At 66.2% G+C, this 57,671-nt stretch carries 47 protein-coding genes (2 of these 47 cut by a window edge); 24 read left to right on the top strand and 23 right to left on the bottom strand.

Going from position 1 to position 57,671, the window contains the following annotated elements; translation table 11 throughout:
• Nucleotides 1–1,805: the 3' portion of a CocE/NonD family hydrolase gene (locus D578_RS0101500; protein WP_018948247.1), read on the top strand. Its footprint begins 223 nt before the window's first position; 1,805 of the gene's 2,028 nt are visible here — the last part of the coding sequence; the start codon falls outside the window, past its left edge; its stop codon occupies nt 1,803–1,805.
• A 253-nt stretch (nt 1,806–2,058) separates the two neighbouring features.
• Nucleotides 2,059–3,060, top strand: coding sequence for a 2-hydroxyacid dehydrogenase (locus D578_RS0101495; RefSeq protein WP_018948246.1), 1,002 nt, complete (start codon nt 2,059–2,061; stop codon nt 3,058–3,060).
• A 36-nt stretch (nt 3,061–3,096) separates the two neighbouring features.
• Here the strand turns inward: D578_RS0101495 and chrA are convergent, their stop codons facing one another.
• Nucleotides 3,097–4,440 carry a chromate efflux transporter gene (gene chrA, locus D578_RS0101490; RefSeq protein ID WP_018948245.1) on the bottom strand — a complete coding sequence of 448 codons (1,344 nt, stop codon included), beginning with the start codon at nt 4,438–4,440 and terminating at the stop codon, nt 3,097–3,099.
• 134 nt (nt 4,441–4,574) lie between these two features.
• Nucleotides 4,575–5,588: a class 1 fructose-bisphosphatase gene (locus tag D578_RS0101485; protein WP_018948244.1), complete on the bottom strand. Its 1,014-nt coding sequence runs from the start codon at nt 5,586–5,588 to the stop codon at nt 4,575–4,577.
• Nucleotides 5,589–5,794: 206 nt separating this feature from the next.
• Here D578_RS0101485 and D578_RS0101480 point away from each other — a divergent pair, with 206 nt between their 5' ends.
• On the top strand, nt 5,795–7,060 hold the full coding sequence (locus D578_RS0101480; protein WP_018948243.1) for a 6-phosphofructokinase: 1,266 nt from the start codon (nt 5,795–5,797) through the stop codon (nt 7,058–7,060).
• Here the strand turns inward: D578_RS0101480 and merB are convergent.
• Nucleotides 7,057–7,692, bottom strand: a complete 636-nt coding sequence (merB, locus tag D578_RS0101475; protein ID WP_018948242.1) for an organomercurial lyase — start codon at nt 7,690–7,692, stop codon at nt 7,057–7,059. The genes D578_RS0101480 and merB overlap by 4 nt on opposite strands.
• The gene (locus tag D578_RS0101470; RefSeq protein WP_018948241.1) at nt 7,689–7,913 is read right to left on the bottom strand and encodes a GDCCVxC domain-containing (seleno)protein; all 225 of its coding nucleotides are present in this window, start codon (nt 7,911–7,913) and stop codon (nt 7,689–7,691) included. The genes merB and D578_RS0101470 overlap by 4 nt, the downstream gene beginning before the upstream one ends.
• 153 nt (nt 7,914–8,066) lie before the next feature.
• On the opposite strand from D578_RS0101470, the gene D578_RS0101465 reads away from it, so the two are divergent.
• From D578_RS0101465 to D578_RS0101455, 3 genes are all read left to right on the top strand, one after another.
• A complete protein-coding gene (locus tag D578_RS0101465) occupies nt 8,067–8,504 on the top strand; it encodes a hypothetical protein (RefSeq protein ID WP_018948240.1) in 438 nt (145 codons plus the stop codon).
• Between the two features lie 104 nt (nt 8,505–8,608).
• A complete protein-coding gene (locus D578_RS0101460) occupies nt 8,609–9,022 on the top strand; it encodes a PA2779 family protein (protein ID WP_018948239.1) in 414 nt (137 codons plus the stop codon).
• A 12-nt stretch (nt 9,023–9,034) separates the two neighbouring features.
• Complete coding sequence (locus D578_RS0101455) at nt 9,035–10,045, top strand: PA2778 family cysteine peptidase (RefSeq protein ID WP_018948238.1); 1,011 nt, start codon at nt 9,035–9,037, stop codon at nt 10,043–10,045.
• A 100-nt stretch (nt 10,046–10,145) separates the two neighbouring features.
• On the opposite strand, the gene D578_RS0101450 is transcribed toward D578_RS0101455, so the two are convergent.
• Nucleotides 10,146–10,373 carry a hypothetical protein gene (locus D578_RS0101450; RefSeq protein WP_018948237.1) on the bottom strand — a complete coding sequence of 76 codons (228 nt, stop codon included), beginning with the start codon at nt 10,371–10,373 and terminating at the stop codon, nt 10,146–10,148.
• A 103-nt stretch (nt 10,374–10,476) separates the two neighbouring features.
• Between D578_RS0101450 and coaD the strand changes: the two genes are divergently transcribed.
• The 3 genes from coaD to ggt are packed head-to-tail and all read left to right on the top strand — an operon-like array spanning nt 10,477 to nt 12,968.
• Entirely contained in the window at nt 10,477–10,965 is a 489-nt protein-coding gene (coaD, locus tag D578_RS0101445; RefSeq protein WP_018145020.1) for a pantetheine-phosphate adenylyltransferase, read from the top strand.
• A 33-nt stretch (nt 10,966–10,998) separates the two neighbouring features.
• Nucleotides 10,999–11,250 carry a YfhL family 4Fe-4S dicluster ferredoxin gene (locus tag D578_RS0101440; protein ID WP_018948236.1) on the top strand — a complete coding sequence of 84 codons (252 nt, stop codon included), beginning with the start codon at nt 10,999–11,001 and terminating at the stop codon, nt 11,248–11,250.
• 8 nt (nt 11,251–11,258) lie between these two features.
• Nucleotides 11,259–12,968: a gamma-glutamyltransferase gene (ggt, locus tag D578_RS0101435; RefSeq protein ID WP_018948235.1), complete on the top strand. Its 1,710-nt coding sequence runs from the start codon at nt 11,259–11,261 to the stop codon at nt 12,966–12,968.
• A gap of 166 nt (nt 12,969–13,134) precedes the next feature.
• Here the strand turns inward: ggt and rpsT are convergent, their stop codons facing one another.
• Complete coding sequence (gene rpsT / locus D578_RS0101430; protein WP_026289114.1) at nt 13,135–13,404, bottom strand: 30S ribosomal protein S20; 270 nt, start codon at nt 13,402–13,404, stop codon at nt 13,135–13,137.
• A gap of 157 nt (nt 13,405–13,561) precedes the next feature.
• Between rpsT and D578_RS0101425 the strand changes: the two genes are divergently transcribed.
• The gene (locus D578_RS0101425) at nt 13,562–14,092 is read left to right on the top strand and encodes a DsrE family protein (RefSeq protein ID WP_018948233.1); all 531 of its coding nucleotides are present in this window, start codon (nt 13,562–13,564) and stop codon (nt 14,090–14,092) included.
• Nucleotides 14,093–14,453: 361 nt separating this feature from the next.
• Here D578_RS0101425 and uvrD read toward each other — a convergent pair whose 3' ends face one another.
• Entirely contained in the window at nt 14,454–16,658 is a 2,205-nt protein-coding gene (gene uvrD, locus D578_RS0101420; RefSeq protein WP_018948232.1) for a DNA helicase II, read from the bottom strand.
• Nucleotides 16,659–16,847: 189 nt separating this feature from the next.
• On the opposite strand from uvrD, the gene D578_RS0101415 reads away from it, so the two are divergent.
• A complete protein-coding gene (locus tag D578_RS0101415; RefSeq protein WP_018948231.1) occupies nt 16,848–19,658 on the top strand; it encodes a 2-oxoglutarate dehydrogenase E1 component in 2,811 nt (936 codons plus the stop codon).
• Between the two features lie 35 nt (nt 19,659–19,693).
• A complete protein-coding gene (gene odhB, locus D578_RS0101410; protein WP_018948230.1) occupies nt 19,694–21,037 on the top strand; it encodes a 2-oxoglutarate dehydrogenase complex dihydrolipoyllysine-residue succinyltransferase in 1,344 nt (447 codons plus the stop codon).
• Nucleotides 21,038–21,165: 128 nt separating this feature from the next.
• On the opposite strand, the gene ubiB is transcribed toward odhB, so the two are convergent.
• Genes ubiB through D578_RS0101390 form a run of 4 tightly spaced genes read right to left on the bottom strand, consistent with a single transcriptional unit; the run spans nt 21,166 to nt 24,610 of the window.
• Nucleotides 21,166–22,851: a ubiquinone biosynthesis regulatory protein kinase UbiB gene (gene ubiB / locus D578_RS0101405; RefSeq protein ID WP_018948229.1), complete on the bottom strand. Its 1,686-nt coding sequence runs from the start codon at nt 22,849–22,851 to the stop codon at nt 21,166–21,168.
• Nucleotides 22,851–23,474: an SCP2 domain-containing protein gene (locus D578_RS0101400; protein ID WP_018948228.1), complete on the bottom strand. Its 624-nt coding sequence runs from the start codon at nt 23,472–23,474 to the stop codon at nt 22,851–22,853. Before D578_RS0101400 ends, ubiB begins: the two co-directional genes overlap by 1 nt.
• 7 nt (nt 23,475–23,481) lie before the next feature.
• The gene (gene ubiE / locus D578_RS0101395; RefSeq protein ID WP_018948227.1) at nt 23,482–24,231 is read right to left on the bottom strand and encodes a bifunctional demethylmenaquinone methyltransferase/2-methoxy-6-polyprenyl-1,4-benzoquinol methylase UbiE; all 750 of its coding nucleotides are present in this window, start codon (nt 24,229–24,231) and stop codon (nt 23,482–23,484) included.
• A 13-nt stretch (nt 24,232–24,244) separates the two neighbouring features.
• A complete protein-coding gene (locus D578_RS0101390; RefSeq protein WP_018948226.1) occupies nt 24,245–24,610 on the bottom strand; it encodes a gamma-butyrobetaine hydroxylase-like domain-containing protein in 366 nt (121 codons plus the stop codon).
• A gap of 445 nt (nt 24,611–25,055) precedes the next feature.
• Here D578_RS0101390 and D578_RS0101385 point away from each other — a divergent pair, with 445 nt between their 5' ends.
• From D578_RS0101385 to D578_RS0101370, 5 genes are all read left to right on the top strand, one after another.
• Nucleotides 25,056–26,408 carry a calcium-binding protein gene (locus D578_RS0101385; RefSeq protein ID WP_018948225.1) on the top strand — a complete coding sequence of 451 codons (1,353 nt, stop codon included), beginning with the start codon at nt 25,056–25,058 and terminating at the stop codon, nt 26,406–26,408.
• Nucleotides 26,409–26,852: 444 nt separating this feature from the next.
• Nucleotides 26,853–27,458, top strand: coding sequence for a hypothetical protein (locus D578_RS15815; protein WP_155996741.1), 606 nt, complete (start codon nt 26,853–26,855; stop codon nt 27,456–27,458).
• 774 nt (nt 27,459–28,232) lie between these two features.
• The gene (locus tag D578_RS0101380) at nt 28,233–32,030 is read left to right on the top strand and encodes a calcium-binding protein (protein WP_026289112.1); all 3,798 of its coding nucleotides are present in this window, start codon (nt 28,233–28,235) and stop codon (nt 32,028–32,030) included.
• A 136-nt stretch (nt 32,031–32,166) separates the two neighbouring features.
• A complete protein-coding gene (locus D578_RS0101375) occupies nt 32,167–34,320 on the top strand; it encodes a type I secretion system permease/ATPase (protein ID WP_018948223.1) in 2,154 nt (717 codons plus the stop codon).
• Nucleotides 34,321–34,328: 8 nt separating this feature from the next.
• Nucleotides 34,329–35,753 carry an HlyD family type I secretion periplasmic adaptor subunit gene (locus D578_RS0101370; RefSeq protein ID WP_018948222.1) on the top strand — a complete coding sequence of 475 codons (1,425 nt, stop codon included), beginning with the start codon at nt 34,329–34,331 and terminating at the stop codon, nt 35,751–35,753.
• A gap of 561 nt (nt 35,754–36,314) precedes the next feature.
• Here the strand turns inward: D578_RS0101370 and D578_RS0101365 are convergent.
• The 8 genes from D578_RS0101365 to D578_RS0101330 form a co-directional block, all read right to left on the bottom strand.
• Nucleotides 36,315–37,199, bottom strand: coding sequence for a carbohydrate kinase (locus D578_RS0101365; RefSeq protein WP_018948221.1), 885 nt, complete (start codon nt 37,197–37,199; stop codon nt 36,315–36,317).
• A 19-nt stretch (nt 37,200–37,218) separates the two neighbouring features.
• On the bottom strand, nt 37,219–38,505 hold the full coding sequence (locus tag D578_RS0101360) for a GGDEF domain-containing protein (protein WP_018948220.1): 1,287 nt from the start codon (nt 38,503–38,505) through the stop codon (nt 37,219–37,221).
• Between the two features lie 90 nt (nt 38,506–38,595).
• Nucleotides 38,596–39,477: an endonuclease/exonuclease/phosphatase family protein gene (locus D578_RS0101355; RefSeq protein WP_018948219.1), complete on the bottom strand. Its 882-nt coding sequence runs from the start codon at nt 39,475–39,477 to the stop codon at nt 38,596–38,598.
• 37 nt (nt 39,478–39,514) lie between these two features.
• Complete coding sequence (locus D578_RS0101350; RefSeq protein ID WP_018948218.1) at nt 39,515–41,155, bottom strand: acetolactate synthase large subunit; 1,641 nt, start codon at nt 41,153–41,155, stop codon at nt 39,515–39,517.
• Nucleotides 41,156–41,182: 27 nt separating this feature from the next.
• Nucleotides 41,183–41,815 (bottom strand): thiol:disulfide interchange protein DsbA/DsbL, encoded by a 633-nt coding sequence (locus D578_RS0101345; RefSeq protein ID WP_018948217.1) that lies wholly within the window; start codon nt 41,813–41,815, stop codon nt 41,183–41,185.
• A complete protein-coding gene (gene ccsB / locus D578_RS0101340) occupies nt 41,815–42,987 on the bottom strand; it encodes a c-type cytochrome biogenesis protein CcsB (protein ID WP_018948216.1) in 1,173 nt (390 codons plus the stop codon). The genes D578_RS0101345 and ccsB overlap by 1 nt, the downstream gene beginning before the upstream one ends.
• 26 nt (nt 42,988–43,013) lie before the next feature.
• Nucleotides 43,014–45,086 (bottom strand): cytochrome c biogenesis protein ResB, encoded by a 2,073-nt coding sequence (locus tag D578_RS0101335; RefSeq protein WP_018948215.1) that lies wholly within the window; start codon nt 45,084–45,086, stop codon nt 43,014–43,016.
• A gap of 266 nt (nt 45,087–45,352) precedes the next feature.
• Nucleotides 45,353–45,976, bottom strand: a complete 624-nt coding sequence (locus D578_RS0101330; protein WP_018948214.1) for a cytochrome c — start codon at nt 45,974–45,976, stop codon at nt 45,353–45,355.
• Nucleotides 45,977–46,136: 160 nt separating this feature from the next.
• On the opposite strand from D578_RS0101330, the gene yihA reads away from it, so the two are divergent.
• Nucleotides 46,137–46,751 (top strand): ribosome biogenesis GTP-binding protein YihA/YsxC, encoded by a 615-nt coding sequence (gene yihA / locus D578_RS0101325; RefSeq protein WP_018948213.1) that lies wholly within the window; start codon nt 46,137–46,139, stop codon nt 46,749–46,751.
• A gap of 282 nt (nt 46,752–47,033) precedes the next feature.
• Here yihA and D578_RS0101320 read toward each other — a convergent pair whose 3' ends face one another.
• Genes D578_RS0101320 through polA form a run of 3 tightly spaced genes read right to left on the bottom strand, consistent with a single transcriptional unit; the run spans nt 47,034 to nt 50,906 of the window.
• Nucleotides 47,034–47,681, bottom strand: a complete 648-nt coding sequence (locus D578_RS0101320; protein WP_018948212.1) for an SCO family protein — start codon at nt 47,679–47,681, stop codon at nt 47,034–47,036.
• Between the two features lie 9 nt (nt 47,682–47,690).
• Nucleotides 47,691–48,200, bottom strand: coding sequence for a hypothetical protein (locus tag D578_RS0101315; protein ID WP_018948211.1), 510 nt, complete (start codon nt 48,198–48,200; stop codon nt 47,691–47,693).
• Nucleotides 48,201–50,906 carry a DNA polymerase I gene (gene polA, locus D578_RS0101310; RefSeq protein ID WP_018948210.1) on the bottom strand — a complete coding sequence of 902 codons (2,706 nt, stop codon included), beginning with the start codon at nt 50,904–50,906 and terminating at the stop codon, nt 48,201–48,203.
• 144 nt (nt 50,907–51,050) lie between these two features.
• On the opposite strand from polA, the gene D578_RS0101305 reads away from it, so the two are divergent.
• The 6 genes from D578_RS0101305 (at nt 51,051) to ntrC (ending at nt 56,496) form a co-directional block, all read left to right on the top strand.
• Nucleotides 51,051–51,776 (top strand): TIGR00730 family Rossman fold protein, encoded by a 726-nt coding sequence (locus D578_RS0101305; protein ID WP_018937441.1) that lies wholly within the window; start codon nt 51,051–51,053, stop codon nt 51,774–51,776.
• Entirely contained in the window at nt 51,776–52,171 is a 396-nt protein-coding gene (locus tag D578_RS0101300) for a DUF2782 domain-containing protein (RefSeq protein ID WP_018948209.1), read from the top strand. The genes D578_RS0101305 and D578_RS0101300 overlap by 1 nt, the downstream gene beginning before the upstream one ends.
• Nucleotides 52,171–53,025, top strand: a complete 855-nt coding sequence (locus D578_RS0101295; protein WP_018948208.1) for a hypothetical protein — start codon at nt 52,171–52,173, stop codon at nt 53,023–53,025. The genes D578_RS0101300 and D578_RS0101295 overlap by 1 nt, the downstream gene beginning before the upstream one ends.
• 101 nt (nt 53,026–53,126) lie before the next feature.
• Complete coding sequence (locus D578_RS0101290) at nt 53,127–53,774, top strand: DUF4124 domain-containing protein (RefSeq protein ID WP_018948207.1); 648 nt, start codon at nt 53,127–53,129, stop codon at nt 53,772–53,774.
• Nucleotides 53,775–53,962: 188 nt separating this feature from the next.
• On the top strand, nt 53,963–55,060 hold the full coding sequence (gene glnL / locus D578_RS0101285) for a nitrogen regulation protein NR(II) (RefSeq protein WP_018948206.1): 1,098 nt from the start codon (nt 53,963–53,965) through the stop codon (nt 55,058–55,060).
• The gene (ntrC, locus tag D578_RS0101280; RefSeq protein ID WP_018948205.1) at nt 55,060–56,496 is read left to right on the top strand and encodes a nitrogen regulation protein NR(I); all 1,437 of its coding nucleotides are present in this window, start codon (nt 55,060–55,062) and stop codon (nt 56,494–56,496) included. Before glnL ends, ntrC begins: the two co-directional genes overlap by 1 nt.
• Nucleotides 56,497–56,806: 310 nt before the next feature.
• On the opposite strand, the gene D578_RS0101275 is transcribed toward ntrC, so the two are convergent.
• Nucleotides 56,807–57,671 carry the 3' portion of a dihydroorotate dehydrogenase gene (locus tag D578_RS0101275; RefSeq protein WP_018168885.1) on the bottom strand. 128 nt of this gene lie beyond the right edge of the window, so the window shows 865 of its 993 coding nt (coding positions 129–993); its start codon lies off the right edge, out of view; its stop codon occupies nt 56,807–56,809.

The following is a 57,671-nucleotide window of genomic DNA, read 5'->3' as shown; positions in this document are numbered from 1 at the left end:
GCCTGCGGGTGGACCTGCGCGGATCGGGCGACTCCGAGGGGGTGCTGGAGGGCGAATACCTGCAGCAGGAACTGGACGACGGCGTGGAGATCCTGCGCTGGATCGGGCAGCAGGACTGGTGCAATGGCAACGTCGGCATGATCGGCATCTCCTGGGGCGGATTCAACGGCCTGCAAGTCGCCGCCCTGCGTCCGCCGGAGCTGAAGGCCGTGGTGAGCGTGTGTTCCACCGACGACCGTTACGCCGATGATATCCACCACATGGGCGGGTGCCTGCTCGGTGACACCCTGTCCTGGGCCTCCACCATGTTCGCGTACAACTCGCTGCCGCCGGATCCGGAGATCGTGGGCGCGCGCTGGCGCGAGATGTGGCTCCAGCGCCTGGAGGGCAGCGGCCTGTGGCTGGAACAGTGGTTGCGCCACCAGCGCCGCGACGAATACTGGCAACACGGCTCGATCTGCGAGGACTGGTCCGCGGTGCAGACGCCGGTGCTGGCGGTCAGTGGCTGGGCGGACGGCTACTCCAATGCCGTCTTTCGCCTGCTGGCCAACCTGCAGGGGCCACGACTGGGCCTGGTCGGCCCCTGGAGCCACAAGTATCCGCATCAGGGCGTGCCGGGCCCGGCCATCGGTTTCCTGCAGGAATGTCTGCGCTGGTGGGACCGCTGGCTGAAGGGCGAGCAGAACGGGATCATGGACGAACCCATGCTGCGGGTCTGGATGCAGGACAGCGTCCCGCCAACCAGCCACTACCAGGAACGCCCTGGCCGCTGGGTAGGGGAACCGCACTGGCCCTCGGCGAACGTCGAACCCGAGCCCTGGACGCTGGCCTGGCCGGGCAGGCTGGAAACCAGATCGGTCGTGATCCCGGAGCGCGAGATGAGCGTGCAGTCCCCGCTGAGCGTGGGTCTGTTCGCCGGCAAGTGGTGCTCGTATGCCGCGACCCCGGACCTGCCCCATGACCAGCGCGAAGAGGATGGGGGTGCCCTGGTGTTTACCAGCGCCCCGCTGGAAGAGCCCCTGGAGATCCTCGGCGCGGCGATGCTGGAACTGGAGTTGAGCGTCGACCAGCCCGTCGCGATGGTTGCGGCCCGATTGTCCGACGTTGCCGCTGACGACAAGGCGACCCGCGTCACCTACGGGCTGCTCAACCTGACCCATCGCGAAGGCGCCGAGACTCCGCAACGCCTGGAGCCCGGGAAAACCTACCGCGTCCGGGTCAAGTTCAACGACGTCGCGCAGCGCTTCCCGGGGGGGCATCGCATCCGGCTGTCGCTGTCGACTTCGTACTTCCCGCTGGCATGGCCGGCGCCGCGGCCTGTGCGGCTGCGGATCATGGCGGGCGCGAGCCGTCTGCTTCTGCCCCGGCGCGCGCCGCGCGAAGACATGGATGCCCGAATCGCCTTCCCGCCCCCCGAGGGCGCGCCCCCCTCGACACAAACCCATCAGCTAACGCCGCAGCGGCACAACTGGCGGGTCATTCGCGATCTGGCCGAGGACGAGTCGACCCTGGAGGTGACCAACGATGCGGGGACGGTACGGCTGGACGACCTGAACCTGGAGATGCAGCGCAAGGCGCTGGAGTGGTACAGCTACCGGGGTGACGACTTCAACTCGGCGCGTGGGGAGACCTTGTGGGAGCGCGGCTTCCGGCGTGGCGACTGGGCGGTGCGCACGGTAACCCGAACGGTGCTCACCTCGACCCCGACCGATTTCGAGATCCACGCCCAGCTGGATGCGTACGAGGGCGAGCGTCGGGTCTATGCCCGCAACTGGGACGTGAAGATCCCCCGCGACCTCGTCTGACAAAGCCGCCAGGAAGCTGGAGTCTGTCCGTGACAGCGGTCGATCCTGCGTTATGCTGGTCCCCGCTGATGCCATCGTCCGGTCTTGGGGGCGCTTCCATGCTCCATGATGCGCGTGCACCGTCGCTGTCCAGGGCCGGTTTCCCCCTCATTCGCAAACACCGGAACGAGGCATCTTCGGGAAACCCCTTGGGCGTGTAGCGTGTGCAGGATTACGCGAACCCCTATCCAGCTTACGAACCAGAGAGACCGTTATGCGGGTCACCGTATTCAGTGTTCAGCAACACGATCGCGAGGTTCTGCTCCCTGCTTTTCAAGCGGCGGACATGAAGCCTCTCCTGCATGCCGAACGCCTGACCGCAGAGACGGTGCACCTTGCCGCAGGGTCGGATGCGGTCTGCGTCTTTACCAACGATGACTTGCACCGGCGTGTGATCGACGGGCTCGCCGATCACGGGGTGCATGTCGTGGCGCTGCGCTGTTCCGGCTACGACAACCTGGACGTCGACCGCGCTCGCGAGCGCGGCGTGCGCGTGGCAAGGGTGCCGGCCTACTCCCCGAACGCGATTGCGGAGCACGCGGTCGCACTGCTGATGACCCTGAACCGGCGCGTGCATCTCGCCTGGGATCGTACGCGGCGGGGCGATTTTCGCCTCGACCACCTGACCGGATTCGATCTCGTCGGGCGCTCGGTGGGCATCGTCGGCACGGGTCGCATCGGCCAGGCCTTCGCACGCATCATGCTGGGTTTCGGCTGCCGGGTGGCAGCGCACGACCCGTATCCCAACGCCGAGCTGCAGGCCGCCGGCGTCCAGTACCTCGAACTGGACGCGCTACTGGCGCAGTCCGAGGTGCTCAGCCTCAGTTGTCCGCTGACTCGCGAAAACCGCCATCTGATCAATAGCGACAGTCTGGCGCGGCTCCCGCGCGGGGCCTTCCTGATCAACGCCGCCCGCGGGGCGCTGGTCGATACGGATGCGGCCGAGGCCGCGCTGGAGTCCGGTCAGCTCGGTGGGCTGGCGATGGATGTGTACGAGAACGAGGCCTCGCTGTTCTTTCGCGACTGGTCGCTGGCCGGGCTGCCCGACCGCCGCCTGGCGCGGCTGATGCAGCGCGACGATGTGCTGGTCACCGGCCACCAGGCCTTCCTCACCCACGAGGCGCTGACCAACATATCGGACCACACGGTGACCAACCTGCAGGTGCTGGCGGCCAATACCGAGGCTGCGGCTACCCTGGAGGGCCGAGTGGTTTGATCGGTGCCTTTCGCCTGGCCCGGCAGGCCAGGGTGCCTACAGTAGGAGCCGATACCCCGCACCGAGCGCGCCGCAGACGAGAATAAGTGGAATGATGCCTACCCGGAAACGGGCCAGGGCCATAAAGGCGGCGACGCCGAGCAGGGCCGAGAACCACTCGAAGGCCCCCTCGAAGCCGGCGGGCCATAGCACGTGCCAGGTGAAGAACACGGCCAGGTTCGCGATCACTCCGACCACGGCGGCGGTAATGCCAGTCAGCGGTCCGGTGAAGTGCAGATCGCCCCGGGTGCGCTCCACCAGTGGTGCGCCGACCAGGATGAACAGGAAGGACGGGAGGAAGGTGAAGAAGGTTGCCACCAGCGCCCCGAGCAAGGCGGCGAGCAATACCTGATCCGGGCCGAGGAAGGCCTGGGTCCAGCCGCCGATGAAGCCGACAAAGGTGACGACCATGATCAGCGGCCCCGGCGTGGCCTCGCCGAGTGCCAGCCCGTCGATCATCTGGGTCGGGCTCAACCAGCCATAGGTCTCAACCCCGCCCTGATACACGTACGGCAGCACCGCGTAGGCCCCGCCGAAGGTGACTAGCGCGGTCTGGGTGAAGAACTGACCCATGCGGGTCAGCGTGGCATCCCAGCCAAAGACCGCGAGCAGCGCCCCAAACGCTGCGACCCACAGCCCCAGGCCGACGACGAGGAAGCGGATCACGCGCGACCAGCGAAACTGCACCCAGGGTGCGGGCGCAGTGTCGTCGTCCACGACCGCCGGACCACTGGCTTTGGTGTTTCCGGTGCTGTGCGATCCCCCGTTCCGGAAGCGCTCCGGCCAGACACGACTGCCCAGCCAGCCGAGGATCCCCGCGGTGATGATGATGTACGGAAACGGGATGTTGAGCGCGAAGATCGCCAGGAACGCCGCCACGGCCATCAGCCACAGCAGGCCGTTGTTCAGCACGCGCCCCCCGATGCGCCACCCGGCATAGACGATGATCGCGATTACCGCGGGTTTGATGCCGTAGAACACCGCCTCCACCGCTGGCACGTCGCCAAAGGCCAGGTACACCCAGGACAGCCCGGTGATCAGGACCAGCGAGGGCAGGATGAACAGCAGCCCGGCCATCAGGCCGCCGAAGGTGCCGTGCAGGAGCCAGCCGAGATAGGTCGCCAGCTGCTGCGCCTCCGGGCCGGGCAGGACCATCGCGTAGTTCAGCGCATGCAGGAAGCGGTTCTCGGAGACCCAGCGTCGCCGTTCCACCAGCTCCTCGTGCATCATCCCGATCTGCCCGGCGGCACCCCCGAACGAGATGAAGCCGAGCTTGAGCCAGTAGCGAAAGGCCTCGCCCCGGGTCGGGGCGTCCGGTCGTTTATCCGTGGGTTCCGTCATTCATCACGTCCGTTCGGGTTGGGCCGCGCGTGTCCGAGCCCCTCCGCGTCGTCCTTGTAAAAACAAAAAGGCCCGGCGCCTTGCGGGGCCGGGCCTTGGGGATCGCATCGGGGTGCCCGATGCGCGAGGCGTTGTTAGCCCTCGTTGTGGTAGCGGGTGATCCGCTCCACCTCGTTCTTCGCGCCCAGGACCACCGGTACGCGCTGGTGAATACCGGTGGGGCTGATGTCCATGATGCGTTCGCGACCGGTGGTGGAGGCGCCGCCGGCCTGCTCGATGATGTAGCTCATCGGGTTGGCCTCGTACATCAGGCGCAGCTTGCCGGCGGTGCCCTTGGCCTCCATCTTGGAGTCCATCGGGTACAGGAATACGCCGCCGCGCGACAGGATGCGGTGTACCTCGGCGACCATGGACGCCACCCAGCGCATGTTGAAGTCCTTGCCGCGGGCGCCTTCCTTGCCGGCCAGGCATTCGTCGATGTAGCGCTTGACCGGGGCTTCCCAGAAGCGGCTGTTGGACATGTTGATCGCGAATTCCTCGGTGTCTTCCGGGATCTGCACGCTGTCCTTGGTCAGCAGGAACTCGCCGAAGTCCTTGTCCAGGGTGAACATCTGCACGCCCTTGCCGGTGGTCAGCACCATCATGGTGGACGGGCCGTACAGGCAGTAGCCGGCGGCGACCTGCTTGGTGCCCGGCTGCAGGAAGTCCTCGGTCTTCGGGTCGGAGGTGCCTTCCGGTGCCTTCAGAATGGAGAAGATCGTGCCGACGGAGACGTTCACGTCGATGTTGGAGGAGCCGTCCAGCGGGTCGAACAGGACCAGGTAATGACCGCGCGGGGCGCCGGCCGGCATCTCGCAGATCTCGTCCATCTCCTCGGAGGCGAGGCCGGCGGCGTGGCCGTTGTGGCCCAGGGCCTCGATGAACACCTCGTTGGTGATGATGTCGAGCTTCTTCTGCGTCTCGCCCTGCACGTTCTCGGAGCCGGCGGAGCCGAGCACTCCGACCAGATCACCCTTGTCGACGAGGTCGGAGATCTTCTTGCAGGCCACCGAGATATCGTTCAGCAGGCCGGTGAATTCGCCGGTCGCGCCCTGGATGCCGCGCTGGGTTTCGATAATGTAGTTGGTCAAAGTCGTGCCGATATGCATGATGCAATCCTGATGCTGTTGTGAATCGGGTGACACCGCGCAATCGAGGTGCGTGAGCACCATGACGGGGCGAACGGCCCCGGTGCGCCGGGTGTCTTAACCGGCATAGTGTAGCAAAAGCACCCGGATGGGCCGATCCGCCGCATCCTTTAGCCTGGCACTGTGCCTGCATGGCATCCGGGGCCGTATCCACAAGGGAGATTCGCATGCCGCAAAACGCGCTGTACGCCCAGTCCGGCGGGGTTACCGCCGTCATCAACGCCAGCGCCTGGGGGGTGATCGAGGCGGTGCGCGCCCATCCGGCCCATTTTGGCAAGATCTATGCGGCGCGCGACGGCATCCTTGGCGTCCTGCGCGAGGAGATCATCGACCTGGATCAGGAGGACCCGCTGACCCTGGCGGCCCTGCGTCATACCCCCGGCGGGGCGTTCGGCTCCTGCCGCTTCGACCTCGGCGACCCCGACAAGGATCCAGAACAGTACGAACGCCTGGTCGAGGTCTTCCGCGCCCATGACATCGGCACCTTCTTCTACAACGGCGGCGGTGGTTCCATGGACACCGCACTGAAGATCGCCAGGATGGGGGATCGCATGGGCTTCCCGATCAAGGCGATCGGGGTACCCAAGACGATCGACAACGACCTCGCCGTGACTGACTCCAGCCCCGGGTTCGGCTCCGCCGCCAAGTTCATCGCCACGGTCGTGCGCGAGGCCAGCCTGGATGTCGAATCCATGCACACCAGTTCCACCAAGGTGTTCGTGCTGGAGGTGATGGGGCGGCATGCCGGCTGGCTGGCGGCCGCCGCCGCGCTGGCGCAGGAGTTCGACGGCCAGCCGCCGATGCTGATCCTGTTCGCCGAGACCCTGTTTGACCAGGACGACTTTCTCGAGCACCTGAACCGGACGATCGAGCGTCATGGCTACTGTGTGGTGGTCGTCTCCGAGGGTCTGAAAAATCCGGATGGCACTCTGTTCTCGGTGGCGCAAAGCCATGATGTGTACGCCTACACCCAGCTGGGCGGCGCCGCCCCGCGCCTGGCCGAGCTGATTCGCGAAAAGACCGGACACAAGCTGCACTGGGCGGTGGTCGACTATATCCAGCGCTCCGCGCGGCATATCGCGTCGAAGGTGGACGTGGAGCAGGCCTATGCCTGTGGCCGTGCGGCCGTGGAGGGCGTGGTGGCCGGCGAGGATGCCTTCATGCCGATCATCCGCCGCGATTCCAACGACCCCTACCGCTGGAGCATCGGTTTTACCCCACTGGAGACCGTGGCCGACGTCGAGCAGGGCATGCCGCGCGACTACATCACCCCGGACGGCTACGGCATCACTCAGGCCGCGCGCGATTACCTGCGCCCGCTGATCCAGGGCGAGGATGCCCCGCCGTTCGACCAGGGCCTGCCCTGCTATCCGCGCATCCGGGGCGAATTGCTGCCCAAGTGCTGCCCGCCGTTCGAGGTCAAGACCGACTAGCCGCTTCTGGCCGAACGTGGGTTGGCATCCAGCCAGGTCCGCTGAAAGGCGAAGAACTGCCGGGCGACCGTGTCTGCCTCGTCGAGGCGCAGATAGTCCGCATGTTCGGCCGGCGCACAATGCGCACAGACGAAGGTGATGCCGTCACAAAGGCTGGTGCAGCACGGGGTGTTGTCCGCGCGGCGCGGCCGGTAATGCACCCGGATGGTGGCCGTGTCCGCAACGCCGCCGGGCCCGGATTCCAGACTGAGCGCCTCGCCGCAGTGGCTGCAGGCCGCCTCGATCCGGCTATGCGCACCGCTTAGCATCGGGATGGCCAGGGCATCGACGGCGCACATCGCGGCGACCGGGCTGCCACCGGCGACGCTGACCGTGATGCTGCCCGGTGCGGCGCTGTACGGGTAGCAGCCCAGACCCAGGGCCTGATGCGTCACGGCATCCAGCGTAGCCAGTTGTTCCAGCGCGTGGATATCCAGCCCCCGGGCCTCTGGTGGCTGTCCGTGCAGGCGCCAGTGTTCCAGGACTTCGAGATAGGCGGCGCGCACGGCTTCGGGGGCATTCCGCAGCCGCTGTTCCAGCGGGAAGTCGCCGCGCAGGCGTTCCAGGGCGGGGTCCACGCGCGCCGGGCTCATGACGTGGAGCAGCAGCCGCCCGGGCCCTCCTGCTGAATGGGCGGGCAGGGCACGGTGCCGTACGAGCAGAACACACAGCAGTCCCCCGGAAGCGGCCGCAGCAAGGCCCCGCAGCCGGTGCATTCGTAGAACCACTGGCAGGCGTCGGTGGGCATGGTTTCGGTCTTCTGGTGCCCGCATTCCGGGCAGGTCAGGGTCGAATCGGGCACGATCTTGTTCATATGCGTTTCAGCTCGGTTTGCGAGGATGGAGGTCAACCACTGGGTCTGGGCGGGAAAAACCCCGCCGGATAACCGGAATCGGCACAAATGTCGTCCGGCCAGCGTCTATTCTCTGCCAAGCCCGCGCAAGACGGGCCCACAACCGGATCCCGGATGGAGGAAATCATGCACTCGCGAATCCTGAATCGCACCCTCGCCCTGACCGCCGCCAGTGTGCTGGCCGCCGCATTTGTCGTACCCGGCCAGGTCGCGGCCCAGGGTGCCTACTTTGCCCCGGCGGATGGTTCGCCGGACGAGGTGGCCTTCGAATACCGCATGCACGAATACGGCTGCGCCAACGTGCGCGGACAGTGGCGCGCGACCAACAACACGGATGACTGGCTGGAAGTCCGCGTCACCAAGACCGCCTACAACTGCCCCGGAGACCTGGAAGACGACGTGCGGACAACGACCCGCGTGTGGCGCACGCTGGGTCCGGGCGAGACCCAGGAACGCACGCGCGACGACTCCGTGTGCGGCGGGGCCTGGGCACGTGGTGTCGAGGTCCTGGAGTACGAGATCAAGGTGGTCGACGCCCCCGAGGCAAACTGACAGAGGTGTGAAATTGGCCGCGGTTTTGGTTTGCGGCCGGTCAATTTGCGGTTCTGGCGGTCTACACTCGAAACAACCATTTACCGATTTCGAGGAGTCTGCCCATGAGCGTTCATTCGTTCCGTCGAGTTCTGTCCGCACCCGCGGCCCTGCTGGTCGCGCTGGCCCTGACCTTGCTGCCCGCCACTCCGGCATTCGCCGATGTCGGCATGCTGGATACCGGCAGCATGATCCAGCAGGCCAGCGCGGATGACACCCGCGCCCAGTTGCTGGAACAGCTCAATGACGCCGAGGTTCGCGCGCAGCTGATCGAGATGGGGGTTGATCCCGAGCGCGCCGAGCAGCGGGTGGCCCGCCTGACCGACGACGAACTGGCGCAGCTGGAGGCGCACATGGAGACCGACCCGGCCGGCGCGGCCAGCATCCTGGGCGTGGTCGCCGTCGTGTTCGTGGTGTTCGTGATCCTGGATGCGATGGGCGTGACCGACATCTTCGCGTTTGTCGGGCCGTCCCGCTAAGACACGCCCTGCATGGGGTCCATCTCGACGCGGCGAGTCGCGGGGCTTCTCGCGCTCGCCGCGCTCCTCTGGCTGACCGGTTGTGCCACCGCGCCGCAGAGCGCGGGTCTGGCCAGCGAGCGCCCGGCGGACCTGCCGGCGCGCGTCGAACTGGCCGACACGCCGTTCTTTCCCCAGGAGCAATACCAGTGCGGCCCCGCCGCGCTGGCCACGGCGTTGAATGCCCGGGGTATCGACGCCGCGCTGGATGATCTGATCGAGGAGGTTTACATCCCCGCCCGTGAGGGCAGCCTGCAGACCGAGATGCGCGCGGCGGTGCGTGCGCGCGACCAGGTCGCCTACCGTATCGAGCCCCAGCTGGAGGCAATCCTGCGCGAGGTGGCGGCGGGCAACCCGGTGGTGGTGTTCCAGAACCTCGGGGTGGCCCTGATCCCGGAATGGCACTTTGCGGTGGTTATCGGATACGACCTGGACGATCGGGAGATCTTCCTGCGCAGCGGCCCGATCCAGCGTCATGTGAATTCCTTTGCCCGCTTCGAGCGCACATGGGCGCGGGGTGAGCGCTGGGCCTTCCTTGTGATGCCCCCCGATACCTTGCCGGCCACTGCCCAGCCGCTGCGCTGGCTGCGTGCGGTCAACGAACTGGAACAGACCGGGCGTTTTGCGGCGGCGGCCACGGGCTACGAAACCGCCATGGATCGCTGGCCCGATGAACCGATTCCCTATGTGGGCCGCGCCAACGTGGCCTTTGCCCAGGGCGATCTGCCGGCGGCGGAGAATGCCCTGCGGGCGCTGGTCGAGCGTGACCCGGCCCGCCACGAGGGCTGGAACAACCTCGCGCACGTGCTGATCGCTCGCGAGTGCGGCGAGCAGGCACGCGAGGCCGCGAGCTGTGCGGCCGATCTGGCGGGACCGGGAGCGTATGCGCGCACTCTCGGCGCCGCGGCGGAGGCTCCGGACGGCGGCGCCGAGTGTCGTGCCTTGCCGCCCTGTGCCGCGTCGATCGAGGCACGTACGCGATAGGGCCGCGGCGCGGCTTCCATCATAACGAGTCGCGAAGCGACGTGGCGATCTGCAAGGTGTTGATTGCCGCGCTGCGCTCGCAATGACAGCCCTGCGTTACTCAGGCCGAGCGTTTCTCCAGGGTCTGTTCGGCGTGCTTGAGCACCAGGCCCAGGTTCTGCTTCTCCACGTCCGTGACCTGCGGGTCATTCTTTACCGCTTGACGCAGGTGCTCCACCAACTGCGCCAGTTCGTCGCGCGAGATCTGCTGGAAGTTGAAGCCGCCGCCGTAGCGGGACTCGAGCTGGTCCCAGTAGTCGGCGAGCGGGGGGCGGTAGTCATCACTCATCGGGCAGTCCTTGGTTGGGGCGGGCGCGGTGTGCGCGAAAGGCATTTTGTCTGTTCGTGGTGCTTGCGGTCTAATGGGGGCTTTCCCGGCCGGCCTTTCGCCCATGTCCGTTACTGCCATCTATCCCGGCACCTTCGACCCGATCACCCACGGTCACACGGACATCGTGCGCCGTGCGGCACGGTTGTTCGATCGCGTGGTGGTCGCGGTGGCCGCCAGTCCCAACAAGGGTCCGGCCTTCCCGCTGGAGACCCGCGTGGCCCTGGCCGAGCAGGCGGTGGGTGACATCCCGGGCGTGGAGGTGCAGGGCTTCGATGTCCTGCTCGCGCACTTTGTCCATGCGCAGCAGGCCAACGTGATCCTGCGCGGACTGCGCGCGGTGTCCGACTTTGAACATGAATTTCAACTCGCAGCGATGAACCGGCAGCTTGCTCCGGAGGTCGAAACGCTGTTTCTGACGCCCGCGGAGGAGTACAGCTTCGTCTCCTCCAGTCTGGTACGGGAAATCGCCCGACTGGGCGGCGACGTCTCAAAATTCGTTAGCCCCGGTGTGGCGCGCATGCTGGCCGAACAAAACGGCGCGGCACGCTAGCCGGGCCCCGCCACTGGATACGAGGAATGGCCCATGGCCCTGATGATCACCGACGAATGCATCAACTGCGATGTCTGCGAGCCCGAGTGCCCGAATGAGGCCATCTACCCGGGGGACGAGATCTACGAGATCGACCCCACCCTGTGCACCGAATGTGTCGGCCATTTCGACGAGCCGCAGTGCCAGCAGGTCTGCCCGGTGGACTGCATCCCGCTGGATCCCGATCACAAGGAGACCCGCGAGCAGCTGACGGCCAAATACGACGTCCTGATGGCCGCGAAGTAGGCCGCGGCATGGATTGGCACCGCCCGCTCCTGCACTGCGCGGTCCTCGTCACCCTGTCGCTGGCGGCGCCGCTGGCGCTGGCCGGCCCCGGGCAGCACGCAGTGGCGACTGCGCACCCGGCCGCCACCGAGGCGGGCGAGGCCGTGCTGCGCGACGGTGGCAATGCCTTCGATGCCGCGGTCGCGATTACCGCTGCCCTGGGCGTGGCCGAACCCTATGGCTCCGGGCTCGGGGGCGGGGGGTTCTTCCTGCTGCACGAGGCGGCCTCTGGCCGCAGCGTGATGCTCGATGCCCGCGAGACCGCCCCGGCCGCAGCCGATCGTGACATGTATCTGGACGCGGACGGCGAGGTGATCGACGGCTTGTCGCTGGACGGCGTGCTCGCGGCCGGCATTCCCGGCATGCCCGCTGGCATGGATCACCTGGCGCGGAAATACGGGCGCCTTTCGCTGGCGGACAGCCTGGTCCCGGCGATCCGCCTGGCCGAGGACGGTGTACCCGTCAGTGGCCGTTACCTGCAGATGGCGGGTTTTCGCCATCAGGCCCTGCGCGACGGGGCCGGCGCGCGTGACATCTACCTCGAGGCGGGCCGCCTGCCGGACGAGGGCGCGACCCTGCGCCAGCCGGATCTCGCTGTGACCCTTCGGCGCCTGGCGGACGAAGGCCGTGGCGGTTTCTATACCGGTGACCTGGCCGAGCGCCTGGTCGCCGGTGTGCGCGAGGCCGGCGGTATCTGGACCCTGGACGACCTGGCGGGCTACGAGGTCGTCGAGCGCGACCCCGTGCGTCTGGACTATCTTGGTGCCACTATCACCACCGCCTCGCCGCCATCCTCCGGCGGGGTCGCACTCGGCCAGATCCTGAACATCCTGGCGTTCTACGACCTCGAGGCGCTGGCGCCGGACATGCGCGTCCACCTGACCATCGAGGCGATGCGCCGCGCCTACCGTGATCGCGCCGAGTACCTGGGCGATCCGGATCATGTCGATATGCCGCTGGAGCGGCTGCTGTCACGCGACTACGCGGCCGGTCTGCGCACCACCATCCATCCCGACACGGCCACCCCCAGCCGCTACCTGCCGCTGTCGGTGGAGCCGCAGGCCGAGGTTCCGGTGTCGGCCGCGGCCGAGAGTCGCGAGACCACGCACTTTTCGGTGATCGACGCCGAGGGCAACCGGGTCGCGGCCACGCTGACGCTGAACTACCCGTTCGGGTCCGGCTACGTGGTGCCCGGCACGGGCGTGCTGCTGAACAACGAGATGGACGACTTTTCGGCCAAGCCGGGCGAGCCCAACGCCTATGGTCTGGTCGGTTTCGAGGCCAATGCCATCGCGCCGCAGCGCCGCCCGCTGTCGAGCATGAGCCCGACCTTTGTCGAGACCCAGGACCGTGTGGCGATCCTGGGCACGCCGGGCGGCAGCCGCATCATCACCATGGTGCTGCACGGGGTGTTCGGGGTGCTCGAGGGGCAATCCATCGAGGAGGTCGTTTCGGCACCTCGCTACCACCACCAGTACCTGCCTGACCGGGTGGAGCACGAGACCGGGGCGTTCGATGCCGAACTGCGTGGCCAGCTGGTCTCGCGTGGGCATCAGCTGGTGCCGCAGGTGCGCCCGTTCGGTGACATGCACGCCATCCTGTGGGAGCGCGGGGCCGACCGCCTGGAGGCGGCCTCCGATCCGCGCGGCGAGGGCGAGGCGCGGGTGTTCCAGCCCTGAGGACGCGCTGATGGACGCGCGCGCAGGGAGGCGCGCGAATGGATCAGCGTCTCCCTGGCCGGAACGAATTCCGGCCACACAAAAATCCGCACCCCGAGATCGGGGCGCGGATTTTTCGATTCACTGCAACCGCGGGGCCGGCAGTGCCGGCCCGGAACCCGGGGGCTTAGCCCTGGGCCAGGTCGCGGATGCGGGCGTTCAGGCGGCTCTTGTGGCGAGCCGCCTTGTTCCGGTGAATCAGGCCCTTGTTCACGGTCTTGTCGATCACCGGAACGGCCTCTTTGTAGGCCTCGGCGGCTGCCTGGGCATCGCCCTTGTGCAGCGGCTTCAGCACGGCCTTCAAGGCCGTACGGAAACGGGAGCGCAGCCCCATGTTGTGGGCGCGGTTCTTGACCGCCTGACGGGCCCGCTTACGGGCAGAAGCAATATTTGCCAAAGTACTTCCCTCGCGTTAAATCGCTAGGTTCTGGAAAGGCGGCAGAGCATACCGCCGGGCCACTACTGCGTCAACCGCGGAGTGCGCGTGATGGGGATGGCCTGGGGCCGTCCATGCGTCTAATGTAGAAGAAAGAAGCCATTCAAAGGAGAACAGGATGAATCGATTCAACGAGACCCTTCGGGCCGCACCGGCGACAGCATCGGGCATGGCCCTGCTGTTCGCGGCGCTCCTGCTGGCCAGCATTGCCTTCATGCCCCAGGCCAAGGCCTTCGAGCCGGAGGCCAAGGTCGTCTATCACGCCGACTTCGCCGACCCGCGCCGCTTCTCCGCGATGCTGACCAGCATCAACAACATGATGACGCACTACCAGAACGAATTTATCGATGCCGACGTGCGCATCGTGTTCGTGGCCCACGGCATCCGCTTCCTGACCGATGACGACCTGGCCGATACCCCGTTCGAGGCCGACGAGGAACTCAAGGAAGAGCGCGACACCCTGCGTGGGCGCCTGATGAGCCTCGCCAGCACGCATGGCGTGAAGCTCGAGCTGTGCGAGATCACCCGTTCGCAGATCGGTCTGGACGAGGACCTGATCTACGATCACGTCAACTTCGTGCCCTCGGGCGTGGTGCGCGTGGCCGAGCTGCAGAACGAGGAAGGCTTCGCCTACATCAAGATCGAGTAATCGATCTCCATATCGACAACCCGAAGCCCCGCCCCGGCGGGGCTTTTTCGTGGGGCATTAGGAAAGCGTCCGTAGAAGGGCGATTGCACCACGGAGGGCACAGAGAACACGGAGGGCTGCGATAGGGGCCAATGGAAAGGTTCGAGCGGCAGTGGGTTCGAGAGCGTGCTGATGATTCAGCCCGGGCCATCGGAGGGCCGGGCCCGGCTTGAATGCGTTGCACGGCCCTCAGCGCATCCTGCCCCCCCGAAACAACCAACGTTCTCTCTGTGTCCTCCGTGCCCTCTGGGGCTCAGCCAACCTACGCGGCCATGGGCACGAAACGTTGGGGAAGCGCTGAACGCACCCTCTGATCAGTGCTTCACAGGACTTCCAGCTTGGCGAAGCTCAGCACCAGCCATTTGGAACCGGTATGGGCGAAGTTCACCTGCACCCGGGCCGAATTGCCGGAGCCCTCGAACTGGGTGATCAGTCCCTCGCCGAACTTCGCGTGGTGTACCCGTGCGCCGATGGCCAGGCCCGCCGCCGAGGCCTCGGCGGCCTGCGCATCCATGGCCCCGAACCCCGCCGTCTTGTGCCGGGCCGTGGCAAAGCGCCCCGCGCCATAGGGCGAGGCCTGCGGGCGCAGCACTTCCAGCGCGCCCTCGGGGATCTCGTTGATGAAGCGCGAGGCGACGTTGTAGGACTCGCGCCCATACAGCCGCCGCGTCTCGGCATGGATCAGGTACAGTTCCTGTTCGGCGCGGGTCATGCCGACATAGGCCAGGCGGCGCTCCTCTTCCAGCCGCCCCGGCTCTTCCAGCGAGCGGGCGTTGGGGAACAGCCCCTCTTCCATGCCGGTCAGGAACACCAGCGGGAACTCCAGGCCCTTGGCCGAGTGCAGGGTCATCATCTGCACTGCGTCCTCGTGCGGGTCGGCCGCGCCCTCGCCGGCCTCCAGCGCGGCGTGGGCGAGGAACTCGGTCAGGCGATTACCCTCGCCTTCCTCGCTCTCGGCGGTGCTCCCCATGTCGAAGGCGCGCGCGGCCCCCACCAGCTCGTCCAGGTTTTCCAGGCGCGCCTCGCCACGCTCGCCCTTTTCCTTCTTGTAGTGCTCGCGCAGTTGCGCGCGCTCGATCGCCTGTTCCACCTGATCGGCCAGCGGCTGGCGCGGGAGCTCCTGCTGCAGGGTGCGGATCAGCTGTACGAAACCGGCGACCGCGGTGCGAGCGCGTCCGGGCAGGGCGTCGGCGTCCACCGCGTGGGTGGCCGCCTGGAGCAGGCTGGTATCCGCTGCCTGCGCGGCCTGGCGCAGGCCCTCCAGGGTCTTCTCGCCGATCCCGCGCGGCGGCTGGTTGACCACCCGCAGGAAGGCGGCGTCGTCATCGCCGTTGCCGGCCAGGCGCAGGTAAGCCAGGGCATCGCGGATCTCCTGGCGCTCGAAGAAGCGCAGGCCACCGTAGACCCGGTAGGGCATGCGCCGGCCGATGAAGGTCTCTTCCAGCACGCGTGACTGGGCGTTGGAGCGATACAGTACGGCGCACTCGCGGTGCAGCCCGCCCTGATCCACGTGGCGGGCGATGGTCTCGGCGATGAAGCGCGCCTCTTCCTGCTCGTTCAGCGCGGTGTACAGGCGTACCGGTGCGCCTTCGTGGCCTTCGGTCCACAGTTCCTTGCCCAGGCGGCCGGAGTTGTGCCGGATCAGGGCGTTGGCCGCGTTCAGGATGTTGGCGCTGGAGCGGTAGTTCTGCTCCAGACGCACGACCTGGGTGCCCGGGTAGTCCTTCTGGAAGTGCTGGATGTTCTCGATCTTCGCGCCGCGCCAGCCGTAGATCGACTGGTCGTCGTCGCCCACGGCAAACACCGGACTGCCCCCGGCCAGCAGGCGCAGCCAGCCGTACTGGATGTCGTTGGTGTCCTGGAACTCGTCAACCAGCACATGGCGAAAGCGTGTGCGGTAGTGCTCCAGGAGGGCCTTGTTGTCGCGCAGCAGTTCCAGCGAGCGCAGCATCAGCTCGGCGAAGTCCACCACGCCGGCGCGTTCGCAGGCCTGCTGGTAGGTGGTGTAGACACGCACCCACTGGCGAGCGACAGGGTCCCCGGTATCCGGCAGGTGTTCCGGGCGCGAGCCCTCGTCCTTGCGCGCATTGATGTACCACTGCGCCTGCTTCGGCGGCCACCGCGACTCGTCCAGCTCCAGCCCGCGCAGCACGCGCTTGACCATGCGCAGCTGATCATCGGAATCGAGGATCTGGAAGGCCTGCGGCAGCTTGGCCTCCTGCCAGTGCTGGCGCAGCAGGCGGTGGGCCAGACCGTGAAAGGTCCCGACCCACAGCCCGGTGGCCGGGTGGCCCAGCAGCGATTCGATGCGCCCACGCATCTCGGCCGCCGCCTTGTTGGTGAAGGTAACCGCCAGCAGGCTGTGCGGCGCCACGCCTTCGACCTCGATCAGCCAGGCGATGCGGTGCACCAGCACGCGGGTCTTGCCGGAGCCGGCGCCGGCCAGTACAAGCACCGGATGCGGCGGGGCGGCCACGGCCTCGCGCTGGGCCGGGTTGAGGGAATCGAGCAGGGGGGAGACATCCATGCGCGAATGGTAGGGAAACCCGGCCGGAATCGCACGTTCTGCATGCGGGCCGTGTGCCTTCGCCCGCGCAAACGCGCTACCCTCGGAGGCAGCCTTGAAGAAGACGCTGATTCATCGACTCCGTGCGGGAACCTCGCGCGCCGATCAGGTCCCAAAGGCCGACGCATCAGGAATGAGAAGAGACCGCGAATGAACGAGATGCCATCCCGGCACCGGCTGGACAGCCCCGTATCCGGGCAGGAACTGCACCCGGATAACCTCGCTTTCGCCGAAGATCTGCTGGAGCGCTACCAGGCCGATCCCGATTCTGTCCCGCCGGCCTGGGCCGATTACTTCCGCTCGCTGGAAGGTGCGCCGCGCCCGGAGCGCCGACGGCGCTCCACCGATCGTCCGGACCTGGCCCATGAACAGCTGCAGATCCGCGTGCTGCAGTTCATCAATGCCTACCGCTATCTCGGTCACTTCGGTGCCCGCCTGGACCCCCTGGAGCGCGAACCGCCGGAGCCGCCGCGCGAGCTGAGCCGCGAGCATCACGGCCTGGATCAGGTCGGCCCCGATGTCACCTTTGATCCGGGCTCGCTGTTCATCGACGGCCGGGTCTCGCTGGATACGATCGAGCGGGTGCTGAAGGAGACCTACTGCGCCGGCATCGGTGTGGAATACATGCATCTGATGGCCACCGACGAGAAGCGCTGGCTGCAGGAGCGCCTGGAGTCGGCACATGGCCGCTTCGGTTTCGATGACGACACCCGCCTGGCGATTCTCGAACGTCTGACCGCGGCCGAGGGTCTGGAGCGCTACCTGCACCGACGCTATGTCGGCCAGAAGCGCTTCTCGCTGGAAGGCGCGGAGAGCCTGATCCCGCTGCTGAATGCGCTGATCCAGCGGGGCGGCGCGCGCGGGCTGCAGGAGTACGTGGTCGGCATGGCGCATCGCGGGCGCCTCAACGTGCTGGTCAACCTGTTCGGCAAGTCCCCGGAGGAGCTGGCCAACGAGTTCGAGGGGCGTCCGCGCGATGACCGTGGCACCGGCGACGTGAAATACCACATGGGTTTCTCCTCGGACCTGGACACCCCGGGCGGTCGGGTACATCTGGCGCTGGCCTTCAATCCCTCGCACCTGGAGATCGTCACCCCGGTGGTGGAGGGTTCGGTGCGGGCGCGCCAGGTGCGCATCGGTGACCGCAAGGGCAACCGGGTGATGCCGGTAGTCATCCATGGCGATGCCGCCTTTGCCGGGCAGGGCGTAGTCATGGAGACCCTGAACATGTCCCAGACCCGGGGCTTCTCCACCAAGGGCACCGTGCATGTGGTGGTGAACAACCAGATCGGTTTCACCACTTCGACCCTGAAGGACGCTCGTTCGACGCATTACGCCACCGATGTCGCCAAGATGGTCAACGCGCCCATCCTGCATGTGAATGGCGATGATCCCGAGGCCGTGGTGTTCATCACCCAGATCGCGCTGGATTACCGCATGCGCTTTGGCAAGGACGTGGTGATCGATCTCGTCTGCTACCGCCGCCAGGGCCACAACGAAGCCGACGAGCCGGCCGCCACGCAGCCGCATATGTATCGTCGTATCCGCGACCTGCCGACCACCCGCGAGCGCTACGCCAGACGCCTGATCCGCGAGGGCCTGACCACCGAAGACGCGCAGGAACAGGCGCTGGAGGACTATCGCGGCCGGCTGGATGCCGGCCAGCCGGTGGCGCTGTCGTTGCTGCGCGAGCGCAACAGCCATGCCGGCTCCTCGACCAACTGGGGCCCCTATCTGAACCAGACCTGGGACCAGGACGTGGACACCGGCGCCCCCGCCGACCGCCTGGCGCGCACCCTCGAGCAGCTCTCCACCCCGCCGGAGGATTTCCGTCTGAACGACCGCGTGAAGAAGATCCTGGATGCCCGCGTGTCCATGGCGCGCGGCGAGCAGCCGCTGGACTGGGGTGCGGCCGAGACCCTGGCCTATGGCGCGCTGATCCAGGACGGCTACCGCATTCGCCTGTCCGGGCAGGACTCCAGCCGGGGCACCTTCTTCCACCGCCATGCGGTCCTGCATGACCAGGAGACCGGGAAGGCCATCGTCCCGCTGCGGCGCCTGGATCCGGACCACCCGCGGTTCCTGGTGATCGATTCGCTGTTGTCCGAAGAGGGCGTGCTCGCCTTCGAATACGGCTACGCGACCGCTGCGCCCGAGGCACTGGTGGTCTGGGAGGCGCAGTTCGGTGACTTCGTGAACGGCGCCCAGGTGGTGATCGACCAGTTCATCTCCTCCGGCGAGCAGAAGTGGGGACGCCTGTCCGGCCTGACCCTGCTGCTGCCCCACGGCTACGAGGGCCAGGGGCCGGAGCACTCCTCGGCGCGCCCGGAGCGGTTCCTGCAGCTGGCGGCGCAGGAGAACATGCAGGTCTGCGTGCCGACCACGCCGGCGCAGATGTTTCACCTGCTGCGCCGGCAGATGCTGCGCCCCTACCGCAAGCCGCTGATCGTGATGACCCCGAAGAGCCTCTTGCGGCACAAGGACGCGGTGTCCGACCTCGATGCGCTGGCGACGGGCCAGTACCAGACGGTCATCGACGACGCCCGCATGGAGGATCCTGGCAAGGTGAAGCGCGTGCTGCTGACCTGTGGGCGCATCTTCTACGATCTGGCCGCGCGCCAGGCCGAGGGCGAGCACGCGGATACGGCGATCCTGCGCCTGGAGCAGTGCTACCCCTTCCCCGAGGCGCGCCTGACCGAATTGCTGGGGCATTATCCGGAGGCGGATGAATTCGTCTGGGTCCAGGACGAACCGGAGAACCAGGGCTACCTGGAGTTTGTCGCCCCGCGTATCAACCCGCTGCTGGCGGTGCGTGGCCAGACCCTGCACGCCGTCGCGCGACCCCCGGCCGCCGCGCCAGCCGTCGGTTACCCCGAGGTCCACAAGGCGCAGCTGAAAGATCTGCTCGAGCGCGCGTTCGGGCCGATCAGCTCGCGCGACACGCCGCACCCGACTCCCTGAACATCCGATAAAGACGCACAGAACAAGGAAGCGAGATGGCATCCGATCGCACCCCGATCCAGGTCCCGGAACTCCCCGAGTCGGTCGCCGACGCGACCGTGATCGCCCTGCACAAGAAGGCCGGTGACGCAGTCAAGCGCGACGAACTGATCGCCGAGCTGGAGACCGACAAGGTGGTCCTCGAGGTCTCGGCACCCAGTGCGGGCACCCTGGTCGAGCTTTCCGTCAACGAGGGCGACGTGGTCAAGGCCGACGCGATCCTGGGTTATCTGGGGCCCGCCGAAGCCGTCCCGGAAGACCCGGACGAAGAGACCGAGGACGAGGCAGTGCCTTCCAGGGCATCGGCACCGACGGGGGGCGGCGAGCCAGCGTCTGCTGCGACGGGGGATCGGGAAGAGAAACCTGCCGCTGCCTCATCACCCGAGCCAGCGCCGTCCGGGGCCGGGAACGGATCGGCCGGTAGCCCGCCGCCGCCCACGCCGGCCGTGCGGCGTCTGCTTCAGGAAGCCGGGCTGCAGCCCGAGGATGTTGAGGGTACCGGCGACGACGGGCGTATCCAGCGTGCCGACGTGGAGCGCGCGCGCAGTGATCGCAGGGCGCCCGCTGCTTCTTCGAAGCCATCGGGTTCCGTCGGGGCTGTGCGACCCCAGGCGCATCCGGCCGACCCAGGAGACCGCGCTGAGCGCATCGAGCGCGTGCCGATGACCCGCCTGCGCGCCCGCATCGCGGAACGGCTGCTGGAGGCGAAGCAGACCACCGCGATGCTGACCACCTTCAACGAGATCGACATGTCCGCGGCCATGGCCCTGCGCAGCCGCTACAAAGAGCCCTTCGAGAAGCGCCATTCCATCAAGCTCGGCTTCATGGGCCTGTTCGTGGCCGCGGCCAGCCATGCGCTCGAGCGCTTCCCGGTGGTCAACGCCGCGCTGGATGGCGAGGAGATCGTCTACCACCACTACAGCGACATCGGGATTGCAGTGTCCTCCTCGCGCGGACTGGTGGTGCCGGTGCTGCGCGATACCGGCAACGCCTCCATCGCCGAGATTGAGCGGCGCATCCGCGACTACGCCGAGCGTGCCCGCGACGGCAAGCTGGATATCGACGAACTGCGCGGTGGCACCTTCACCATCACCAATGGAGGGGTGTTCGGCTCGCTGTTTTCGACCCCCATCCTGAACCCGCCGCAAAGCGCGATCCTTGGCATGCACGTGATCAAAGAGCGCCCGGTCGCGGTGGATGGCGAGGTCGTTATTCGGCCGATGATGTACGTGGCCCTGTCCTACGACCACCGCCTGGTCGACGGCGCCGAGGCGGTGCAGTTCCTGGTCGCGATCAAGGACGCCATCGAGGACCCGGCCCGGCTGCTGCTCGACGTCTGAACCCGAGCAGGCCCGGCCGCGCCGGATTCAGCCTGTAGGGGCCGAGCCCCCTCGGCGATCGGCCGCTAGCCAAAACCCAGCGGCCAGAGGGCCGGCCTCCTACGCCCTAGCGGCGGAAAGGGCGGTGTTCAGGCGCGGTCGACTGGGCGGCGGTAAGGGCCCGGGCGCAGGCCGAACAACAGCATCGAGGCGCCAAGCAGGCCCAGTGGCCAGGCCGGCCAGGGGAGGCCCAGCCAAGTGGAGAGCTCCAGCTGTGTGGCCAGTCCCGCGAGGGCGAGCAGCCCCGCGCCGCTCCAGGCCTCATTGCGTCGCCGGTTCTGGCGGCGCAGGCCCTCTTCCAACTCGCGGATCTGCTGGCGTAGCGCAGCATCCCGCTCCGCGCGCTGTTCCTCCACCGTCAGGGCCTTTTCGAGGTGCATGGGGAGTTCCGGTAGCTGGGCCAGCAGGCGCGGCAGGTGCTCTTGCGCATTGCGAATGAACGCACGCACGCCCATGCGCTCGTGCATCCACTTCTCGATGAAGGGCTTGGCGGTGGTCCACAGGTCCAGCTGCGGGTAGAGCTGGCGGCCCAGGCCTTCGATGTTCAAAAGTGTCTTCTGCAGCAGCACGAGCTGAGGCTGGACCTCCATGTTGAAGCGTCGCGCGGTCTGGAACAGGCGCAGCAGGACCTGGCCGAAGGAGATCTCGTCCAGCGGGCGCTGGAAGATGGGCTCGCAGACGGTGCGGATTGCGGCCTCGAACTCGTCGACACGGGTGTCCTTGGGTACCCATCCGGATTCCACGTGCAGCTCGGCGACGCGGCGGTAGTCGCGGTTGAAGAAGGCGTGGAAGTTCTCGGCCAGATAGCGCTGGTCGGAGTCCAGCAGCGAGCCGACGATGCCGAAGTCCACTGCCAGGTAGGTCGGGTCATCCGGGTGGGTGGCATCGACGAAGATGTTGCCCGGGTGCATGTCGGCGTGGAAGAAGTTGTGCTGGAACACCTGGGTGAAGAAGATCTCCACCCCGCGCTCGGCCAGCAGCTTCAGGTCGACGTTGCGTTCGCGCAGGGCGGCGATGTCGGCCACCGGGATGCCGCCGATGCGCTCCATCACCAGCACGCTGCGGCGGGTGTAGTCCCAGATGATCTCCGGGATGTAGAGGAGGTGGCTGTCCTCGAAATTGCGGTGGATCGCGGCGGCATTCGCGCCCTCGCGGATCAGGTCCAGCTCGTCGGTGACGGTCTTTTCGTATTCGTCCACGACCTCGCGCGGGCGCAGGCGCTTGGCCTCGGACCAGTAGCGATCCGCCAGGTCCGCGATCAGGTGCATCACCTCGAGATCCGCGCGGATGGTCTTGAGGATGCCGGGGCGCACCACCTTGACCACCACCTCGCGCCCGTCCTGCAGCGTGGCCGCATGCACCTGGGCGATGGAGGCCGAGGCGATCGGCGTGTCCTCGAAGGCAGCGAAGGCGATCTCGATCGGGCGCTCCAGCTCGGCCTCGATCACCGCGCGCGCCTTGTCACTGGGGAACGGCGGCACCCGATCCTGCAGGCGCGCGAGCTCGATTGCGATGTCGTCCGGGAGCAGGTCGCGCCGGGTGGAGAGCATCTGCCCGAACTTGATGAAGATCGGGCCCAGGTCCTCCAGCGCCTTGCGGATGCGCTCGCCGCGGGTGCCCTCGGTGCGGCGGAACCAGTTCCAGGGAGCGAGATAGAGCAGGAAGCTGAGCGGGCGCAGCGGCTTCAGCGTGAACAGGATGACGTCCAGGCGATAGCGCACCAGGACCCGCGCAATGGTCCACAGCCGCAGGCCCCGGTAAAGTGCGCGGCGCATCAGCCCTGCCGGTCGTCGGGGTTGGAGGCCTGGCTGGCCTCCAGCTGGCGCAGGCGGGCGTCCAGGCGCGCCACGCCGTCGCGCAGATCGGCGACATCCTCGGCAAAGGCCTCGAACGCGCCGCCCGCGGGCAACCACTCGGCCTCGTCGCGTGCGTAATCGGCCAGATCCTCGGTGGTGCGCCGGCCAAAGTGGCGCAGGCTGTCGCGCGCCTGATCCAGCAGATGGCGCAGCGGCCCGGCGGCTCCGGCGCCGGCAAAGCGCTCGAACAGATCTTCCCAGTCGATCCCGGCATCACGTAGTGCGTGTTGCAGGTCGGAGAGCACGGTGGCATCACCCGTGATGGTCAACCCGGAGCGATCGTCGCGTACCATCGCCGCGGCCAGTGACAGCGGCGAGCCCGACAGCTGCACATCTACCGGCTCCTCGACGCCGCCCACGACCTGCAGCCGGTCGGCAGCACCGATCAGCGACAAGGCCAGGCCCGGTGGTTCGATCACGATGGCGATCGCGCGCCCGGCCAGCCGCGCCCGGTCTTTCTCCGGGGCGCTGGCCAAGTGTTCGTTCAGGGTGGCCTCGATCAGGGCCGTGAACGGGCTGGGCAGGGCGAAGGGTTCGGACATGAATACGTTACAACTTGATGCCGCGGTGCAGCGCGACGATGCCGCCGGTCAGGTTGTCGTACTCGACCCGTTCCAGGCCCGCGTCGCGCATCATGCCGGCCAGGGTCTCCTGATCCGGGTGCATGCGGATGGATTCGGCAAGGTAGCGATAGCTGTCGGCATCGTTGGCGACCAGCTTGCCCATCAGTGGCAGCACCTTGAAGGAGTAGATGTCGTACATCGGACGCAACGGCGCCATCGGTTGCGAGAACTCCAGTATCAGCACGCGCCCGCCCGGCTTGATCACCCGGCGCATCTCGGCCAGCGCGCGCTCCTTGCGGGTTACGTTGCGCAGGCCGAAGGCGATGGTCACGCGGTCGAAGTGGTCATCCGGGTACGGGAGCTGCTCGGCGTCCGCCTGCACAAACTCCAGGTTGCCCACGTGCCCCTCGTCCAGCATGCGGTCGCGCCCGGCCTCCAGCATCGAGGCGTTGATGTCGCAGACCACGATCTGGCCCTTCGGGCCAACCCGCGGGGCAAAGGCCCCGGCCAGATCGCCCGTGCCGCCGGCCAGGTCCAGGATCTTCATGCTGGGGCGCACGCCCGCGCGCTCCAGGGTGTAGCGCTTCCAGATGCGATGGACGCCCATGGACATCAGGTCGTTCATCACGTCGTAGCGCGAGGCGACCGAATGGAACACCTCGCCGACCCGCGAGGCCTTCTCGGACTCGGGGACGCTCTGGTAGCCGAAGTGGGTCTTGCCGGATTCTTCTTTCATCAAAGTGCCGTTGTCAGTGCGTCTTGCGCTCGTGCCCGGCCTCTTTCAGCCGATCCAGGTAATCCTGCCACAGACGCTCCTGCTCCGTGCCGAGCTCGTGCAGGTAGTCCCAGTCATAGATGCCGGTATCGTGGCCGTCGGAGAACACCAGCTTCACCGCATAGTTTCCGACCGGCTCGATGGCGGTGATGTTCACGTCCTCCTTGCCCACCTGCAGCACCTCCTGCCCCTTGCCGTGCCCGCGCACCTCGGCCGAGGGCGAATACACGCGCAGGAATTCGCAGGGAAGCTCGAAATGCGCGCCGTCCGAATACGATAACTCCAGCATGCGCGACTTCTGATGCAGCTGGATATCGGTGGGTCGGTGGGTACTGCTCATACGGCCTCCAGAATCCACAGTCCGGGCGCCGCCCGAACCGAATCAGCGGACCGCCAAACGGCGGCCATCAATGGACTCCGAGGATACCAGCCCTGCCTGCCGGCGTGGCATCTCCCTGCCTGCGGCAGGCCCGACTCCGACACCATCGGACAGACATTGGGCGCGCCTTGACACACGTTGAGAGCCGATTCAGAGTCCGCAACCTTGTTCATGGAAAGGGATTGTCCATGTCCTCGCCACGGATTGGCGCGACGCCCCCTCTGCAACAGCTGCACGAAACTGTCCCGGCTTTACGTCCCCGGGGCATGCATCCGTCTGTTTCGGCGGGTCACGAGCGAGCCACTCGCTGCCCGGTGTTCCGGGCCAATACGCCTATTGCGCCCCGGCTCTCTCCGGAATGCCGGACAAGTGGGGTGGCCGCACGGCTGACTCGACGGGTGATCGCATGCGGCTGATGCTGATCATCGCACTGGTCGTCCTGGCCGGCCTGGCGGGCGGGTACGCGCTATCGCCCGATGCTCGGCAAGGTGTGAGTGTGGCCGCCTCCGAGTTCTCGACGGGCTTCGCGCAAGGATTTGTGAAGGGTTTTTCCGCGACGGCAGGCCATCTGTATTCGATGGGGCGGGTCGCGGGCGATCGCCCGGAGCCGACGTCAGACGACCCTCGCCGACAGGCAGAGGCATCCTCCCGGGCGCAAGGGGGAGCCCAGAATGAGCCCGCCTCTCCCGAATCCCTCCCCGCGATCGATCTGAAGGGCTATGGGGATGTGCCGAACCTGCGACAGGCCTTGGCGCGAGACGACAGCGGGCGGCTGCGTGAACAGGTCGAGGCCTTCACGGACGAGACCGACGTGAAGGCGCGCGAGGCGCACATGGATGCCCTGCTGTTCGAGTGGGCCGGTGTTGGCGAGGTCGACCCGCAAGGGCGCGGGCCGCACATCGATGGCCGCAAGCTCGCGACACTGGAGGCGTTTCTGGCAGAGGAGTTTCGCCAGCAGGGGAGCCCGAACCCCCGCCCAGGTGGGGCGGCGGAACTGCACAAGGCCTTCGCCATCCTGAAGAACGGGATGTATGGCCAGCTGATGCGGCAGACGCACCTGGCGCCCTACTTCGATGGGATCACCTTTGCCCTGAACGCATCCGGTGCCGGCTTCGATTTCTCCGACACCACGAGCGCCCTGCAGGAAAGCTTCGAGCGTGACCCGGCTAGGGGGCTGACCGACCTGTTCGAATTCGAGCGGGCTGGCGGCGAGCGCCTGCGGGCGATGGGTTTTGATCCCTACCGCCTGATGCGTGACAGGCTGCTCGAGGCTGGAGGCGACCAGAATGTACAGGTGGCGCTGTTGGCTCTGGGCTGGGACGGGCTGCGCATGGATGGCCAGGGCACGGTGGCCCGCGAGATTGTGATGGCGCATAAGGATGACGCGACGCTGAAGGCCGGTGTCAACGGCGACTGGCTGCTCGGTGGAGATGGCGACAACACCCTGAACCCCGGGCCCGGTGACGATCTGTTGTATGGCGGCGCTGGTGACAATACCTACCGCTTTGCCCTCGGGGCAGGCCACAACACCCTGGTCGAGATGCACGGAGACCGTGGTCGGAGTGTGCTCGAACTGGCTCCGGACATCCGGTCCGAAGATCTGGAAATCCGCGTCGAGGACCACGAACTGGTACTCGCCCACCGCAACGGCGAGGACAGTATCCGCGTCCAGAACTGGTTTGGCTCCATCAACCCCGAGCGCCACCGCCTGCACGCTGTGCGCCTCGCCGACGGTCAGACCCTCGATCTTCCCGAATGACCGCCATCCCCGAGGCCTTAACGGCGGGTGTGTCTCGCGCCAAGTGTGCGTGGGTCCCGGGAACAACGTGCCGACATTTGACGGCAACCTTGACAGCGCCCCCTTCGGACGGGAGCCGCTAAAACCAACACTTATGGACAGGGGGAAACCATGACCTCGTCACGGTGCGAGTCGACTTCCATTGTGCGGGCCGCTTTCGTGGCGCTGACCCCCGAACCTGTCTCGATCCTTATACGCATGTTCGGTCCTACGGGGTCCTGGGTATCGCTCGGTGCTATTGGAGCTGGGCCGACTGGCGTTGTTTTTTGTTCGCGCGCCGCAGCCCGATCAGGTGACATTAACCATGTGGGTGCGTCGGCATAGAAGCGACTTACTTCAGGGTTGATTGATCGGCAAAAGTTGCATTGTGATCTGCAAAACCGATTTTTTAAGGAAGGCTTCGTTATGGTTAAAGATAATACTGAATGCCCCGGTCCGAAGCTGAACAAAGAACTGACATGCGCAGCATTCAAGCGCCGTAAAAATAATGAGATTGCTCTCGTGCTTGGGCTTTACCTCGGCTTGACACTTCTGTTTGTATACACTATTCCTCAAAGTGTTTTGTCCGCGGTTCCGTTCCTTCGGCGTTTGGTTGATAATCTTGGAGGGGTGGTGTCTGGCGTGGAGCGATTCGGCCAATGGTCAGCGTTTCCAGAGGTCGCTCAGTTGACCTATTCTCTGCAGATTGTTCTGATTCCGGTTCTAGTGGTATGGGGAGTTGTGTCTCTGAAAATTAAATTGAAAGAGGTTGCCAGTAAAAAAAACCTCCTCAGGGCTCTGATGGCTCTCCTTTTCTTTGGTTCGGTGGGTTTTGCACTCGTTTTCGTTGCATACCCAGCTTCACCTGACCTGGGGGGTATGTTCGGTCGGATTTCGGATAGCGCCTATGCCTCGAGATTCTGGTTTTCGGTCCACAGTTCGTGGCTTACATTTGCAGCCTCCATTTGTTTTATTTTTTTCTATATTGCCACCAGGGACCTTATTGTTGGGTCGATGAGGCGGTTGTTTTAGATAATGTTTGGCGGTGTCTGTTTCGTGCGGTGCTAGAGGTTTTCGGTCAGGGTTTCGGTGTTGTCCGGGGTGTATTTTGAGTAAGTTGTTTGTGCAAAAGGAGTGTTTGTCATGGAGGACAATAATGAATATAGCCGTAGTATATTTTCTGATGTTGATGATCATATTCGGTCGATTCAGTCCGAAACGCTGACTGGTTTCTCGACCTTTCTTGAGGAGATATCCGACCCGGCGCTGAGCGAAGCCGCCCGTGTCGAGCGGCTGGCAACCTATTATGAAGTGGAGTACAGGAGAATTTCGGAGCAAGCTCGGGTAACGGCCCAACATGCGGAGGCAATGGGGGATTCTCAGCGAGCTTCGGTGTGGCGAGCCGCTGCGGAGGAAGCCCAGGGGTGGGCAGACCGTAGAGCGTCCACCGCAGACGCCTATTGGATACAGAGTACTCACCATTCCATTGGTGCTCGTGTTAGCAGCGTATTGGGGCCGATTGGTAATGTCGTTGATGCGACAAAAATCGTTACGGACGTCGCGCGCGGCGATTGGCACGAAGCTTCGGCGAACACGAGTAGTGTCTTGCTTGGGGTGGGCTTTGCGAAGGTCGGAGCAGTAGCAGCTGGTGCATTCCTTGCCCCGGGGCTCGCACCTGTACTCGCCGCCGCAGGTGGAGCCGCGCTCGGCACCTGGCTCGCAAACGAATACGGCGGGGATCTATATAACAAAGTACGAGAGACTGCTACAGACGTTCTGGAGGAACTCGGCGGGCCTGCGGGTGTTCTGCAATCCGCCTGGGACTTTTGGGTTGGTGACTTCATTGGCGACATCCGCGATTTCTTCAACCGAGGCCAGTCGCATGCTTCTCCGATCATCCTGGATCTGGATGGCAACGGGATCTCCACGGTCGGTCTGGATGCCGGGGTGCAGTTCGATCACAACGGGGACGGGTTTGCGCAGGCCACGGGTTGGGTGGGTCCGGAGGACGCGTTGCTGGCGATGGATCAGACTGGCAACGAGGCGATCGAGGACGGGAGCGAGCTGTTCGGCAATGCCACCGAGGTGGCGGATGGCGTGACCGCCATGAACGGCTTCGAGGCGCTGGCGATCCACGACAGCAACGGCAACGGCCGCATCGATCCCGGTGACGAGGTCTGGGGTGACCTGCGGCTGTGGCAGGACGCCAATGGCAATGGCGTGGTCGACCAGGGCGAGCTGCTGACGCTGGACGAAGTCGGTATCGGCTCCATCGATCTCGGCTATTCGGACTCCACCTATGTGGACGAGCATGGCAACGAGCACCGCCAGATGGGCCGGTTCGAGTGGGCCGACGGCCGCGAGGGCGAGGCCACGGATGTCTGGTTCATCCAGGACACGGCGCACACCGAGGCGCGTGAGCGGCTGGAGGTGCCGGAAGCCATCGCTGGGCTGCCGGACCTGATGGGCTATGGCGAGGTGCACGACCTGCACCAGGCGTTGGTGCGGGATGACAGCGGGCAACTGCGCGAGCATGTCGACGCCTTCATGGCCGAGACCGACGTCAAGGCCCGCGAGGCGCGCATGGAGACGCTGCTGTACGAATGGGCTGGCGTCAGCGACGTGGACCCGGAGAGCCGGGGACGCCACATCGACGGCCGCAAGGTCGCCACGCTGGAGGCCTTCCTGGGTCAGGAGTTTCGCCAGCGTGGCAGTCCGGATCCCAGGATCATGGCCTCGGGCGAGCTGCGCGCCGGCTTCGATATCCTCAAGACGACCATGTACGGGCAGATGATGCGCCAGACGCATCTGGCGCCCTATCTCGAGGGAATGGATCTGGTCTTCGATGAAGACGGTATCCGCATCGACTTCGCCGGCACCACGGAGGCCCTAAACCAGCAGTTCGATGCCGACCCTGCCCGGGGTGTGGCCGATCTGCTGGAGTTTGAGCGCGTGGCCGGCGAACAACTCGCACCCATGGGCTTCGACGCCCACGGCCAGCTGCGCAACATGCTCGCGCAGGCCGGGGACGATCCGGCGGTGCTGGCCGCCCTGGCCGACTTCGGCTGGGACGGGGTGCGCGCCGACGGTGAAGGCACGGTGGCCCCGGAGATCGTGTTCGCCGGGAACGACGGTGCGCAGCTCACGGCTGGCTCCGGCGGCGACTGGCTGCTAGGCGGTGATGGCGATGACGTCCTGCAGGCAGGTTCGGGCAACGACATCCTGTACGGCGGTGCCGGCAACAACACCTACCGCTTCGATGTCGGCCAGGGCCACAACACCCTCGTCGAGATGCACGGCGACAACGGGCACAGCGTGCTCGAGCTGGGTCCGGAAATCCGCGCGGGCGACCTCGACATTCGCGCCGAGGGCAGTTCGCTAGTGCTGGCGCACAGCAACGGGCGTGACAGCATCACCATCGACAACTGGTTTGGCAGCGCGGATACGGAGCGCCACCGCATCAACACCCTGCGCTTCGCGGACGGCCATAGCTTCGACCTGTCCGCGCTACAGCTCGGCTCGACACAGGGCGACGAGCTGACCGCCGGGGCGGAGAACGCCATCCTGGTCGGCAATGAAGGCGAGAACACCCTGACCGGCGGCGCCGGCGACAACTGGCTGCATGGCGGCCGGGATGCGGACATCCTGGTGGGGGGCGAGGGTGACAACCTGTTCGTGGTCCGGCATCGGGACGACCAGGTCATCGCGGAAGCGAGCGACGGCACCAACACCGTGCAGTCGCATGTGTCGTTCACCCTGTCCGATAACCTCCACAACCTGACGCTGCTGGGTCGCAGCGGGATCAACGCCACCGGCAACGAGTTGGATAACGTCCTGATTGGCAACTCGGGTAGCAACCGGCTGGACGGGGTCGCGGGTGCGAACACCATGATCGGTGGCCGTGGCAACAACACCTACGTGGTGCACAGCACCGACGACGTGGTGATTGAGCAGCCGGGCGAGGGTAACGACACCGTCGAGTCTCACATCGATTACGTCCTGCCCGAGAACGTGGAGAACCTGCGGCTGCTGGGCAGCGAGGACCTCGATGGCACGGGTAACGAGCTGAACAACCGGATCATCGGCAACACTGGCGACAACGTGCTGAACGGCGTGGCGGGCGACAACTACATCGACGGCCGAGCGGGCGCGAACATCATGATGGGAGGTGTCGGCGACGACACCTACGTGGTGCGCAGCGCCGACGACGTGGTGGTCGAGCGCCCCGGCGAGGGCAATGACACCGTCAAGTCCTACATCGACTACATCCTGCCGGAGAACGTGAACAACCTGACCTTGATGGGCGGCGCGGATCTCGATGGCACGGGCAACACGCTGGACAACGTGATCAGCGGCAACACCGGCGACAACGTGCTGAACGGGGTGGAGGGCGACAACTACATCGACGGCCGCGCCGGTACCAACATCATGATCGGCGGCGCCGGCGACGACATCTACATCGTCAACAGCGAGGACGACGTGGTGATCGAGCAGTCCGGCGAGGGCCACGACACCATCCGGTCCTCGGTGACGTACGCCCTTCCCGACAATGTGGAGGACCTGATTCTCACCGGTTGGGCCGATATCGACGGGACCGGCAACGAGCTGGATAACTACATCGAGGGCAACAACGGAGACAACGTGCTCAACGGCGTGGCCGGCGCGAACGTGATGGCCGGCGGCTGGGGCGACAACACCTACATCCTCAACAGCGAGGAGGACGTGGTCATCGAAAAGCCGAACCAGGGCAACGACACGGTGATCAGCCCCTTCGACTACACCCTGCCGGACAACGTGGAGAACCTGACGCTGGTGGGCGATGCCCGGGTGGGCCGCGGCAACGACGAGGACAACGTGATCATCGGCACGGAGCGCCCCAATCATCTCTACGGCGTGAGTGGCGACAACGTGCTGATCGGGGGCGGCCGCTCCGCGAACTTCCTGTACGGGGGTGACGGGGACAACACCTATGTGGTCAGCAACCCGGGCACGAAGGTGATCGCCCAGGAAGGTGGCGGCACGGACACCGTGAAGGCGGAGACCCACTTCCGGCTGCCCGATCACGTGGAGAACCTCACCCTGACCGGGGACGGCGACTATTGGGGCCGGGGCAACGAGCTCGACAACACCCTGATCGGCAACGACGGCGATAACGTCCTGCGTGGCGAAGGCGGCGACAACTTCATCCACGGCGGTCGCGGCAGCAACGTCCTGCAAGGGGGCGCGGGTAGCGATACCTACTACTTCGAGCGCGGAGACGGGCACGACCGGACCGTCGAGCGCGCCCGCGACCCGGGGGAGGACACCCTGCTCCTGGGCGAGGATATCGCGGCGGACCAGCTCTGGTTCCGCCAGGACCGCCGTGACCTGGAGATCGGGGTCATCGGTACCGACGACCGCATCACGGTCGATGACTGGTTTGGTCGGCACGGCGAAACCCTGGACCGGGTAAAGCTCTCGAGCGGCGAGATCCTTGCGGCATCCGAGGTCAACCAACTGGTCCAGGCCATGGCCGCGTTCGACCCGCCGAGTGCGGACGAGACCCGTATCCCCGAGGCGTACCGGGAGCAGCTCCAGCCCGTGGTCGCATCCGCGTGGCAGTGATCCGGTAGCCACCCGCGGGGTCGGTCCTTCGCGGCCGCCCCGCTTTTCCAGTTCAACTCCGGCGGCCCGGTCAACCGGGCCGCCAGTTTTTGCATGTCCCCGGCAAGGACGCCGGTGACGGACCAAGCGAGGCAGCATGGATTCGCCAGGGAAGGCCACCCCGGACTCGAATGACGAGACCGGGGCTATCGACACGGGACTGACCGCGCTGGCGATGCTGGCGCAGTATCACGGCGTGCCGGCCAACCCGGCGCAGTTGCGCCACGAGTTCGCGCCGGATGGTCAGCCATTCGATTTCGATCGCATCCTGCACGGTGCGCGGCATTTGGGGCTCAAGGCCAAACGCGTCCGGACGAAACTGGCGCGGCTCGAGCACACGCCCTTGCCCGCGATCGCGCAGGCTACCGACGGGCGCTTCTTCGTGCTGGCGCGCGTCGGAGAGCAGGGCGTGCTGGTGCAGCACCCTGGCCGTGGCCAGGCGGAGCGGATGTCCTGGGAGGCGCTAGAGGAGCTGTGGTCCGGCGAGCTGGTCCTGCTCACCTCCCGTGCCTCGCTCAGGGCGGAACTGGGCAAGTTCGATTTCACCTGGTTCGTCCCGGCGCTGGTCAAGCATCGCAAGCTGCTGGGCGAGGTGATGCTTGCCTCGTTTTTCCTCCAGATCTTTGCCCTGGTCACGCCGCTGTTCTTCCAGGTGGTGATGGACAAGGTTCTGGTCCATCGCAGCCTGACCACGCTGGATGTGCTGGCGATCGGTCTGCTGGCGGTGATGGTCTTCGAGGTGGTGCTGTCCGGGCTGCGCAGTTATATCCTGGCGCACACCGCCAGCCGCATCGATGTCGAGCTCGGGGCGAGCCTGTTTCGCCACCTGATCCACCTGCCCATGGGCTATTTCGAGTCGCGCCGGGTCGGCGACTCGGTGGCGCGCGTGCGCGAGCTCGAGAACATCCGCGAGTTCCTGACCGGCAATGCGCTGACGCTGGTGCTGGACCTGTTGTTTTCGGTCGTCTTCATCGCCGTGATGCTGCTCTATAGCGGCTGGCTGACGCTAATTGTGATCGCCTCGCTCCCGCTGTACGTGCTGATCTCGGTGCTCATCACGCCACCGCTGCGGGCGCGCCTGCACGAGAAGTTCAACCGCGGTGCCGAGAACCAGGCCTTCCTGGTCGAGAGCATCAACGGCATCGACACCCTCAAGACCATGGCGGTGGAGCCGCAGACGACCAAGAAATGGGATGAGCAGCTGGCGGGCTATGTCTCGGCCGGGCTGCACACCACACGTCTGTCGACCATCGCCCGCGAGTTGATCTCGCTGGTGGGCAAGCTGGTCACGGTGGGTACGCTGTGGCTCGGGGCCCGGCTGGTCATCGAGGGGGACCTGACCGTCGGCCAGCTGATCGCCTTCAACATGCTGGCGGCCCGCGTGGCGCAACCCATCATGCGGCTGGCCAATATGTGGACCGACTTCCAGCAGGTGGGGATCTCCATGCAGCGTCTTGGCGACATCCTCAACGCGCCGACCGAGTCCTCGTTCGCCAACCGCAGCAACCTGCCGCGTCTGGAGGGACGGATCGAGTTCGATCAGGTGCATTTCCGCTACCGGCCCGACGGCCCCGAGGTGCTGCGCGGGCTCAGCCTGGAGATCCCGCCCGGCCAGGTCCTGGGCGTGGTGGGCCGCTCCGGCTCGGGCAAGAGCACATTGGCCAAGTTGATGGCGCGGATGTACGTCCCCGAGCGCGGGCGCGTGCTGGTGGACGGGACCGACCTGGCAGTGGCCGAGATCAGCTCGTTGCGCCGCCAGATCGGGCTGGTGCAACAGGAGAACATGCTCTTCAATCGCTCGATCCGCGAGAACATCGCCCTGGCTAGTCCGGGCGCATCGCTGGAGCAGGTGATGACCGCCGCCCGCCAGGCAGGCGCGCATGACTTCATCCTGGAAACGCCCGAGGGATACGACACGACCGTGGGTGAGCACGGCTCCAGCCTCTCCGGCGGGCAGCGCCAGCGCATCGCGATTGCCCGGGCGCTGATGAACGACCCTCGCATCCTGATCTTCGACGAGGCCACGAGCGCGCTGGACTACGAGTCGGAGCGGATCATCCAGCAGAACATGCAGCACATTGCGCGCGGGCGCACGGTCATCATCATTGCCCACCGCCTGAGCGCAGTACGCCGCAGCGATCGCATCATCGCCATGGAACACGGCCAGATCATCGAGTCCGGGAGCCATGACGAACTGGCGGGGCGCGAGGAAGGCTTTTATGCGGGTCTGCTGCGCATGCAGCGGGAGTGAGGGACGGCATGGGCATTCTGCGCAAGGCCTGGGGTGACCTGGGAGGACGCTATCGACGGGTATTCGCCCGTGCCTGGGCGCGGCGGCGGGAAATGGATCCGCCGCGGCGCCAGCCACATGAGCACGAGTTCATGCCCGCGGCCCTGTCCCTCCAGGAGACCCCTGTGCATCCACTGCCCCGGGTGATCGTCGGCGCCATCCTGTTGCTGGCGGTGCTCGCGCTGATCTGGGCGACGTTGGGGCGCATGGACATCGTGGCGGTTGCCGAGGGCCGGGTGGTACCGGACGGGCGCACCCAGACGATCCAGGCTACCGAGACGGCCAGCGTGCATGCCATCCATGTGCGCGACGGTCAGCGCGTGAAGGCGGGAGAGATCCTGGTCGAGCTGGATCCGACCCTGCCCGGGGCCGATCTGGAGCGCCTGGGAATTGAGTATCGTTCCGCGCGACTCACCGCCGCGCGGTCGGAGGCCTTTCTCGAAGTCCTGGAGGCGGAGGAAGGAATCCCGCTTCTCAACACCGGCTACCCGGTCCCGGAAGATGCAAGGCGGCTCGAGGAGCGCGTGCTGGTCGGGCATGTCCACCACTACCGTGCACGGATCCAGCAACTCCAGGCGGAAACGGCCCGTCGTCAGCAGGAGCTGGAGGCGACCCGGGCGATGGTGATTAGCCTGGAAAGTACCCTGCCCATCATCCGCCGTCGCAGCGAGGATTTTCGCCAGTTATCCGACCAGGGGTTGGCTGCGGCGCACGAGCAACTGGAGCTGGAACAGAACTACATCGAGACGACGCACCAACTGACCGCTCAGCGCGCGCGCCTGGCCGAGGCGGAAGCCGCGCTGCACGAAGTCCGGGAGCAACGTGAGGCCTTGCGCGCGGAGAGTCGTCGCGAGGCGCTGGACACCCTGCACCGGGCGCGCGCGGACGCCGAGTCGCTGCGCCAGGAGCTGATCAAGGCGCGCCGTCTGGACGAGCTGACCCGCCTGCGGGCCCCGGTGGATGGCACGGTCGAGCAACTGGCCGTGCACACGGTGGGCGGTGTCGTGGAGCCGGCCCGTCCGTTAATGGTCGTGGTCCCCGAGGATGGCGCAGTGGAGGTCGAGGCCACCCTGCCCAACAAGGACATCGGCTTTGTCCGGGCTGGCCAGGAGGCCGAGGTCAAGCTGCAGACGTTCCCTTATACCAAGTACGGAACCATCGATGGTGTGGTGACGGACGTCTCGCAGGATGCGGTGCAGGATGAACAACAGGGACTTGTCTTCGTGGTGCGTGTCCGCCTGGAGCAGGACACCGTGGATGTCCACGGCGAGGCGGTGCGCATCGCGCCGGGCATGATGGCAACGGTCGAGATCAAGATTGGCTACCGCCGGATCATCGAGTACTTCCTCGCGCCGTTGCTGCGCGCCGCCAACGAGAGCCTGGGGGAGCGCTAGGGAGACGCTGATTGAATCGCGCGCTCGCGTTGGTGCCCCCTGTTTTCCGAGACAAGGCGCGTCGTGCAGCGGGTAGTGGTTCTACCCGCAAGCGGCGCAACGAAGGATCGGGGAACAGGGGGCACCAACCCGACAAGTGATTGAAAGAGCGGGCTCGGCCGCTTTTGCGCGCGCACGGCGTTGCGGCTCCCTTGTGCAGAATGACTGCACGGCAGTCACCGCGCCTTGTTCGCACGCAAAAGCGACTCGAGCGCGAGCGCGCGATTCAATCAGCGTCTCCCTAGGCGATAGGGCGGCATCGCATGATGTAGACGTCCATGTTTGAGTCGGTCTGCGCACTGACCGGGCACGGTTAATGATCTGTCACCGCGTTGTATGGGCGAGCTGCAAATCGATCAGCGTCCCATTGGGTTAGTCGCGGCGTTGTAGTGCCCCCAAGCGGTACATGCTCGGCTTGGCTCTCATCGCTGCCCATTGTCGCGAGGATGGGCTGAGCCCCTTTCTGGAGTCAGATTGCCGCCGGGTTTTTGTGCGCGGGGCATTGTTTGTGCGAGGGAGCGATTAGCTCCAGGTGGTGCGGGCGCGGTGGTAGAAGTCGGGATCTTCGCTGGTGGCTCCCTGCAGGGTGCAGACGGCGGCGGCGAACTGGAGGGCGCGGTCCAGGGTCGTCGTCCAGGGCCAGTCGTTTTGTAGGCCGATGATGGCGACGCTGGCGAAGGCGTCGCCGGCGCCCACGGCATCACGGAAGCCGTCGACGGTTGGGGCCGGGGCCTGCCAGTGCTGGCCATCGGTGGTGTGGATGGCAGCGCCGTCGGCGCCGTGGGTGATGATCAGGGCGGAGCGGATCGCGGCGCGCTCCAGGAGCGCCGCCGGGCGCTCCGGTGCGGCAACGTCCGGGGCCAGCGTGGCCGCCTCGTCGGTGTTCAGCTTGACCACGTCGGCGCCGCGCATCAGCGCGAGGACGTCGTCTGGCTGGTACCACGGTGCGCGCAGGTTCACGTCGACGAAACGATGTTGTGCGCGGGCCTGCAGCCGTTCCAGTAGCTCGCGGTTGTCGGCGCGCAGGGCGAGCGTGCCGTGATAGAGGAGGCCGGCGGTGTCCGGCAGCTGGTCCGCCCATTCCGCCGGTACGGCGTCATAGGCCTGGTCGGGGACGATGGTGTAGGTCGGTTCGCCGTCTTTCAGGGCGATGCGGACCTGCCCGGTGGGGGCCGCGGGATGTTGGTACAGCCCGCGGGTGTCCATCCCGATGCGGTCCATGCGTTCGCGGATGCTGCGGCCGTCCGCGTCGTTCCCCACGCCACCCACGAAACAGGCGGCCTCGCCTAGCTGGCGTAGATTCCAGGCGACGTTGAAGGGTGCGCCGCCAAGGACGCGTGTGCCGTCGGGGAAGCAATCGAACAGGACTTCGCCGAAGATCAGGTGGGGTTGGGGCGTGCCGTTCATGGGTTCCCTCGGCAGTGGATCAGTCGCCGGCCCGCTCGATGCGGTCACGGCCTCGCTTTTTCGCCTGCAGCAGCGCGTGGTCGGCGGCGTCGAATATCGCCTCCGGGGCGGCGGCGGGGTCGATTTCGGCCAGCCCGGCGGAGATGGTGACCTTCAGGCGCGTCTTGCCGGAGCGCACGATCAGGCGGTCCACGGCGTCGCGGATGGTATTGGCCTGGCTGTATGCGGCGTTGGGTTCGCGATGGATGATCATCACGAATTCCTCCCCGCCATAGCGCGCGACGAAATCCGGCTCCCGGACGCCCTCGGCCAGGATCTCCGCGACCGCTCGCAGGACCTTGTCGCCGGCGGTGTGGCCGTACTCGTCATTGATGGTCTTGAAGTGGTCGATGTCCCAGACCAGCAGTGAGGCCCCACCGGATTTCTCGAGTTCCGCGGGGAGCTGTTCCAGCCGCTGTTCGAAGGCCATTCGATTGGGCAGTCCGGTCAGGCTGTCGCGAGTGGCTTCGGCGCGGGCCTGCTCCAGACGGTCGCGTAGCGCTTGCACCTGACCCTCCAGGCTGCGGCCCTTGGAGCGCAGGACGCGGTTACGCTCCAGCGCCACCTGCAGTTCGTCTTCCTGCTCGTCCCGAAACGTGGTGACGCGCTCCACCATGCGGTCGAGACCGCGGGTCACCTCGGTGCGCAGTGTGGCGAGGTCCTCGACGTCGACCACCCGGCCCTTGATGTGTTCGACGTCCCCGGAGATCCCCGCGTGCAGATCGGAGACCGATTCGCGGGCGCGCTGGCCGCGCGCCTCGTCTTCGGACAGGGCGGTATCCACGTCTCCCAGACGGTGCCAGATCTCGCCGACCACCTCGGTGAGTTCCTCGCGCTCGGTCATCGCCTGCTCGCACTTGTCGTGCATCACCGAGAACAGGCGTGCGAGGGTGCGCTCGATCTCTGCCTTGTCGCGGCGATCGGCGGCCCGGGTGAGGGCCTCCAGCTCGGGGTCGAGGAATTCGAAGCCGTGCAGGCCACGCTGGACGACCGCGAGGATACCGTCGGCCAGGTCCTCCCGCTGATCGCTGGATCGCACGGCGTCGGCCAGCTGGCCGCTCAGGCGATCCAGCCAGGCGGTGTCGCCGGGGTCGGATTCGATGGCGCGGGTCAGGTCGCGCACGGCGCCTTCCAGCGCCGGCACCTTCGCGGAGACCACCGCGAGCGCCCTGAGGGCCACCCGACGGATCGCGTCTTGCAGGGCTCGCTCCCGGTCCAGCGAGCGCTCGAGCTCGATAATGGTCTTGCGCAGATCGCTGTCGGACATTGGGGGGCCCATAAGGAAAGTGGGACTATTTAACCGTGGAACCGCCGCGGATGCTACCGCCTGCGGCCAGTAATCAGCGTTCCCCAGGGGTCAGTGCTGCGGATCGTGCAGGGCCTGGCGCTGCGGCAGTTCGATTTCGATCCCGACCGGCAGGTGGTCGGAGAGCGCCACGTTGTAGACGCGCACGTCGCTCACGTGCAGGTTGGGGGTCAGCAGGATGTGGTCAAAGACCAGGCGTGGGTCCCAGGCGGGATAGGTCGCGGGGCAGGCCATGGGCTCCATCAATCCGGTGCGCGCGACCAGCTGCCGCAGTTCTTCGCTGTCCTGCTGGCAGTTGAGGTCGCCCATCACGATGGCATGTGGCAGGTCGTGGATGCGCTCGGCCACGTAGGCCAGTTGCGATTTCCGGGTCCGCTTACCCAGCGCCAGGTGCAGCAAGAACAGCACCAGCTCTTCGCCGTCGCCCATCGCGTAACGCGCCTCGATGGCGCCGCGCCCGGGCAGTGCGCCGGGCAGGCGGTGCATCTCGACCCGGTCGGGCTCCAGGCGCGAGAACAGGGCGATGGAGTGCTTGGCGAACTGGCCTAGATCGCGGTTAATGCGGTTATAGGTGTACGGGAAATGCGCCCGTTCGGAAAGATAGGACGCAAGATCGACGAAGTTGCTGCGCAGGCTGCCCCCGTCCAGCTCCTGCACGCCGACGATGTCGAACTCGGAGATGAAGCGCGCCACCCGATCAAGGTTGTCCATGCGCCCGCCATAGGGGAGCACGTGTTTCCAGCTGTTGGTCAGGTAGTGATGCAGCCGGGAGGAATGGATGCCGACCTGGGCGTTGAAGCTCAAAAGACGCAGGCGCTGGCTGTCGGGCTCACGTTGATACGACAGCCTTGCCGGGGTGGGGGCTTCCGGTTGCTCCACGTCCTCGGGCCCGGTGCGCACGGCACGATCGTGGCCGTTCGCGATTGAGGTCATCGCGGGTCGTCTCCTGCTGGCGGGGAAGTCCGCGTTGTCAGAATGGACAAACCAGCTCGCCCAAACGTTCCGTCAGCTTCATGTTCTCGCTGTAGTCGACCGGGCAGTCGATGATTGTTACGCCGGGTGTTACCAGGGCCTCGCGCAGCGCCATCTCCAGGCTGTCGCCGGGTTCGATGCGCACGCCGTGCGCCCCGAACGACTGCGCCAGCTGCACGAAGTCCGGATTGCCGAACTCGACGAAGGCCTTGCGGCCATATTCGCGTACCTGCTTCCACTCGATCAGGCCGTAGGCGTTGTCGTTCCAGATCAGGACGACGAAGTTGAGGCCCAGGCGCACGGCGGTTTCCAGTTCCTGCACGTTCATCAGGAAGCCGGCATCGCCGGTGACCGCGACCACCTGGCGTTCGGGATGGAGCTTTGCGGCGGCAATGGCGCCCGGGAGCGCGATCCCCATGCTGGCAAAGCCATTGGAGATCAGGCAGGTGTTGGGCAGCTCGCAGCGGAACATACGCGCCATCCAGAGCTTGTGCGCACCCACATCGGTGATCATGATCGCGTCGAGGTCGGCGGCGGTGCGCAGGTCCCAGATCAGCTTTTGCGGCTTGAGCGGCACCTGGGTGTCGTCGCGGTGCTCGTTCATGTCGTCGATCAGGCGCTGACGTAGCGGGCGCAGGATCGTCTCGTCGCGCGGACTGACCTGTTCCGCCAGGCGGTGCAGGCAGGTCGTAAGATCGCCCAGGACCTCGGCGGTCACATTGTAGTGACCGTCGATCTCGGCCGGCGCAGAGTCGATATGGATCAGCGTGCGGTCGCCATCAGGGTGCCAGAAGCTGGGCGGGTATTCGACCAGGTCGTAGCCGATGCAGACGATCACATCGGCCTTGTGGAAGCCGAAGTTCACGAAGTCCTGGCTTTGCAGGCCGACCGAACCCAGTGCCAGTGGATGGCGGAACGGCAGTACGCCCTTGGCCATGAAGGTGTTGGCGACCGGAATGTTCAGGGCGCTGGCGAGCATGGCCAGGGCGCCGCTGGCGCCGGAACGGATCACGCCGTTCCCGGCCAGGATCAGCGGGTGCCGGGCCTCGTTCAGCAGGCGCGCAGCCGCCTCCAGGGAGGCTTCGGCCGGCACGGCGGCCGGGCCGGCATGCACCGGCAGGGGCGGATTCGGGCACGGCAGAGCGGCGATGTTCTCCGGCAGCTCGATGAAGCTGGCACCGGGCTTGCCGCCTTCGGCCCACTTGAAGGCCTTGCGGATCACCTCGGGCAGGATCTCGGGCTCCAGCACCTGTGAGCTGTACTTGGTGATCGGCTGGAACAGGCCCTTGAGGTCGAGGACCTGGTGCGATTCCTTGTGCAGCCGATGGGTGCTGGCCTGGCCGGCAATCGCGACCAGGGGGGCGTGATCCATGTTGGCGTCGGCGACGCCGGTGATCAGGTTGGTGGCACCGGGCCCCAGGGTCGCCAGACAAACGCCCGCCTTGCCGGACAGCCGGCCGTGGACGTCGGCCATGAAGGCCGCGCCCTGCTCGTGGCGCGTGGTGACGAACTCGATGGGGGAATCGGCCAGGGCGTCGAGAACTGCCATGTTCTCCTCGCCGGGGAGGCCGAAGATGCGTTCAACGCCCTCTTGCTCGAGGCACTCGACCAGACGCTGGGCGGTGGTCGGATCGCTCATGGCCGAACCCGCCGGACTGGGCCCGCGTTAGCCGCGGGCACGTTCGATCAGGTAGTCGGCAACCTCCAGCATTTCGTCGTGCCCGCCGGCCATGCTGGCGGAGACGATGGCCTCGCCATTGATGACCAGGGTAGGCACGCCACTCACGCCGTAGTCCTGCACCGTCTCGGTGGCCTCGACGATCCGTCGGCGAATCGCCTCGGAGCGCATGGTTTCGCGGAACTCGTCGGCGTCCAGCCCGCGCTGGTTGATAAAGCGCAGGATCGCGCTCTCGGAGCGCAACTGGCGGCCCTGGTCGTGGATCGCGTCGTAGAACGCCTGATGGACGTCGTCCAGCACGCCCAGCTTCTCGGCGGTGTAGTACACCCGGGCGTGCAGCGCCCAGACGTCGTTCATCGGCGCCGGGAGGTATTCGAACTGCACGTCGTCGGCCAGGCCAGGCTTCCATGCCTGGACCTTGGGCTCGAAGGCGTAGCAGTGCGGACAGCCGTACCAGAAGATCTCGACCACCTGGATCTTGCCTTCTTCCAGGCCGGTATCGAGCGGCGGCTGGATGGCCTGGTAATGCTGGCCCTCGCGGTATTCGGCGGCGAGGCTGGAGCCCGTGGCCAACAGTAGCCCGGCACCGCCCAGCGCGCCCATGAATTCACGACGCTTCATTACAGTTCTCCGTAGGAGTGGAGGCCGGACAGGAACATGTTCACGCCCAGGAAGGTGAAGGTGGTGACGAACAGGCCGATGATCGCCCACCAGGCCATGACCGGACCGCGCCAGCCCTTGGTAAAGCGCATGTGCAGCCAGGCCGCGTAGGTCAGCCACAGGATCAGGCTCCAGGTCTCCTTCGGATCCCAGGTCCAGTAGCCGCCCCAGGCCTCGGCGGCCCACATCGCGCCGAGCACGGTGGCGATGGTGAAGAAGGCGAAGCCGATTGCGATGGCCTTGTACATCACGCTATCCAGCGCTTCCTTGCTGGGAATGCGCTGGGTGATGGCGGCGTCCGGGCGGGTCCGTTCCAGACGGTGCTTGATCAGGTAGGCCACGCCCAGCATGGCGGCGATGGCAAAGCCGCCGTAACCAACGAAGTTGGTGGGCACGTGGATCTTCATCCACCAGCTGTTAAGCGCCGGGACCAGGGGTTCGATCTCCTGCGCGCCGCGGCTGAACATGTACCACAGCAGGAAGGTGACCGACGCGGCGATAACCAGCATCACGAACGCACCCATGGTGCGCTGGCCGGTGCGGCTCTCGTAGTACAGGTACATCAGGGTGGTCATGGCGGCCAGCAGGATGAACACCTCGTAGAGGTTGGCCACCGGGATGTAGCCCCAGGTCGGGTCGGTCAGGTAGATCTCGCGCCAGCGCACCAGCAGGGCCATCAAGCCGGCGCCGGCGCCGATCCAGGCAAAAGCCCCGCCGACGCGGGTGGGGAAGTCGGAGCGGCTGAACAGGCCCGTGACGTAGGCGACTGTGGACAGGTACAGGAAGACGCTCATCCACATGACACCGGCCTGACCGGAACCGACGTAGTTCAGCCAGAAGTTGGTGCTGCCGCGGGCGAGATCATCGGCGTATAACCAGATCCCGAACAGTGCGAGTACGCCCACGATGATCGAGAAGGCCTGCCATGGGCGCCAGAACCAGCCCATCCAGGCGCTGAGACCCACGGCCAGGATCAGGCCGCCGGTGTCGTAGCGGTCCATCATGTGGCCGTACTGCCAGAAGGCAATTACGCCGACCGCGATGGTCAGGGCGATATACGCCCAGTCGCGCAGCTGAATGCGCCGGAAGATGCCGGGCCGTTCGAAATCCAGGGCCTCGTGGGGTACTGACATGGATCGCTCCTCCGACTGTTTAACTTCTAGTCGTTCTTGTTGTTTGATTCACGGGTGCTGTCATCGGCGTTGCCGACTGGCTTCTGATCGATGATCCAGCGCTTAAGATGCGCGAAATGTTCCTCGAATTCCACTTGATGGCGGTTGCTGGTGCCGGCCAACACCACGTGGGTGCCTTCGCCATCCTCGCGCCGCCGCGCCATGATCCACAGGCGCTGATAGGACACGTAGAACAGCAGGAAGATCCCGATGATCAGCATGGTGCTGCCAACGTACACCGTGCTCTGGCCTGGTGCCCGGGCAATCTGCAGGCCCGAGGCCTCGCGGTGCTCGAAATCCTTCAGGTGGAAGAAGAACGGCGACTGATACAGGCTGATCGCGTTGATCGCCGAGATCGTGTCCTCCAGGAAGCGCTGCTCCTCTTCCTGGATCGAGACCACACCCTCGTCCTGCAGGACCTCCATGTAAAGCCCCTGGAGGCCGGCGTGAAGGATGCGGACCATCAGGTCGCGTACTTCCTCGATGCGTTCTGCCGGTACGCGGCTTTCGATCTCGTTGTGCACGGCCATGTAGCCACCCTGGGCAAACAGGCCCATCAGTTCGGCCGCGGTTTGCGCAATCGCCTGGTTCTGCGACCCCTCGACAGTGTCGTCGTCACGGGCCACCTGGCGGGCGATCTCGTTACGCACCTCCGGGTTGTGCAGCATGGCCAGATAGGTGCGGAAACGTTCCAGCGAGTTGTCGGCGTCGGCCGGCAGGAACAGGTAATGGAACTCGTCGGCGGGGCTCTCGCGCACGCCGCTCAGGAAATACATCGCCCCTTCCTGCAGGGCCGGGCGCTGGTAGTTGCGGTAGTACAGGCCATGGCCGGTCCGATCCATCAGGCGGAAGTCGAAGCTCGGGCCCATATGCCGGTTTTCACGCACGCCGTCTTCATCCAGGAGCGGGACCACGTTCTCCAGCTGGAAATTGATGAATTCGATGGTGCGGGTATCGCCATCCGGGGTCGGGATGTCCACCTCCTGGAATACGCGGCCGGGGACTTCGAGCTCTTGCAGCGCCTCGGCACCCAGCGGGATGGCGTCGATGTCCAGTCGGGTGCCGCCGTCGGCAAAACTGGCCTGGAAGATGGCGTAGCCGTTGTAGATCAACGGATAGTTGACCGAGATCGTATGCCGTAGCGGTTCGTCGCGGTCCGGATCATGGATGATCAGGTCCGATTCGTAGGAACTCTCGGCGCCGGTGGAGAAGCGCTCAATGCGGAACTCCTCCAATTCGATGCGGAACGGCAGTTCCTGGACGAAATAGCCGTCCCGCATCGGCAGGAAGACCACGTTGGCCGAGGCGCCCTCGGGGATCTCCACCGAACCGCGGAAGGATGGGTTCCAGTCCGGGATCCAGGCCGAGCGCGGGACCTCGGAGATCGGCACGCTGCGGGTCTCGATCTCCAGGTTCCCCAGCCACTCGTTGATCTTGAGCAGGGTCGTGCCGTCGGCCAGGGCGCCGACACAGATCACGACAATGCCAACGTGGGTCAGCAGATAGCCCAGGCGATTCCAGCGGCCGCGCATTGCCGCAATGACGGTCTGGCCGTCGGTGCTCTTCTCGCGGGCCCGGAACCCCTGGGCCTTGAGTACGCGGTGGGCATGCTGCAGGAATTCATCCTGCGGTTGATCCAGGTCCGCCTCGGCGCTGGCATTGAACGAGCGCAGCGACTTTTCCTTGACCTGTGTGTTGTAGCGGCGCAGATCCTTGATCAATCCAGGGGTCTGGCGGTAGACGCAGAATGACGTGGAGATCACCAGGAAGGCGACGACCAGGAGGAACCAGGTGGCCGAATAGACCTGGTACAGCCCCATTCCGGCAAAGATCTCGTGCCAGAACGGACCGTAGTCCATCAGGTACTCGGTATAGGGTTCGTTCTGTACCAGGACAGTGCCGATGACCGACGCAATCGCGAGCGCCACCAACAAGGTGATCGCGAGGGTCATCGAGCCCATGAAATCCACAAGGATGCGGCTACGCCGCGGCTTGCGGGCGGCTTTCTGGCGAGATGCGGGGGACGGGCCGGCGTCTGCGGCCTGATCGATATTCGACATTTTGAAACCTGCTTTAACCCTGGCGACTATGCGAAGCAACCCGAGGGGGTTCAATTTCCAAGACAAACTGCACGGGCGTTCCGCGAGCACTGGGTGGACCGATGGCGTGCCGATGAGTTCGGTCGTGCCCCACCATGACGCAAGCGGCTACGAAGGCATTCCCGCAAAGGGTGTTTTTCTTGCGCCCAAAAAAAAGGGGCGGCCGAGGCCGCCCCTTCCCTGGGTCGCTTCGCCGCCGATCCTGCGCGGCGCAACTGCGGACCGGATCAGTTACCGGTCTGCAGGCCGGCCATGTACTGGGATACGGCCTCGATGTCGGAATCCGACATGTTGCGCGCGACGTTGCGCATCATGCGGCCGTTGTCGTTGGCGCGGTCGCCACTGCGGAACTGGCGCATCTGATCGGCGTTGTACTGCGCGTGCTGGCCGGCGACGGCCGGGAACATGGCTTCCGGGTTGCCGTTGCCGTTCGGGCCGTGGCAGGCGATGCAGGCGGCGACATTCTGCGACGGGATGCCGCCGCGGTAGATCTGTTCGCCGCGCTCGACGACGGCTTCGTCGGCGGTGCCGCTGCTGATGTTCTGCTCGGCGAAGTAGGCGGCCAGGTCACGCATGTCCTGTTCGTCCAGGTTGGCAACCTGGCCGGCCATCAGCGCGTTTTCACGGCGGCCGGACTTGTAGTCTTCCAGCTGCTTGGTGGTGTACTTCGGGTGCTGGCCGGCGAGCTTGGGCCATTCCGGGTTGACGCTGTTGCCGTCAGCCTGGTGGCAAGCCGCGCAGGACTGGGAGAGTTCCTGGCCGCGCTGAGGATCGCCCGCCTGGGCCGCCGACAGCGGGAGCAGCAGGGATACGGACAGGGCAGCAAAGAGAGCGGAAAGCTTGTGGTTCATGATGGAGAATCTCCTGCTTGTAAATGCGTGCCGGGTCGCGACCCGTTCCTTGTGCCCCATGGCAGGGCGATCAACATAAGGGGCGCAGTTTATAGCACAATGCTAATTTGTACTCAAAAATAAACCGAGCCCCGCACTCGGCCAAGGACTGTATTCCCTCATGCAACCCCGATTCCGCGAGACCGCCTTCATGCGCGGGGTGGCTCAGCTATCCCAGCTCCCCGAGGATGCCGGCGTCGAGATCGCCTTTGCTGGCCGCTCCAATGCCGGCAAGTCGAGCGCCCTGAATGCCCTGTGCGGGCGCAAGGCGCTGGCGCGGGTCGGGCGCACGCCGGGGCGCACTCAGGAGATCAATCTGTTCAGCCTGCCGCCGGCAGAGCACTGGCGGCTGGTGGACCTGCCGGGTTACGGCTTTGCCAAGGTCTCGGCCGGCAAGCGGGCCGAGTGGGACCAGTTGCTGGGAGGGTATCTGCGGACGCGCCAAAACCTGATCGGGCTGGTGCTGATCATGGATATCCGCCGCCCGCTGACGGACCTGGATCGCCAGTTGCTGGAATGGGTCCCGCTGGAGCGCTGCCGCCTGCACTGCCTGTTGACCAAGGCGGACAAACTCTCGCGCCAGGAGGCCGACCAGCAGCTGCGCAAGGCCCATGGCGAGCTCGAGGTGATGGGCGTTGAGGCGACGCTGCAGACCTTTTCCTCCCTGAAAAACCAGGGCGTGGACGATTTGCGCGGCCTGCTCGGCGACTGGCTGGTCGACCACGAGTCCGACTGACCCGCGGGCATGGGTCCGGGTGTCAGTCGTTGGGCCAAGAGGTCTGGACAAAAAGAAGCCCCGGCCTTGGGGTGGGACCGGGGCTAATTTCGGCCTCTACAGGGGGTGGAGAGGCCTATTGCCCGCTCAGGGAGAGAAGCGGGCCGCGCTGGGCTAGAGCGCTTATGAAGTGAGAAAGCGTCGTCCGGGCAAAGTTCCGGCCGGATCCGTCTCGATTGCGAATTTGTTCACAGAATCGATTGCCCCAGGCTCACACAAGCGTCCGGCGCGGAAGGGGCGAACTTATTCGCGGCCCTCGCCGGCCTCGATTCGCGCCTGCAGGGTGGCCATCAGCTCGCTTGCCGATGTGCCGTGCGGGTGGATCTCCAGTAGTTCGCCTTCGGGCCCGATCAGGTAGGTGGACGAGCTGTGATCCACCACATACCCCATGGCCGAGTCGATCTCGGTGCGTTCGTAGAATACCCCGTAGCGTTCGGTGATCGGTCGTAACTCCTCGTGCGAACCCGTCGCGGCCTGGATGGCCGGGTGGAAGTGGCCGACATAGGTCTCCAGGCGTTCCGCATCATCGCGTTCGGGGTCGACGCTCACCAGTACGGCGGCAACGTGATCCTCCAGGTTCTCCGGCAGACGATCCAGTGCGGCGCTGATCCAGCCCAGACTGGTCGGGCAGGCATCCGGGCAGGCGGTGTAGCCGAAATAAAGCCACACGTATTGCCCCTCCAGATCCGCGAGCCGGAACGCATCACCCTCGGTCGATAGAGGGAGCTCGATCGGGCCGCCGGCGATCCCCTCGGCTACCGGCAGGCGCTCGTGGTCCGCGCCCTGGGGCAGCGGGGGCGGTGCCGGGCGCAGCATCACGAATACCAGCAGGGCCCCGGCCGCCAGTACGGCCAGACCCCACAGCAGGTTGCTCAGCGGTATGCGCTGCATGGCGGTTCCTCAGTCAGGGTCACGGCGGGTGACGAAGCGAAACTGGACCCGTGCACCGTCCGGATCGCCCGCGGGCATGACGGTCGCCGCCCAGGTCATGGATTCGGTGGTGCAGATGGGCAGGGTGGTCTCGCCGGTGTAGCGCCCGTCGCCGGCGTGCTCCAGTCGTGGGCGCTGAAAACCCATGTACATCTCCACCCCGGCCAGGTCCAGTTCCAGGGCCTCCGGGTCGCCCAGGCGGGTCCGCGCGGTCGCATCCAGATCCAGGGTCAGGCTCAGAGGTTGCAGCATCGGCACCGGGCGCGGGGTGATCTCCAGGGTGAGCGTGCCGCCCGCCGGATGGGTGGCAGTGCAGGGGCCGGCGTTCAGATCGCACTCGCCCGGCTGGAGGATCGTGACGTCGCCCGAACCGCCGGTATCCAGATACTGTTCGGCTAGCACCCAGGCGACTGCCAGTAGCAGGGCCGCTACCAGCCAGGCGGCGATCCGGTTGAAGCGTCGGGCGCGCGAGCCGGCCATTTAGTGCGCGTCGTCCCAGTTGGCGCCGACGCCGATATCCACCACCAGCTCGACGTCGAGATCGGCGGCGCCGCTCATCGCCTTGCGCACGAGGTCGGTCAACGCATCCATTGCGTCGTCGGCGACTTCGAATACCAGTTCATCGTGCACCTGCATGATCATGCGGGCATCGATCTGCGACTCGGCCAGGTCGTTCGCGACCCGCACCATCGCGCGCTTGATGATATCGGCGGCCGTACCCTGCATCGGGGCGTTGATCGCGACGCGCTCGGACTGCTGGCGCCGGGCCCCGTTGCGGCTGTTGATCTCCGGCAGGTACAGGCGGCGGCCGAACAGGGTCTCCACATAGCCGTTCTCGCGCCCGCTGGCGCGCGCCTTCTCCATGTAGTCGTGCACGCCGGGGTAGCGCTTGAAATAGCGGTCGATGTACTCGCGCGCCTCGCCCTGCTCGATGCCGAGGTTGCGCGCCAGACCCCAGGCGGACATGCCGTAAATCAGACCGAAGTTGATCGCCTTGGCCGCCCGGCGCTGATCGCCCGAAACCTTTGCTGGCTCCAGGCCGAAGACCTCGGCGGCGGTGGTACGGTGGATGTCCTGGCCCTCGGCGAAGGCGCGCAGCAGGCCTGCGTCCTGCGACAGGTGGGCCATGATGCGCAGCTCGATCTGCGAGTAGTCGGCCGCCAGTAGCTGGTGGCCTGCTGCGGCGATGAACGCTTGGCGGATGCGCCGCCCGGCCTCGGTGCGCACCGGGATGTTCTGTAGATTCGGCTCCGACGACGACAGGCGCCCGGTGGCCGCACCCGACTGGTGATAGGAGGTATGCACCCGCCCGGTTTCGGGGTGGATGCGCCGGGGCAGGGTCTCGGTATAGGTGCTGCGCAGCTTGGACAGCCCGCGGTGCTCCAGGATCAGGCGGGGCAAGGCGTAGTCGCCCGCCATCTGCTCCAGCACGTCCTCGGCGGTGGAGGGCTGGCCCTTGGGCGTGCGCCGCAGCACCGGCAGGCCCAGGCGCTCGAACAGGATCTCCTGGATCTGCTTGGGTGAGCCCAGGTTGAACTCGCCCCCGGCCTCCTCGAAGGCCTCGCGCTCGATGCGCTCCATCTCGGTCAGCAGCGCCTGGCTCTGCGCGCCGAGCTGGTCCGGGTCGACCTTCACGCCCGCGCGCTCGATATCCGCCAGCACCGGGATCAGCGGCATCTCGATCTCGCGGTAGACGAAGGCCGGGCCTTCCGCTTCCTTCAGGCGCGGCTGGAACACCGCATCCAGTTGCAGGCAGATGTCGGCATCCTCGCCGGCGTAATCGGTGGCGATGCCGATATCCACCTCCGCGAACGGGATCTGCTTCGCGCCCTTGCCCGCCACGTCCTCATAGTGCGTGGTCTTGTAGTCCAGGTGGCGTTCGGCCAGGGAGTCCAGGTCGTGGCGGTTGGCGCCGGCGTCCAGGCAGAAGGATTCGAGCAGGGTGTCGTCCTGGATCCCGCGCAGGGTGATGCCGTGATTGCCCAGCACGTTGCGGTCGTACTTCAGGTGATGGCCCAGCTTGCCGTGGTCCGCCGATTCCAGCCAGGGCTTCAGGCGCTCCAGCGTCACGTCGAACGGCAACTGCGGATCAGCATCCGGCCCGGTATGGGCGAGCGGCAGGTAGTACGCCGTCCCTGGCTCGAACGCGAACGACATGCCCACCAGTTCGGCGCGCATCGCGTCCAGGCTGGTGGTCTCGGTGTCGAAGGCGACGCGCTTGGCTTGTTCCAGGCGCTCCAGCAGACGGGCAAAATCGGCCTCTTCGCGAACGGTCTGGTAGTCTCCCTTCGCCTGCGCTGACCCGGGGTTGTCCCCGGCGGCCTCGCTGTTGCCCCCTTCTTCCAGTTCCGCGCGCCAGCGGGTGAAGCCATAGCGGCGCACCATCTCCAGCAGGCGGTCATGGTCCGGCTCCTGGATCGCGAGGTCGTCGGGGCCGACTTCCAGCGGGACATCGCGTTTGACGGTGATCAGTTCGCGTGAGGTGGGGAGCCGATCGGCCGCCGCACGCAGGTTCTCGCCGATCTTGCCGCCGAGGTCGTCCGCCTGCTCCAGAATGCTGTCGAGGTCGCCGTACTTTGCGATCCACTTGGCTGCGGTCTTCGGGCCGACCTTGTCGACGCCCGGGATGTTGTCGACGCTGTCGCCCATTAGCGCGAGATAGTCGACGATCTGTTCCGGGGCCACGCCGAACTTCTCCTGCACGCCGTCCGGGTCCAGTGTGACGCCGCTCATGGTGTTGACCAGCGTGATGCGATCATCCACCAGCTGGGCGAGGTCCTTGTCGCCAGTGGAGATCACCACCGCGTGGCCGGCGCGCGCCGCCTGGTCGGCCAGGGTGGCGATCACGTCGTCGGCCTCTACACCCCCGACGCACAGCAGCGGCAGGCCCATCGCCCGGACCAGCTCGTGCAGGGGTTCGATCTGGGCCGCCAGCTCGTCCGGCATCGGGGGGCGGGTGGCCTTGTATTCCGGGTAGATGTCGTCGCGGAAGGTCTTGCCCTTGGCGTCGAACACCACCGCCATGTGCTCCGGCCGGTAGTCCGCGCGCAGCTTGCGCAGCATGTTGGCCACGCCAATCATCGCGCCGGTCGGGGCGCCATCTGGCGCGGTCAGTGGCGGCAGGGCGTGGAACGCGCGGAACAGATAGGACGAGCCGTCGACCAGGACGAGGGGCGGTTGCGACATGCAGGCGGAATCCGGACAGGGAACGCGCGCTATTCTACAGGGCTGGTCGTGGGGCGCCCATTCGTGCGGGCCATTTGTATGGACACGTTTGTATGGACGCGGGGCGCCCGTTACGCTTGAGTCTCCATCCGAGGAACCCGCCGCATGAACAACCGTGAACGTGCCGAACACCCGGGCCTGCGCCCGATTGATGACTCTGCCCTGACCCGCGAGAGCTGGAAGATCTTCCAGATCATGGGGGAGTTCGTGGAGGGCTTCGAGCGCCTGGCGCACATCAAGCCGTCGGTGAGCATCTTCGGCTCCGCCCGCTTTCCCCCGGAGCATCGCTATTACCAACTGGGCGAGACCACCGCGCGGCAGCTCTCGGATGCCGGTTTTGCCGTCGTCAGCGGCGGCGGACCGGGCATCATGGAGGCGGCCAACAAGGGGGCCTTCGCCGGGCACTCGCCCAGCATCGGCCTGAACATCCAGCTGCCCCACGAGCAAAGTGCCAATCCCTATCAGGACATCGGGCTCGGCTTTCGCCACTTCTTTTCGCGCAAGGTGATGTTCGTGAAGTATGCATCCGCCTACGTGGTCCTGCCGGGCGGCTTTGGCACGCTGGACGAGCTGGCGGAGATCCTGACGCTGGTGCAGACCGGCAAGACTCGACGTATTCCCGTGGTCCTCGTGGGCAGCGAGTTCTGGAAGGGGCTGCTCGACTGGTTCCAGGATACCCTGGTGGAACAGGGCACCATCGACCAGGAGGACCTGCAGCTATACTCGTTGGTAGATTCGCCGGAGGACGTGGTGAGCGCGATCTTCGAGCACTACGAGACGCGCAGCTTCGAGCCGTCCGGGGAAGAAAAGAAACGACTGATGGAGCTGTGATGATGACCCCGATCCGCCTGAGCCTGCCCCTGTCGCTGCTGGCGGCCCTGCTGCTGGTGCCCGGTTTGGCGCTGGCGCAGGAAGACCGCGAGTGGGGGGATGCCCCGCCGCCGCCGGAACTGGACGAGGCTGCCGACCCGTCGCCTCCGGTGCTGGACGAGCGCGCCCGCGAGCAGCGCTCCCTGGAAGAAGCCGACATCATCATTATCGAGCGCGATGGCGAGACGCGGCGCGAATACCGCATGGGTGGCCAGCTGGTGATGGTCGAGGTCACGCCTGCGGTCGGTCCGACCTACTACCTGATTGATACCACCGGCGATGGCACGCTGGATGGTCGCCGCAACGAGCTGGATCCCGACTTTGTACCCCCGTCCTGGGTGATTTTCCGATGGTAATGAATGAATCCGAAATTCAGGGCTGCGGCGAGCTTGCCGGCCTGACACTGACAGCCGGTCCCGAGGGGCCGGAACTCGACGGCCGGCCGGTGCAGTGCCTGCGCCTGCCGGCCGCCGCGGCGCCGGCTCTGGAGCAGGCCCTCGCCGAGGTCCCTGCTGGCTGTGGCCGCGTGATCGGCCGGGGTGCCGAGGATGCCGCCGGGCAGGTGGTCCTGGTGATCGAGCGTGGCCAGGCCATTCAGGGCACGGTCGCGGCCGAAGGGCCTGGCAGCCTGGAGGCCCTGGGCGAGCGCGCGGCCGACTGGCAGGGCCGCCACACGGCCGGTGCCCTTCCCGCTGGAGACGGCTACCGACGCGGCGTGCTGCAGCAGAGCATGCGCGAGCGTGCGGACACAATCACGTCTTCGCTGGATGGCGCATCGCGGGCGATCCTGGATGCCGAGCTGCACCATCAGGGGCTTTACCGTTTCGAGGACCTGCCGCTGGCGGGAAGTGTCTGGCAGACGGTCCGCATCTATCCGGAGGGCGCCGGCCTGGCCGACCTGGCCGTCCCGCCCGCGCCGGTGCCGGCCTTCTGGCAGGTCGCACGGCTCGCCCTGGCGGTCGCCGTGGATGGCGCGGGGCGGCCGGATGCCGAGGGCTACCGGGCGTTGCTGTCCGGATATAACGGGCGGCGGCCGTTGACCGCCATCGAGCGAGGGGCGGCGCCGACCCTGCTGCGCCTGGCCGCGCTGGACGACTGGCTCGCCGCACTGGAGGCCGGGGCCGATGGGCGCGCCGAGCGTGAACGGCTGGCGGCCCTTCAGGCAGAAGCGGCTCGCTTGCAGGGTGTCTGGGTTCGCGCCGCGGCTTGATGACCCAGCCGGCCCGCATGACGTGCGGGGTGCCTGGTCCGGTCGTTCGCAAACACAACGAGGCGGGGTCGTGGATCCGTGCCTTCCAAGGAGGAAAGCCCATGTTCCGAATCGCTGTTTGGCTGGCGCTGCCCCTGGCCGCCCTTCTCGCCCCTGCGCTCCTGAGTGCCGACGTCTATCGCTGGACCGACGATCAAGGCAACGTCCACTTCGGCGACCGGCCCCCCGAGGGGAGCCGTAGCGAGTCGGTCGATGTGCGCGAGCCAATGCGGGGCGTGCCGCTGGAGGGCGCGCGCGAGATCCTCGAACGTCCGGTGCGCCCCCGCGGCCAGCCGGAGGCGGAGGGTGCCTATCAGCGGGTCGCCATCGCGCGGCCGGAGGACGGCGAGGGCGTGCGGGCGAACGACGGCAACGTGACCGCCGAGCTCGAGCTTGAACCGGCGCTGGATGCCGACGCCGGCCATCGCGTGGTCTGGCTGCTGGACGGGGAGGCCGCCGGCGAGGGCCCCTCGACAAGCGCGACCTTCCAGGGCCTGAACCGCGGTGCCTACACCCTGCAGGCGCGGGTCGTGGACGAATCGGGTCAGGAGCTGGGCACCAGCGACACCATCGAGTTCAACGTGCTGCGCATGGCCATCCCGCGTAGCCAGCAACAGCAGCAGCGGCCCCAGCAGTTTCCGTCGGGCGGTGCGCCGCAGGCACCGCAGGCGCCCCGGGCGCCGCAGCCTGTGACGCCTGGCCCGAATTGACGACGGCACTCGTATCGCGCACCGAGGTGGTGCGGTTGACGCCCTGGATTGGTGCTATTATTGCACCAATCCAGGGCGTTTCGGTTTCAAGGGTGTCGGCGGCCAGGCTTATTGTGTGACGCAGTCCCCGGCTTCAGCGCCCCGCCCGGCGATTTTCGCTTGGCGCGATTCCTGCTTGAGGCCTTTCGATGACTACGCCCCCTGCCAATCCCGGTCTGGCTACCCCGCCCTGGTGGGACGACCTCTCCACGGCCGTGCTGGTGACCGATGCGAACCTGCGCCTGCTGAGCCTGAACAGTGCGGCCGAGGTCCTGCTCGGGCTGAGCCGCGAACGCATCGTCGGTCACGGACTGGGGCAATGGCTCAAGCTGGACCGGAATCTGGCCAACCGCCTGCGTTCGGCGCTGACTCTGGATCAGCCGATCACGCTGCGTGCCCGTCAGATGGAGCCCCTGCGAGCCGACAGCTTCCTGGCCGACGTGATCATCACGCCACTGCACGCGGCCGGCGAGCGGCCGGGCCAGTTGCTGTTCGAACTGAACGCCATCGACCGCCACGAGCGCATCAGCCGCGAGGAGCAGTTGCAGAAGCAGCAGGCGATCACTCGCGCGGTGACGCGCGGGCTCGCCCACGAGATCAAGAATCCGCTGGGCGGGCTGCGCGGCGCGGCGCAGTTGCTCGCCAGCGAGCTGGACGACTCGGGCCTCAAGGAATACACCCAGATCATCATCCGCGAGGCCGACCGTCTGCGCAGCCTGGTGGACCGCATGCTGGGGCCGAACAACATGCCCCGGCGCGAGGCCGTCAATCTGCACGAGGTCCTGGAGCACGTCCGGGGCCTGGTCAGCGTGCAACTGCCGCTGGGGCTGAAAATCCGCGGCGACTACGACCCCAGTATTCCCGACGTGCAGGCGGATCGCGACATGCTGGTGCAGGCCATCCTCAACCTGGTGCAGAACGCGGTGCATGCGCTGGAAGACGGGGGCCAGATCACCCTGAGCTCGCGGATCCTGCGCCAGTACACGATCTCCGGGAAACGCCACCGGCTGGTGGCCAAACTGAGCGTGCGCGACAACGGCCCCGGCATCCCGGAGGAGATTCGCGAACGCATCTTTTTCCCGATGGTGACCGGGCGCGCCGAGGGCACCGGGCTGGGGCTGCCGATTGCCCAGAGTCTGATCCAGCTGCATGACGGCTTGATCGAATGCCATTCACGCCCAGGGGCGACCTCATTCGACATCCTGCTTCCGATTGATTCCCCCCAGGGCCGGGAGGAGACGCGCTGATGGAACCCATCGTCTGGATCATTGACGACGACGACTCGATTCGCTGGGTGCTGGAACGCGCCCTCCAGCGTCACGCGATCGCCGTGCGCGGCTTCGAGTCCGCGGACGCTGCCTGGGCGGCGCTCGAGCGGGATCCGGTGCCGGACACCATCGTCGCCGACATCCGCATGCCGGGCTTGAACGGGCTGGATTTCCTCGCCCGCATGCAGACCCGCCCGGATCCGCCGCCGATCATCATCATGACCGCCTTCTCCGATCTGGAGAGTGCGGTGGGTGCCTACCAGACCGGGGCCTTCGAGTACCTGCCCAAGCCATTCGACGTGGACGAGGCCGTGGCCCTGGTGCAGCGCGCGCTGGAGGCACGCCGTGCCGGGCAGGAGAACGGCCCCGCCGGCCCCGGGATCGAGGAGACCCCGATCATCGGCGAGGCCCCGGCGATGCAGGAGATGTTCCGTGCTATCGGGCGGCTCTCGCGCAGCAACATTACCGTGCTGATCAATGGCGAATCCGGCACCGGGAAGGAGCTGGTCGCGCGCGCCCTGCACCAGCACAGCCCGCGCGCCGACCAGCCGCTGATCGCCCTGAACACCGCCGCCATCCCCAAGGACCTGCTGGAGAGCGAGCTGTTCGGTCACGAACGCGGCGCGTTCACCGGGGCGAACCAGAGCCGCAAGGGCCGCTTCGAGCAGGCCGACGGCGGCACCCTGTTCCTCGACGAGATCGGTGATATGCCGTTCGATCTGCAGACGCGCTTGTTGCGCGTGCTGTCCGACGGCACCTTCTACCGCGTGGGCGGCCATACCCCGATCCGGGTGGATGTGCGCATCATCGCCGCGACCCACCAGGACCTGGAGGAACGCGTGCGCGCCGGGCTGTTCCGCGAGGATCTGTTCCACCGCCTGAACGTGATCCGCATCCACGTGCCGTCGCTGCGCGAGCGCCCGGAGGATATCCCGTTGCTGGTACAGCACTTCATGGCCGAGGTCGCTCAGGAACTCGGGGTGGAGGCCAAGACCATGCGCCCCGAGGTGGTCGCGGAGCTGCAACGTCTGCCCTGGCCGGGCAACGTCCGTCAGCTGGAGAACACCTGCCGCTGGCTCACCGTGATGGCCTCCGGGCGCGAGGTGCACCTGGACGACCTGCCGGCCGAACTGCACCAGCCGACCGAGACCCGTGTTGAGCCGGGGAGTGCTTCGGTCCGTGTCGCTGCCGGCCCGCGGGACTGGACCGCCGAACTCGCCCAGGTCGCCCGCCAGCACTGGCAGCGTGGCGATCACGACCTGCTGGGTTCGGTCCTGCCACAGCTGGAGCGCACGGTGATCCGCGAGGCCCTGAACGCGACCGGAGGCCACCGCCAGCAGGCGGCCGCCTTGCTCGGCTGGGGCCGCAATACCCTCACCCGCAAGATCCAGGAGCTCGGCCTCGACGACGAGTAGGTTTTTTCACCGCGAAGGCACGAAGAAGGGCAAGGGCGATTTAACCACAGAGATCACGGAGGACACGGAGAAAACCAGGGATGGTTTTGTTACGGGTAGGATGCCGATGAGCGTAGCGAATCGCATCGGCCACACGGGGTGGCCCGGCCCCGATGCGTTTCGCATGGCTCAACGCATCCTACCCCTCTGAAAAATTGGCGCCTTTCTCCGAGCCCTCTGTGCACTCTGTGGTGCAAAAGTTTTTGACCTTCGCCCTTCTTCGCGCCTTCGTGTGCTTCGTGGTCAACAGGCTCTTTAGTGAACAGGCCTTTCAGGTCGTGGGGTCCTGCGGTGCGGGCGGGGCGCAGGCGGAGACGGCGCCGTTCAGTTGCAGGGTGCCGGTCAGGTCGCGCACGTGGGTGTAGCCGTGGCGGTCCATGTAGTCGCTAATGCCATGCAGGATCTTGGGCAGGCACAGCGCGTCGTAGAACAGGCCCGTGCCGACGCCCACGGTGCTGGCGCCGGCGATCAGGAACTCCAGCGCGTCGGTGGCGTTCATTACGCCGCCCTGGCCGATGATCGGCACGTTGTGCGGCGCGGCCACCTGGTAGACCTGCTGCACCTTCAGCAGCGCGATCGGCTTGATCGCCGGACCGGACAGCCCGCCCTGGTTGTTGCCGATGACCGCGCGGCGGTTCTCCACGTCCACCGCCATGCCCATCAGGGTGTTGATCACCGCAAACGCGTCGGTGCCGGCCTCGATGCAGCGCCGGGCGTTTTCGGCGATGTCGGTCTGGTTGGGCGAGAGCTTGGTGATCAGCGGCTTGGAGGTGACCTTGCGGCAGGCCTCGACCACCCGCGCGGACATGTCGGGATCGTTCCCGAAGGCGACGCCGCCTTCCTTCACGTTGGGGCAGGAGATGTTGATCTCGATGGCGTCGATCGGGGAGTCGTCGAAGCGGCGGGTGACCTCGATGTACTCCTCGAGGGTGGAGCCCGAGACGTTGGCGAAGAAGCGCGTCTCGTCGAAATCGAGCTGTGGCAGGGTGTGGTCCACCACGTGATCGACCCCGGGGTTCTGCAGGCCGATTGCGTTCAGCATCCCGTCCGGGGTCTCGTAGACGCGGTGCGGGGCGTTGCCCAGCCGCGCCTGGCCGGTCGTGCCCTTCAGGCAGATCGCGCCCGCATCGCGGTTG

It is taken from the genome of Thioalkalivibrio sp. ALMg11 (assembly GCF_000377905.1).
Taxonomy (GTDB): domain Bacteria; phylum Pseudomonadota; class Gammaproteobacteria; order Ectothiorhodospirales; family Ectothiorhodospiraceae; genus Thioalkalivibrio.
This window is presented reverse-complemented; position numbering and strand designations above follow the sequence as displayed.

Bases quoted from the DNA above. Each gene is read 5' to 3' on its own strand.
- yihA (WP_018948213.1), top strand. From the start codon at position 46,137: ATGCAACCCCGATTCCGCGAGACCGCCTTCATGCGCGGGGTGGCTCAG.
- D578_RS0101295 (WP_018948208.1), top strand. From the start codon at position 52,171: ATGAATGAATCCGAAATTCAGGGCTGCGGCGAGCTTGCCGGCCTGACA.
- D578_RS0101470 (WP_018948241.1), bottom strand. From the start codon at position 7,913: ATGAACAAGATCGTGCCCGATTCGACCCTGACCTGCCCGGAATGCGGG.
- D578_RS0101465 (WP_018948240.1), top strand. From the start codon at position 8,067: ATGGAGGAAATCATGCACTCGCGAATCCTGAATCGCACCCTCGCCCTG.
- D578_RS0101415 (WP_018948231.1), top strand. From the start codon at position 16,848: ATGAACGAGATGCCATCCCGGCACCGGCTGGACAGCCCCGTATCCGGG.
- D578_RS0101370 (WP_018948222.1), top strand. From the start codon at position 34,329: ATGGGCATTCTGCGCAAGGCCTGGGGTGACCTGGGAGGACGCTATCGA.
- D578_RS0101425 (WP_018948233.1), top strand. From the start codon at position 13,562: ATGAATCGATTCAACGAGACCCTTCGGGCCGCACCGGCGACAGCATCG.
- D578_RS0101355 (WP_018948219.1), bottom strand. From the start codon at position 39,477: ATGACCTCAATCGCGAACGGCCACGATCGTGCCGTGCGCACCGGGCCC.
- D578_RS0101345 (WP_018948217.1), bottom strand. From the start codon at position 41,815: ATGAAGCGTCGTGAATTCATGGGCGCGCTGGGCGGTGCCGGGCTACTG.
- D578_RS0101400 (WP_018948228.1), bottom strand. From the start codon at position 23,474: ATGTCCGAACCCTTCGCCCTGCCCAGCCCGTTCACGGCCCTGATCGAG.
- uvrD (WP_018948232.1), bottom strand. From the start codon at position 16,658: ATGGATGTCTCCCCCCTGCTCGATTCCCTCAACCCGGCCCAGCGCGAG.
- D578_RS0101455 (WP_018948238.1), top strand. From the start codon at position 9,035: ATGGGGTCCATCTCGACGCGGCGAGTCGCGGGGCTTCTCGCGCTCGCC.
- D578_RS0101335 (WP_018948215.1), bottom strand. From the start codon at position 45,086: ATGTCGAATATCGATCAGGCCGCAGACGCCGGCCCGTCCCCCGCATCT.
- D578_RS0101365 (WP_018948221.1), bottom strand. From the start codon at position 37,199: ATGAACGGCACGCCCCAACCCCACCTGATCTTCGGCGAAGTCCTGTTC.
- D578_RS0101480 (WP_018948243.1), top strand. From the start codon at position 5,795: ATGCCGCAAAACGCGCTGTACGCCCAGTCCGGCGGGGTTACCGCCGTC.
- D578_RS0101330 (WP_018948214.1), bottom strand. From the start codon at position 45,976: ATGAACCACAAGCTTTCCGCTCTCTTTGCTGCCCTGTCCGTATCCCTG.
- ccsB (WP_018948216.1), bottom strand. From the start codon at position 42,987: ATGTCAGTACCCCACGAGGCCCTGGATTTCGAACGGCCCGGCATCTTC.
- D578_RS0101315 (WP_018948211.1), bottom strand. From the start codon at position 48,200: ATGGCCGGCTCGCGCGCCCGACGCTTCAACCGGATCGCCGCCTGGCTG.
- coaD (WP_018145020.1), top strand. From the start codon at position 10,477: ATGTCCGTTACTGCCATCTATCCCGGCACCTTCGACCCGATCACCCAC.
- D578_RS0101360 (WP_018948220.1), bottom strand. From the start codon at position 38,505: ATGTCCGACAGCGATCTGCGCAAGACCATTATCGAGCTCGAGCGCTCG.
- D578_RS0101495 (WP_018948246.1), top strand. From the start codon at position 2,059: ATGCGGGTCACCGTATTCAGTGTTCAGCAACACGATCGCGAGGTTCTG.
- D578_RS0101300 (WP_018948209.1), top strand. From the start codon at position 51,776: ATGATGACCCCGATCCGCCTGAGCCTGCCCCTGTCGCTGCTGGCGGCC.
- D578_RS0101390 (WP_018948226.1), bottom strand. From the start codon at position 24,610: ATGAGCAGTACCCACCGACCCACCGATATCCAGCTGCATCAGAAGTCG.
- D578_RS0101385 (WP_018948225.1), top strand. From the start codon at position 25,056: ATGCGGCTGATGCTGATCATCGCACTGGTCGTCCTGGCCGGCCTGGCG.
- D578_RS0101485 (WP_018948244.1), bottom strand. From the start codon at position 5,588: ATGCATATCGGCACGACTTTGACCAACTACATTATCGAAACCCAGCGC.
- D578_RS0101305 (WP_018937441.1), top strand. From the start codon at position 51,051: ATGAACAACCGTGAACGTGCCGAACACCCGGGCCTGCGCCCGATTGAT.
- polA (WP_018948210.1), bottom strand. From the start codon at position 50,906: ATGTCGCAACCGCCCCTCGTCCTGGTCGACGGCTCGTCCTATCTGTTC.
- merB (WP_018948242.1), bottom strand. From the start codon at position 7,692: ATGAGCCCGGCGCGCGTGGACCCCGCCCTGGAACGCCTGCGCGGCGAC.
- ggt (WP_018948235.1), top strand. From the start codon at position 11,259: ATGGATTGGCACCGCCCGCTCCTGCACTGCGCGGTCCTCGTCACCCTG.
- D578_RS0101450 (WP_018948237.1), bottom strand. From the start codon at position 10,373: ATGAGTGATGACTACCGCCCCCCGCTCGCCGACTACTGGGACCAGCTC.
- D578_RS15815 (WP_155996741.1), top strand. From the start codon at position 26,853: ATGGTTAAAGATAATACTGAATGCCCCGGTCCGAAGCTGAACAAAGAA.
- chrA (WP_018948245.1), bottom strand. From the start codon at position 4,440: ATGACGGAACCCACGGATAAACGACCGGACGCCCCGACCCGGGGCGAG.
- D578_RS0101460 (WP_018948239.1), top strand. From the start codon at position 8,609: ATGAGCGTTCATTCGTTCCGTCGAGTTCTGTCCGCACCCGCGGCCCTG.
- D578_RS0101375 (WP_018948223.1), top strand. From the start codon at position 32,167: ATGGATTCGCCAGGGAAGGCCACCCCGGACTCGAATGACGAGACCGGG.
- D578_RS0101320 (WP_018948212.1), bottom strand. From the start codon at position 47,681: ATGCAGCGCATACCGCTGAGCAACCTGCTGTGGGGTCTGGCCGTACTG.
- D578_RS0101350 (WP_018948218.1), bottom strand. From the start codon at position 41,155: ATGAGCGATCCGACCACCGCCCAGCGTCTGGTCGAGTGCCTCGAGCAA.
- odhB (WP_018948230.1), top strand. From the start codon at position 19,694: ATGGCATCCGATCGCACCCCGATCCAGGTCCCGGAACTCCCCGAGTCG.
- ubiB (WP_018948229.1), bottom strand. From the start codon at position 22,851: ATGCGCCGCGCACTTTACCGGGGCCTGCGGCTGTGGACCATTGCGCGG.
- ntrC (WP_018948205.1), top strand. From the start codon at position 55,060: ATGGAACCCATCGTCTGGATCATTGACGACGACGACTCGATTCGCTGG.
- D578_RS0101440 (WP_018948236.1), top strand. From the start codon at position 10,999: ATGGCCCTGATGATCACCGACGAATGCATCAACTGCGATGTCTGCGAG.
- glnL (WP_018948206.1), top strand. From the start codon at position 53,963: ATGACTACGCCCCCTGCCAATCCCGGTCTGGCTACCCCGCCCTGGTGG.
- D578_RS0101290 (WP_018948207.1), top strand. From the start codon at position 53,127: ATGTTCCGAATCGCTGTTTGGCTGGCGCTGCCCCTGGCCGCCCTTCTC.
- ubiE (WP_018948227.1), bottom strand. From the start codon at position 24,231: ATGAAAGAAGAATCCGGCAAGACCCACTTCGGCTACCAGAGCGTCCCC.